At 40.7% G+C, this 57671-nt stretch carries 54 protein-coding genes and 7 pseudogenes (1 of these 61 running past the window's edge); 25 read left to right on the forward strand and 36 right to left on the reverse strand.

Annotation, left to right across the window (positions count from 1 at the left end):
- Window positions 1-36: 36 nt before the first annotated feature.
- The 4 genes from F7734_RS29365 to folE all read left to right on the forward strand — a co-directional run bounded on the left by F7734_RS29365 (window position 37) and on the right by folE (window position 4196).
- Window positions 37-1056, forward strand: a complete 1020-nt coding sequence (locus F7734_RS29365; protein WP_155748114.1) for a long-chain acyl-[acyl-carrier-protein] reductase — start codon at window positions 37-39, stop codon at window positions 1054-1056.
- Window positions 1057-1191: 135 nt separating this feature from the next.
- Window positions 1192-2172, forward strand: a complete 981-nt coding sequence (locus tag F7734_RS29370; protein ID WP_155748115.1) for an acetyl-CoA carboxylase carboxyltransferase subunit alpha — start codon at window positions 1192-1194, stop codon at window positions 2170-2172.
- 387 nt (window positions 2173-2559) lie between these two features.
- Window positions 2560-3285: an SDR family oxidoreductase gene (locus tag F7734_RS29375; protein WP_155748116.1), complete on the forward strand. Its 726-nt coding sequence runs from the start codon at window positions 2560-2562 to the stop codon at window positions 3283-3285.
- Window positions 3286-3488: 203 nt separating this feature from the next.
- On the forward strand, window positions 3489-4196 hold the full coding sequence (folE, locus tag F7734_RS29380) for a GTP cyclohydrolase I FolE (RefSeq protein ID WP_155748162.1): 708 nt from the start codon (window positions 3489-3491) through the stop codon (window positions 4194-4196).
- 96 nt (window positions 4197-4292) lie between these two features.
- Here folE and F7734_RS29385 read toward each other — a convergent pair whose 3' ends face one another.
- Window positions 4293-4922, reverse strand: a complete 630-nt coding sequence (locus tag F7734_RS29385; protein ID WP_155748117.1) for a phosphoribosylanthranilate isomerase — start codon at window positions 4920-4922, stop codon at window positions 4293-4295.
- A 196-nt stretch (window positions 4923-5118) separates the two neighbouring features.
- Here F7734_RS29385 and F7734_RS29390 point away from each other — a divergent pair, with 196 nt between their 5' ends.
- From F7734_RS29390 to F7734_RS29400, 3 genes are all read left to right on the forward strand, one after another.
- Window positions 5119-5373: a photosystem I reaction center subunit PsaK gene (locus tag F7734_RS29390; protein WP_155748118.1), complete on the forward strand. Its 255-nt coding sequence runs from the start codon at window positions 5119-5121 to the stop codon at window positions 5371-5373.
- Window positions 5374-5589: 216 nt separating this feature from the next.
- Window positions 5590-5868: a photosystem I reaction center subunit PsaK gene (psaK, locus tag F7734_RS29395; protein WP_166482233.1), complete on the forward strand. Its 279-nt coding sequence runs from the start codon at window positions 5590-5592 to the stop codon at window positions 5866-5868.
- Between the two features lie 299 nt (window positions 5869-6167).
- Window positions 6168-7373 (forward strand): site-2 protease family protein, encoded by a 1206-nt coding sequence (locus F7734_RS29400; RefSeq protein ID WP_155748119.1) that lies wholly within the window; start codon window positions 6168-6170, stop codon window positions 7371-7373.
- 141 nt (window positions 7374-7514) lie between these two features.
- Here the strand turns inward: F7734_RS29400 and F7734_RS29405 are convergent, their stop codons facing one another.
- Window positions 7515-7787, reverse strand: a complete 273-nt coding sequence (locus F7734_RS29405; protein WP_155748120.1) for a hypothetical protein — start codon at window positions 7785-7787, stop codon at window positions 7515-7517.
- Between the two features lie 237 nt (window positions 7788-8024).
- On the opposite strand from F7734_RS29405, the gene purU reads away from it, so the two are divergent.
- Window positions 8025-8879 carry a formyltetrahydrofolate deformylase gene (gene purU, locus F7734_RS29410; RefSeq protein WP_155748121.1) on the forward strand — a complete coding sequence of 285 codons (855 nt, stop codon included), beginning with the start codon at window positions 8025-8027 and terminating at the stop codon, window positions 8877-8879.
- Between the two features lie 78 nt (window positions 8880-8957).
- Here the strand turns inward: purU and F7734_RS29415 are convergent, their stop codons facing one another.
- The gene (locus tag F7734_RS29415) at window positions 8958-9563 is read right to left on the reverse strand and encodes a class I SAM-dependent methyltransferase (RefSeq protein WP_155748122.1); all 606 of its coding nucleotides are present in this window, start codon (window positions 9561-9563) and stop codon (window positions 8958-8960) included.
- Between the two features lie 107 nt (window positions 9564-9670).
- Between F7734_RS29415 and F7734_RS29420 the strand changes: the two genes are divergently transcribed.
- Window positions 9671-9898, forward strand: coding sequence for a bromodomain-containing protein (locus tag F7734_RS29420; protein ID WP_155748123.1), 228 nt, complete (start codon window positions 9671-9673; stop codon window positions 9896-9898).
- 70 nt (window positions 9899-9968) lie between these two features.
- Here the strand turns inward: F7734_RS29420 and F7734_RS29425 are convergent, their stop codons facing one another.
- The 5 genes from F7734_RS29425 to F7734_RS29445 form a co-directional block, all read right to left on the reverse strand.
- Window positions 9969-11246: a hypothetical protein gene (locus F7734_RS29425; protein ID WP_155748124.1), complete on the reverse strand. Its 1278-nt coding sequence runs from the start codon at window positions 11244-11246 to the stop codon at window positions 9969-9971.
- Window positions 11247-11249: 3 nt separating this feature from the next.
- A complete protein-coding gene (locus F7734_RS29430; protein WP_155748125.1) occupies window positions 11250-11972 on the reverse strand; it encodes a hypothetical protein in 723 nt (240 codons plus the stop codon).
- Complete coding sequence (locus F7734_RS66315; protein ID WP_155748126.1) at window positions 11969-13666, reverse strand: serine protease; 1698 nt, start codon at window positions 13664-13666, stop codon at window positions 11969-11971. Before F7734_RS66315 ends, F7734_RS29430 begins: the two co-directional genes overlap by 4 nt.
- 333 nt (window positions 13667-13999) lie before the next feature.
- The gene (locus tag F7734_RS29440) at window positions 14000-14206 is read right to left on the reverse strand and encodes a type II toxin-antitoxin system HicB family antitoxin (protein ID WP_155748127.1); all 207 of its coding nucleotides are present in this window, start codon (window positions 14204-14206) and stop codon (window positions 14000-14002) included.
- A 290-nt stretch (window positions 14207-14496) separates the two neighbouring features.
- The gene (locus F7734_RS29445) at window positions 14497-15291 is read right to left on the reverse strand and encodes a DUF4058 family protein (RefSeq protein ID WP_155748128.1); all 795 of its coding nucleotides are present in this window, start codon (window positions 15289-15291) and stop codon (window positions 14497-14499) included.
- Window positions 15292-15439: 148 nt separating this feature from the next.
- Here F7734_RS29445 and F7734_RS29450 point away from each other — a divergent pair, with 148 nt between their 5' ends.
- The gene (locus F7734_RS29450; RefSeq protein WP_155748129.1) at window positions 15440-16147 is read left to right on the forward strand and encodes an ATP-dependent Zn protease; all 708 of its coding nucleotides are present in this window, start codon (window positions 15440-15442) and stop codon (window positions 16145-16147) included.
- On the opposite strand, the gene F7734_RS29455 is transcribed toward F7734_RS29450, so the two are convergent.
- The gene (locus F7734_RS29455; protein ID WP_155748130.1) at window positions 16144-17178 is read right to left on the reverse strand and encodes a diguanylate cyclase; all 1035 of its coding nucleotides are present in this window, start codon (window positions 17176-17178) and stop codon (window positions 16144-16146) included. The two genes, F7734_RS29450 and F7734_RS29455, sit on opposite strands and share 4 nt — an antisense overlap.
- Before the next feature lie 781 nt (window positions 17179-17959).
- Window positions 17960-18163 (reverse strand): heavy-metal-associated domain-containing protein, encoded by a 204-nt coding sequence (locus F7734_RS29460; RefSeq protein WP_155748131.1) that lies wholly within the window; start codon window positions 18161-18163, stop codon window positions 17960-17962.
- A gap of 303 nt (window positions 18164-18466) precedes the next feature.
- On the opposite strand from F7734_RS29460, the gene alaS reads away from it, so the two are divergent.
- The 6 genes from alaS (at window position 18467) to F7734_RS29490 (ending at window position 25543) form a co-directional block, all read left to right on the forward strand.
- Complete coding sequence (gene alaS, locus F7734_RS29465) at window positions 18467-21112, forward strand: alanine--tRNA ligase (RefSeq protein ID WP_155748132.1); 2646 nt, start codon at window positions 18467-18469, stop codon at window positions 21110-21112.
- A 182-nt stretch (window positions 21113-21294) separates the two neighbouring features.
- The gene (locus tag F7734_RS29470; protein ID WP_155748133.1) at window positions 21295-21555 is read left to right on the forward strand and encodes a hypothetical protein; all 261 of its coding nucleotides are present in this window, start codon (window positions 21295-21297) and stop codon (window positions 21553-21555) included.
- 182 nt (window positions 21556-21737) lie between these two features.
- Window positions 21738-22118 (forward strand): VanZ family protein, encoded by a 381-nt coding sequence (locus tag F7734_RS29475; RefSeq protein WP_155748134.1) that lies wholly within the window; start codon window positions 21738-21740, stop codon window positions 22116-22118.
- 3 nt (window positions 22119-22121) lie between these two features.
- Window positions 22122-22508 carry a VanZ family protein gene (locus tag F7734_RS29480; protein WP_155748135.1) on the forward strand — a complete coding sequence of 129 codons (387 nt, stop codon included), beginning with the start codon at window positions 22122-22124 and terminating at the stop codon, window positions 22506-22508.
- A 290-nt stretch (window positions 22509-22798) separates the two neighbouring features.
- Complete coding sequence (locus F7734_RS29485; RefSeq protein WP_155748136.1) at window positions 22799-23371, forward strand: hypothetical protein; 573 nt, start codon at window positions 22799-22801, stop codon at window positions 23369-23371.
- 633 nt (window positions 23372-24004) lie between these two features.
- Complete coding sequence (locus F7734_RS29490) at window positions 24005-25543, forward strand: glycosyltransferase (protein WP_155748137.1); 1539 nt, start codon at window positions 24005-24007, stop codon at window positions 25541-25543.
- A 1246-nt stretch (window positions 25544-26789) separates the two neighbouring features.
- Here the strand turns inward: F7734_RS29490 and cas2 are convergent.
- Together cas2 and F7734_RS29500 are read right to left on the reverse strand one after the other, a co-directional pair.
- Window positions 26790-27091: pseudogene (gene cas2 / locus F7734_RS29495) on the reverse strand (CRISPR-associated endonuclease Cas2).
- A gap of 72 nt (window positions 27092-27163) precedes the next feature.
- Window positions 27164-27286: pseudogene (locus F7734_RS29500) on the reverse strand (type I-D CRISPR-associated endonuclease Cas1); the annotation flags it as partial.
- Between the two features lie 257 nt (window positions 27287-27543).
- Between F7734_RS29500 and iscB (F7734_RS29505) the strand changes: the two are divergent.
- Window positions 27544-28920 (forward strand): RNA-guided endonuclease IscB, encoded by a 1377-nt coding sequence (iscB, locus tag F7734_RS29505; RefSeq protein ID WP_243147164.1) that lies wholly within the window; start codon window positions 27544-27546, stop codon window positions 28918-28920.
- 3 nt (window positions 28921-28923) lie between these two features.
- Here iscB (F7734_RS29505) and F7734_RS29510 read toward each other — a convergent pair.
- The 12 genes and pseudogenes from F7734_RS29510 to F7734_RS29565 form a co-directional block, all read right to left on the reverse strand.
- Window positions 28924-29133 (reverse strand): annotated as a pseudogene (locus F7734_RS29510) (CRISPR-associated endonuclease Cas1); the annotation flags it as partial.
- A 26-nt stretch (window positions 29134-29159) separates the two neighbouring features.
- Window positions 29160-29342: pseudogene (locus F7734_RS64010) on the reverse strand (CRISPR-associated endoribonuclease Cas6); the annotation flags it as partial.
- Between the two features lie 94 nt (window positions 29343-29436).
- Complete coding sequence (locus F7734_RS29520; RefSeq protein WP_155748138.1) at window positions 29437-29871, reverse strand: DUF86 domain-containing protein; 435 nt, start codon at window positions 29869-29871, stop codon at window positions 29437-29439.
- Entirely contained in the window at window positions 29868-30314 is a 447-nt protein-coding gene (locus tag F7734_RS29525) for a nucleotidyltransferase domain-containing protein (protein WP_155748139.1), read from the reverse strand. Before F7734_RS29525 ends, F7734_RS29520 begins: the two co-directional genes overlap by 4 nt.
- A gap of 60 nt (window positions 30315-30374) precedes the next feature.
- On the reverse strand, window positions 30375-30599 hold the full coding sequence (locus tag F7734_RS29530) for a DUF433 domain-containing protein (protein ID WP_155748140.1): 225 nt from the start codon (window positions 30597-30599) through the stop codon (window positions 30375-30377).
- Between the two features lie 64 nt (window positions 30600-30663).
- Window positions 30664-30828 (reverse strand): annotated as a pseudogene (locus F7734_RS29535) (CRISPR-associated endoribonuclease Cas6); the annotation flags it as partial.
- Window positions 30818-33553 (reverse strand): CRISPR-associated helicase Cas3', encoded by a 2736-nt coding sequence (gene cas3, locus F7734_RS29540; protein WP_155748141.1) that lies wholly within the window; start codon window positions 33551-33553, stop codon window positions 30818-30820. The pseudogene F7734_RS29535 and the gene cas3, both read right to left, overlap by 11 nt.
- Entirely contained in the window at window positions 33546-34370 is an 825-nt protein-coding gene (locus F7734_RS29545; RefSeq protein ID WP_155748142.1) for a hypothetical protein, read from the reverse strand. Before F7734_RS29545 ends, cas3 begins: the two co-directional genes overlap by 8 nt.
- Before the next feature lie 3 nt (window positions 34371-34373).
- On the reverse strand, window positions 34374-35405 hold the full coding sequence (locus tag F7734_RS29550; RefSeq protein WP_207714246.1) for a hypothetical protein: 1032 nt from the start codon (window positions 35403-35405) through the stop codon (window positions 34374-34376).
- 260 nt (window positions 35406-35665) lie between these two features.
- A complete protein-coding gene (locus tag F7734_RS29555) occupies window positions 35666-36046 on the reverse strand; it encodes a DUF5615 family PIN-like protein (RefSeq protein ID WP_166482234.1) in 381 nt (126 codons plus the stop codon).
- A complete protein-coding gene (locus F7734_RS29560) occupies window positions 36043-36303 on the reverse strand; it encodes a DUF433 domain-containing protein (protein WP_155748143.1) in 261 nt (86 codons plus the stop codon). The genes F7734_RS29555 and F7734_RS29560 overlap by 4 nt, the downstream gene beginning before the upstream one ends.
- Window positions 36304-36382: 79 nt before the next feature.
- On the reverse strand, window positions 36383-36595 hold the full coding sequence (locus F7734_RS29565; protein WP_155748144.1) for a hypothetical protein: 213 nt from the start codon (window positions 36593-36595) through the stop codon (window positions 36383-36385).
- 446 nt (window positions 36596-37041) lie between these two features.
- On the opposite strand from F7734_RS29565, the gene F7734_RS29570 reads away from it, so the two are divergent.
- The 3 genes from F7734_RS29570 (at window position 37042) to F7734_RS29580 (ending at window position 39020) form a co-directional block, all read left to right on the forward strand.
- The gene (locus tag F7734_RS29570; protein ID WP_155748145.1) at window positions 37042-37902 is read left to right on the forward strand and encodes a WYL domain-containing protein; all 861 of its coding nucleotides are present in this window, start codon (window positions 37042-37044) and stop codon (window positions 37900-37902) included.
- 357 nt (window positions 37903-38259) lie between these two features.
- Window positions 38260-38679, forward strand: a complete 420-nt coding sequence (locus F7734_RS29575) for a type II toxin-antitoxin system RelE/ParE family toxin (RefSeq protein ID WP_166482235.1) — start codon at window positions 38260-38262, stop codon at window positions 38677-38679.
- Window positions 38676-39020 (forward strand): helix-turn-helix transcriptional regulator, encoded by a 345-nt coding sequence (locus F7734_RS29580; protein WP_155748146.1) that lies wholly within the window; start codon window positions 38676-38678, stop codon window positions 39018-39020. The genes F7734_RS29575 and F7734_RS29580 overlap by 4 nt, the downstream gene beginning before the upstream one ends.
- Before the next feature lie 67 nt (window positions 39021-39087).
- Here F7734_RS29580 and F7734_RS29585 read toward each other — a convergent pair whose 3' ends face one another.
- From F7734_RS29585 to F7734_RS29595, 3 genes are all read right to left on the reverse strand, one after another.
- Entirely contained in the window at window positions 39088-40107 is a 1020-nt protein-coding gene (locus F7734_RS29585; RefSeq protein ID WP_155748147.1) for a PDDEXK nuclease domain-containing protein, read from the reverse strand.
- 184 nt (window positions 40108-40291) lie between these two features.
- Window positions 40292-41404 (reverse strand): FecR family protein, encoded by a 1113-nt coding sequence (locus F7734_RS29590; protein WP_243147165.1) that lies wholly within the window; start codon window positions 41402-41404, stop codon window positions 40292-40294.
- A gap of 234 nt (window positions 41405-41638) precedes the next feature.
- Window positions 41639-41899 (reverse strand): hypothetical protein, encoded by a 261-nt coding sequence (locus tag F7734_RS29595; protein WP_155748148.1) that lies wholly within the window; start codon window positions 41897-41899, stop codon window positions 41639-41641.
- A 300-nt stretch (window positions 41900-42199) separates the two neighbouring features.
- Here F7734_RS29595 and F7734_RS29600 point away from each other — a divergent pair, with 300 nt between their 5' ends.
- On the forward strand, window positions 42200-42571 hold the full coding sequence (locus F7734_RS29600; protein ID WP_155748149.1) for a zinc ribbon domain-containing protein: 372 nt from the start codon (window positions 42200-42202) through the stop codon (window positions 42569-42571).
- A 749-nt stretch (window positions 42572-43320) separates the two neighbouring features.
- Window positions 43321-45960 carry an EAL domain-containing protein gene (locus tag F7734_RS29605; RefSeq protein ID WP_155748150.1) on the forward strand — a complete coding sequence of 880 codons (2640 nt, stop codon included), beginning with the start codon at window positions 43321-43323 and terminating at the stop codon, window positions 45958-45960.
- 94 nt (window positions 45961-46054) lie between these two features.
- Here the strand turns inward: F7734_RS29605 and F7734_RS29610 are convergent, their stop codons facing one another.
- Both F7734_RS29610 and F7734_RS29615 read right to left on the reverse strand, forming a co-directional pair.
- On the reverse strand, window positions 46055-46651 hold the full coding sequence (locus tag F7734_RS29610) for a Uma2 family endonuclease (protein WP_155748151.1): 597 nt from the start codon (window positions 46649-46651) through the stop codon (window positions 46055-46057).
- Between the two features lie 140 nt (window positions 46652-46791).
- Window positions 46792-47076, reverse strand: a pseudogene (locus F7734_RS29615) (carboxymuconolactone decarboxylase family protein); the annotation flags it as partial.
- 150 nt (window positions 47077-47226) lie between these two features.
- Here F7734_RS29615 and F7734_RS29620 point away from each other — a divergent pair.
- Entirely contained in the window at window positions 47227-47859 is a 633-nt protein-coding gene (locus F7734_RS29620) for a DNA-3-methyladenine glycosylase (RefSeq protein ID WP_155748153.1), read from the forward strand.
- A 295-nt stretch (window positions 47860-48154) separates the two neighbouring features.
- Here the strand turns inward: F7734_RS29620 and F7734_RS29625 are convergent, their stop codons facing one another.
- The 5 genes and pseudogenes from F7734_RS29625 to F7734_RS29645 all read right to left on the reverse strand — a co-directional run bounded on the left by F7734_RS29625 (window position 48155) and on the right by F7734_RS29645 (window position 52163).
- Window positions 48155-48316, reverse strand: a complete 162-nt coding sequence (locus tag F7734_RS29625) for a hypothetical protein (protein WP_243147166.1) — start codon at window positions 48314-48316, stop codon at window positions 48155-48157.
- Between the two features lie 160 nt (window positions 48317-48476).
- Window positions 48477-49372: pseudogene (locus F7734_RS29630) on the reverse strand (cytochrome P450); the annotation flags it as partial.
- 161 nt (window positions 49373-49533) lie between these two features.
- The gene (locus F7734_RS29635; protein ID WP_155748156.1) at window positions 49534-50928 is read right to left on the reverse strand and encodes a hypothetical protein; all 1395 of its coding nucleotides are present in this window, start codon (window positions 50926-50928) and stop codon (window positions 49534-49536) included.
- Between the two features lie 256 nt (window positions 50929-51184).
- Window positions 51185-51583, reverse strand: coding sequence for a recombinase family protein (locus F7734_RS62285; RefSeq protein WP_207714002.1), 399 nt, complete (start codon window positions 51581-51583; stop codon window positions 51185-51187).
- A gap of 34 nt (window positions 51584-51617) precedes the next feature.
- Window positions 51618-52163 carry a cytochrome P450 gene (locus F7734_RS29645; protein WP_155748157.1) on the reverse strand — a complete coding sequence of 182 codons (546 nt, stop codon included), beginning with the start codon at window positions 52161-52163 and terminating at the stop codon, window positions 51618-51620.
- 192 nt (window positions 52164-52355) lie between these two features.
- Here F7734_RS29645 and F7734_RS29650 point away from each other — a divergent pair, with 192 nt between their 5' ends.
- Together F7734_RS29650 and F7734_RS29655 are read left to right on the forward strand one after the other, a co-directional pair.
- Window positions 52356-53027: a hypothetical protein gene (locus tag F7734_RS29650; RefSeq protein ID WP_155748158.1), complete on the forward strand. Its 672-nt coding sequence runs from the start codon at window positions 52356-52358 to the stop codon at window positions 53025-53027.
- A gap of 315 nt (window positions 53028-53342) precedes the next feature.
- Window positions 53343-54134 carry a hypothetical protein gene (locus F7734_RS29655; RefSeq protein ID WP_155748159.1) on the forward strand — a complete coding sequence of 264 codons (792 nt, stop codon included), beginning with the start codon at window positions 53343-53345 and terminating at the stop codon, window positions 54132-54134.
- Between the two features lie 105 nt (window positions 54135-54239).
- Here F7734_RS29655 and F7734_RS29660 read toward each other — a convergent pair whose 3' ends face one another.
- Window positions 54240-56399, reverse strand: coding sequence for a serine/threonine-protein kinase (locus F7734_RS29660; protein WP_155748160.1), 2160 nt, complete (start codon window positions 56397-56399; stop codon window positions 54240-54242).
- 88 nt (window positions 56400-56487) lie between these two features.
- Window positions 56488-57671, reverse strand: partial view of an RNA-guided endonuclease IscB gene (gene iscB / locus F7734_RS29665; RefSeq protein WP_155748161.1) — the 3' portion only. 136 nt of this gene lie beyond the right edge of the window; 1184 of the gene's 1320 nt are visible here — the last part of the coding sequence; its start codon lies off the right edge, out of view; its stop codon occupies window positions 56488-56490.

Consider the following 57671-nt stretch of genomic DNA (forward strand, 5'->3'; position numbering starts at 1 on the left):
CCCCCTATACAAAGGATACGCTTAACAAAATAGTTCATGTTTGGTCTAATCGGACACCTTACCAGTTTGGAACACGCGCAAGCGGTAGCTAGACACTTAGGCTACCCTGAGTACGCGGAGCAAGATTTAGATTTTTGGTGCAGTGCTCCGCCCCAAATCGTTGATAATATCACTGTTACTAGTGTTACCGGTCAAAAAATTGAAGGGCGGTATGTAGAATCCTGTTTTTTGCCAGAGATGCTGGCGTCGCGGCGAATCAAGGCAGCGACACGCAAAATCCTCAATGCTATGGCTCACGCTCAAAAGCACGGCATAAACATCACAGCTTTAGGCGGGTTTTCCTCAATTATTTTTGAAAACTTTAACTTAGAGCAATTTAGACAGGTCCGCAACATTAAATTGGAGTTTGAACGTTTCACTACGGGCAATACTCACACAGCTTACATTATTTGCCGACAAGTAGAACAAGCATCAGTACGCTTGGGAATTGAATTATCGAAGGCGACTGTTGCTGTTTGTGGGGCGACAGGAGACATTGGCAGTGCTGTCTGTCGGTGGTTAGATCAAAAAACAGATGTCCGAGAACTGCTGCTAATTGCTCGCGATCGCGAGAGATTGCAAAACCTACAAGCAGAACTGGGTCGTGGAAAAATCGTGTCCCTGGAAGAAGCATTGCCGCAAGCCGATATTGTTGTTTGGGTTGCCAGTATGCCCAAAGGCGTGGAAATTGACGCCACTGTTCTGAAGCAACCTTGTCTGCTCATTGATGGCGGTTATCCAAAAAATCTCGCAAGTAAGATTCTGCATCCTGATGTGTATGTCCTCAATGGGGGCATTGTCGAGCACTCTCTTGATATTGACTGGAAAATCATGCAAATTGTTAATATGGAAGTGCCTGCACGTCAATTGTTTGCTTGTTTTGCCGAATCCATGTTGTTGGAATTTGAGAAGTTATACACTAACTTCTCTTGGGGGCGAAATCGGATTACCGTAGAGAAAATGGAGCACATAGGTCAGGTGTCGGTAAAACACGGATTTAGACCATTGCTTGTTTAGTTCATCGTTAGTTGTTAGTTGTTAGTTGTTAGTTGCTAAAAATTTCTACTAACTACTAACTACTAACCACCAACCACCAACCACCAACCACCAACCACTAACCACCAACCACCAACTACTAACAAATATCTGAAAATGGCAACTACTGAGCGTAAACAGCTACTGTTAGATTTTGAAAAGCCGTTAGCCGAACTAGCTACTAGAATCGACCAAATTCGGCAACTAGCGGAAGAAAATGGCGTCGATGTCACCAGTCAAATTCGTCAACTAGAAGCACGTGCCATGCAACTGCGGGAAGAAATATTCAGTAGTCTGTCGCCGTCACAGCGACTGCAAGTCGCTCGTCACCCACGTCGCCCCAGTACTCTCGATTACATCCAGTCTATTAGTGATGAATGGATGGAGTTGCATGGCGATCGCTGTGGTTCTGACGATCCTGCATTAGTCGGTGGTGTGGGACGTTTGGGTGGAAAACCTGTCGTTATGTTGGGTCATCAGAAAGGTCGCGATACGAAGGATAATGTTGCCCGTAATTTTGGTATGGCATCCCCTGGTGGCTATCGCAAAGCGCTGCGGTTAATGGAACACGCCAATAAGTTTGGTATGCCGATTTTAACTTTTATCGACACGCCAGGGGCTTGGGCAGGAATTGAAGCCGAACATCAAGGTCAAGGAGAAGCGATCGCTTACAATTTACGGGAGATGTTTTGCTTTGATGTCCCCATTATTTGCACTGTCATTGGTGAAGGCGGTTCTGGTGGTGCGTTGGGTATCGGTGTAGGCGATCGCCTCTTAATGTTTGAACATTCCGTTTATACTGTTGCTACCCCTGAGGCTTGCGCTGCCATTTTATGGAAAGATGCCAGTAAAGCACCCCAAGCAGCAGTTGCCTTAAAAATTATTTCTCACGACCTCAAGAACTTGGGAATTATCGACCAAATCTTGCCCGAACCTGTGAGTGGCGCTCATTCCGATCCTTTACAAGCTGCCAATACACTCAAACAAGCTTTGTTAAACAACTTGGAGGAACTCAACCGCTTTACACCTCAAGAACGACGCCAATTGCGTTACGAAAAGTTTCGCAAGATTGGTGTTTTCACTGAACTTGCTCACTGACAGGGCTGAGGTTATTTACTAACTTAGCAGCAATGCTATAATTGCCTGTGGTACTTAAAGATTTTTAACAATCCTTTAAGCCACAGGCATTTACATTTTTAGTCGATAGTCGATAGTCAGCGGCAATAGCAAACACACTTTTGGCGTTAGACTCTTGGCTATGGGCTAACAGTTAACTACCGGGGTGAGATAGCGTTTTCTATGCGAAAGTTTGCTGTCGTTACTCAGAAAACGCCAGACACAGACAGGATTGAGATATATGGAGTCTAGCAGCTACCATAAGAAATTCAGTGGATTTTTAGCTTTGTTTAATTTATTTGAGTCGAAAAAATTTCAGAATCTAGATGGCAATGCGGTTGAGTAACCGCAACAAAGTGGGGAGACAGCATGAGTGTTGAGCATAAAAGACGTGCTTTGATTACTGGGGCAAGCAGTGGCATTGGCAGAGAAACTGCTTTGGCGTTTGCACGAGCAGGTATGGATGTAGCCCTAGTGAGCCGTTCCATAGAGAAGTTAGCAACGGTCTGTCAAGCTGCAAAGCACGCAGGAGTAGAAGCAAAAGCATATCCGTTGGATTTGTCTTGTGTCTCTCTAGTGCAACAAAAGATGCAGGAAATAGCTAGTGATTTTGGGGATGTAGATATCTTGGTAAATTGTGCTGGTATAGGTTACACAGGCTCTCTGAGTGAAACCTCTCTATCTGACTGGAATCTGGTTTTAGATTTAAATTTAACCAGCGTCTTCCAGTGTATTATGGGAGTTTTACCAGGAATGCGAGCTCGTGGCACAGGCACAATTATCAACGTTTCTTCAATAGCTGGCAAGCAAGCATTTGCCAATTGGGGTGCTTACAGTGTCAGCAAAGCAGGTTTGATAGCTCTTTCCCAAACTCTGGCACAAGAAGAACGCGCCCGTGGTATTCGCGTGACTGCGATCCATCCCGGTGCAGTCAACACAGAACTATGGGATACAAAAACCGTCAATGCTGACTTTGACCGCTCAAAAATGTTAACCCCGGAAATTGTTGCTCAATCAATTCTTCATACTGCCTTGCTACCACAGCAAGCAGTCATTGACGAATTAATTCTTATGCCTAGTGCTGGTGTTTTGTAATTAGTCATTTGTAATTAGTCATTTGTCGTTTGTCATTTGTCGTTTGTCGTTTGTCATTGGTCATTTGTAATAAATATGAGTAACCAATGACACTTGACCAACGACACTTGACCAATAACCTTTTGACCAATGACTAATGACCAATGACCTTTTGACCAATGACACTTGACCAACTTTCAAACCTTTACACAGACTGTGACATCATGACTATTGCTCGTTCCAACGGTATCGATCGCGCCCAATCTCCTCTTATTCCTGATTTAACGGAATCCATTACCCCAAGACCCGATCGCAACACTCACAATGGGCGGGAACCTGATTTGCATCCCCAAACAGAGGAGCAGATGGAGCAGATGATGGAAGCCGTGAGAACTTTACTGGTGGGTGTTGGGGAAGATCCAGAACGTGAGGGGTTGCTGAAAACACCCAAGCGAGTAGCAGAGGCAATGCGATTTCTGACAAGCGGTTACAACCAATCTTTAGAAGACCTCGTAAACGGCGCTATCTTTGACGAAGGTCACAACGAGATGGTACTTGTACGCGATATCAATTTATTTAGTCTGTGCGAACACCATATGCTACCGTTTATGGGAAGAGCACACGTTGCCTACATTCCCAACCAGAAAGTCGTGGGACTGAGTAAACTTGCCCGTATTGTTGAGATGTATTCCCGTCGTCTCCAGGTTCAGGAAAGGCTAACTCGCCAAATTGCCGAAGCAGTTCAGCAGATTCTAGAACCCCAAGGAGTGGCTGTTGTGATTGAAGCTTCTCATATGTGCATGGTCATGCGGGGCGTACAAAAACCAGGCTCTTGGACTGTCACAAGTGCGTTGCTAGGTGTGTTTCAAGAAGAACAGAAAACTCGTGAAGAGTATTTCAATCTGATTCGCCATCAAGCATCGTTTTTTTAGTTAGTGGTTAGTGGATAGTAGATAGTGGATAGTGGTTAGTGGTTAGTGGTTAGTAGAAAAACCAACAACTAACAACTAACAACTATCCACTATCCACTAACTACTTTTCAGTTTTTCAAACAACTTTGCTACTTTGTCTAAATCTTTATCCCCAGGGGCATGCTCTACGCCACTGGAGAGGTCAATGCCGTCAGGATGAACTTGATTTAAAGCTTCCAGAATGTTGTCTGGATTTAATCCCCCTGCTAAAAACCAAGGACAACCAGGACTAAATTGCTCTAACATCGCCCAATCTAAAGTTTTACCCGTACCACCTAGTTGTTGCGGATGGTACGCGTCTAATAGTACGGCATCTACGTAGTTTATATAATAAGATACTTTGTCTAGGTCTTCATGACCGCGTATTCTCAAAGCTTTTAAAATCTCTACATCGGGCAAAAATTCGCGGAACTGTAAAGCAAATTCTGGAGATTCATCTCCATGCAGTTGAACGCCAGTTAACCCAGAATCTATGACTGTCTGCTTTATTTCTTCCAGGGTGGCGTTGGCAAAAACTCCTATCTTATCTATTTTTTCCGGTAGTTGTTCTACGACAGACCGAATTTGCTCAACTGTAACATAGCGGGGTGATGATGGGACACACATAAATCCCAATGCTGTAGCACCCAAAGAGGCAATTATTTTGCCTTGTTGTGGTTGTGTAATTCCACAAATCTTAATTCGCATAGCACTTTCCAAGTTTAGTATTGATTTATACAAATAGAGAATTGTATAAAAAAATTATAGTTTTTCCCTATTATGATTTTATAATTTTTGTGGTTTACATAAAAAGCGATCGCTATCTAACCATGAGCGATAAACTACGGTCTCTTGCCAATGGTGTTAGCCGATATGCTTGTTCGTTGTCTGAAGGAGAAAACGCTTGACTCTATTAACTTTACTAGCAGCCGCCGCAACAGTTCCCGCAACACCGGAAATCAATACTACTGTGGCAGCAATTATCAGCGTCAGCTGTTTAGTATCTGTTTTACTAGCAACGAGGATTGAAAAGCCTCAAGTTGGTTTGAAGTTGCCTGTATTGCCCCTAAGTATTCCCGCATTCATCGGTGCTATGTGTTTTGGTCATATTGTCGGGGTTGGCATCGTATTGGGTTTGACCAACATTGGCGCTATTTAACAGAGAGCTTGCAGGTTAAATACTGGTAGCTATTTTGCTCTAACTAGGGGGGGAGATTAATTCCTCTCCCTAGAGAGAAGATTGATTGTGTCCTCAGAAGGAGCATAAACAAAGGTTGTAGAGACGCCTTTATATGGGCTACTTGAGTTTCATCATGGAGCAAAGTTGTATTGCGCCTCTACACCAGGAAGTTTACATTTTGCCGGAGGACGAGTAGTGATTTCATCTTTGTTATTCGCTGTTCAATCTACAACTCCCAACACTGGTGTTGGTTTGAACTTTAGTGGAACGATAATTATTGTTATTAGCAGTCTATTAGCTCTGTTGATTATTCCCAGAGTGGTTCGCTATCCTCACGTTGGAACCAAAATGCCCCTTCCCTTCCCTTCCTTGTTTAATAATCCCAGTGTTGGTACGTTCCTCGCAGCATTGAGTACAGGTCACCTGATTGGTGTTGGTGCAGTTTTGGGCTTGACCAATCTAGGTCGTATTTAGATTTTCACAACTTGAATAATCCTTAAAAAGTTGGTAGGTCTTTTAACTTGCGGATTAATCCGGGAGATAAGAAGACCTACCACCTTTTGTTTTAATTCTTAAGACGTTCAACCTTATTTGAGATTTGCTCGCTAGCAGTAATTGTTTATTCTAGAAGTAGAGCATCACAAAAGTTCAATTGCTGATTTTTCCAATTTCAGTCTGGAATCATTGGTGCATTCAAACTATATAAGTAAAAACACTTACACGTCATATATGTTTTCGCTTAGCTGTAAACGTCTAGATTTTGGGAAAATATAATGCAAACAAATTGGAAAATCGGGTCTTTATTTGGAATTCCACTGTTTTTAGACCCTTTATGGTTTGTCATATTGGGGTTGGCAACCCTTAACTTTGGGGTAGCGTACCAAAGATGGGGTCCTGTTCTAGCTTGGAGTGCTGGAATTGCCATGGCTCTACTGTTATTTGGTTCAGTTTTGCTTCATGAATTGGGTCATAGTTTAGTAGCGCGATCGCAAGGTATAAAAGTCAATTCCATCACCTTGTTTTTATTCGGTGGAATTGCTGCTATCGAAGAAGAATCCAAAACCCCAGGAAAAGCATTCCAAGTGGCAATTGCCGGACCTGTAGTCAGTGTTGGGTTATTTTTTCTCTTAAGATTGTTGGTAACTGTTTTGCCAGAAAATAGCCCTGCTAGCGTGATGATTGGGGATCTATCAAGAATCAATCTAGTTCTAGCACTGTTCAACCTCATTCCGGGTTTGCCCTTAGACGGGGGACAAGTGTTGAAAGCCGCACTGTGGAAAGCAACAGGCAATCGCTTTCAAGCTGTGAAGTTAGCAGCAAGAGCAGGACAAATTTTAGGATATGGTGCGATCGCTCTTGGCATGGCAGTTGATTATTTTACAGGAGAGTTAGTCACTGGTTTGTGGATAGCCCTACTTGGTTGGTTTGGCATCCGCAACGCCAGCAGTTACGATCGCGTTACTATTTTACAAGAAACTTTACTGAGTTTGGTAGCATCCAATGCCATGACACGTGACTTTCGTGTTGTAGACGCCAACCAAACGTTACGTTCCTTTGCCGATGCCTACTTGTTAGATGGCAACCCTTCAGAAGTTTATTATGCTGAATCGGATGGACGCTACCGTGGTATGGTTTCCATAGAGGATTTGCGTTTGGTAGAAAGAAGCCAATGGGAAACCCTAACCGTGCAAAGCATAGTGCATCCTCTGACAGAAATTCCCAGCGTTACCGAGTTAACTTCTATCGTTGATGTCATTAACAAGCTAGAAAATGAACAGTTACAGCGCATTACCGTACTTTCTCCCGCAGGTGCTGTCTCTGGCGTCATTGATAGAGGAGATCTTGTCCGGGCTTTAGCTGAAAAGTTAAATTTGCGAGTAACAGAAGCCGAGATTAAGCGCATCAAAGAGGAAGGCAGCTTTCCTCCTGGTTTCCAATTGGGCATTATCGCCAAATCCACAAAGTCTGACATTGGTTAGTGGTTAGTGGTTGGTACTTATACGAAATTACGTAGGTTGGGTTGAGGAACGAAACCCAACATTTATCAGCATTTTTTGGGTTTTGCTTGTGCTCAACTCAACCTACTATTTCCCAAAACCTACGTAGTATTGAAATCCAATCTACTTATCCTGCAAGCTAGATGGTGAAGAAGTCAGCAATGAATTAATAACTTCCTTATGCTTTTGATGAAACTTTAATACTTCTAGATATGCAAAAGGTACTACGATTGGCCAAAAAACAGTAGCTATAACCAAAATAATTATAGAGAACATCCTGTCATCAGAAGTCATTTCTGCGTCGGCAATGAAAAAATTCAGCCATTTTTGGAAGAAAGAAAAAGCCATCGTGAAGTAAAATATGAGAGCTACATAAAGAGGAACAGTTGACATCATAAGAGTTTTAATATAAGGAAGACGAGAGCAGCAATCCTGTTGTTTTACAAGTACGCAATATAAATATTATCTTCTGAGCAATTAATTAAGAAACCTTAAAAATACTTAGAGATGATTTATAAATGAATCGATTTGTTGGGTTTCGTTCCTCAACCCAACCTACACAACACATTTGAACTTCTGAGGTTATCCTTTTCTCTTGCTTACAACCTTAATTATGTCGTAGCATGAGTTATCATGAATACACCCACAGCAACATTGCTTATATCCTGCCCCGACCAACGGGGACTGGTGGCGAAAATCGCCAACTTCATCTACACCTATGGTGGTAATATAATCCACGCAGATCAACACACAGATTTTGCAGCTGGATTATTTCTCACCCGCATTGAATGGCAGTTAGAGGGATTTAATTTGCCTCGTGACCTAATTGCTCCAGCGTTTAACGCCATAGCCCAACCTTTAGAAGCTAAATGGGAACTCCACTTTTCTGATACTGTTCCTCGCATTGCCATTTGGGTGAGCAAACAAGACCATTGCCTGTTTGATTTGATATGGCGACAACGGGCAAAAGAGTTTACTGCTGAAATTCCGCTGATTCTTAGCAATCATTCCAACTTAAAAGATGTTGCCAAGCAGTTTAACATAGACTATCACTACATCCCAATTAATAAGGAGAATAAACAAGAACAGGAAGCCAAACAGCTAGAACTGCTGCAACAGTATAAAATAGACCTGGTTGTCTTGGCAAAATATATGCAAATTCTGAGCCAAGAATTTATTGTTCAATTTCCCCACGTAATTAATATTCATCACTCCTTTTTGCCAGCTTTTGTTGGTGCAAATCCCTATCATAAAGCTTTTGAAAGAGGTGTCAAAATTATTGGAGCCACAGCACACTACGTTACCGCAGATCTAGACGCAGGACCAATTATCGAACAAGATGTTGTCCGCGTCAGTCATCGAGATGAAGTAGAAGATTTAATTAGAAAAGGCAAAGATTTAGAGAGAATTGTGCTAGCTAGGGCAGTGCGATCGCATTTACAAAATCGCGTCTTAGTTTATGGCAATCGGACAGTTGTATTTGAGTAAACCCTGTTATAAACATCCGCGTTCGTCTGCGTTTGTCTGCGGTTTCATATCACTCAAGTCCCAAATTTCACAAAAAGTCTATTGCTTTTCCAAAATACAGAACAATGCTTGTGGAAGCCGATCTAAAGTACCTTGATAGACAGTTTCTTTTACAGACACAACATTGAAACCATTGATAAAAATATCTCCAATTTCTTTAGGAGTAAATCGATAAGGACCGGATTCTCCTTTTTCTAAATGACTAAAGCATTTTAAAAACAAATAACCTTTGTGTTTAATTAAACTATGTACAGCCAAAACATAGTCTTGTCTTCGATTTGGAGGAAGCACGTGAAAACAGCCCCTGTCAAAGACAAAATCAAATTCAAGAGAAAGATTGCTATTAAGAATATCATCTTGTCTAAACGCAATATCTAAGCCCTTTTCTCCAGCAGCAACCCGAGCCTGATTGATGGCTGTAGCTGAAATATCCGTAGCAGTGACCTTGTAGCCACGTTCCGCTAATATTATTGCTTGAGTCCCCGGACCTGTGCCAAGATCCAAAGCCATTCCTGTAGAAATGTTTAGCTTTGTTAACGCTTCGTCAAGATCGCCATCGAGAGTGGGGTTGAACCAGGGCAAAGATTCCACCCGCTCTTCCCGATATAATTTGTCCCAGTCAGGAAAGTCTCGTTGTTGAGTCATAAGTTCTAATGCAGGGTATAACCTCAAACATACCTTAAGCCAGAGGTAGGTAAGTCAGTCTATTTATTAGATTAATTGAAACTTTGTCATTGAGGCACCATTAGTTTATGGACTTTAAATATAGATGGAAAGATGGTCATAAACCAAGCCGCGATCGAGCAGCAACCAGCGACTCACTCTTAGACAAAGGACAATTCAAGAGCAAAAAAGATTGGCAAATGGCAGAGCAAGATGCTCGCAAACGTCTTGGTGTCCCTTTAAAAACGATGGATCAAGATCGCTCTATACTCCCTCATGCTGCTCCTGCTGAAAGCGATGAGAGCGACTTGTTGTAGATATTAACGAAAAAGGGAGTAGGGGGAAGAAAAATTTTCATTTCTTCTGGTGTACGAAAGTAGATGACGGCTACTTTGAATCTGATTTAGAAGAATTTTCAATTAAAAAACCCAAAAGATAAGTCAGCGTAGCAGCACCAAAAGAGAACAACGCAACAATAGCATCACGAGGTAAAATACCGTCCAACCAACTCCCTTGAATGCGAGAAACTGGAAAATCTTTATCTAAGCCGATTTGAATTTGTTTAGTTTTCCCAGAAATCCGAACTTCTATACCCTTCTTGGGTTCGATTCGCAAATTACGTATGCGTTGTATATCTAGAGGTAGATCGGGTTCCTCCCCCATGAGAAACTGATTGGCTTTAATTTCTCGTTCCTGCTCTACCATGCGGATTTTACCTTCCACTATTGTAGAAACCGTGACATCATCACTGACGACACCAGTTCTATTTCTACGTTGAAAATACACATCTTTAGTGTCAATCTTCTCCTGAAACCATTGGTTGGGATCGTTGCGAGAAGATTGCTCTATACTCAAATCAATCTGATTTTTTTTCTTAATTTCTAAATTTAATTCTTGACCTTGTGGAGTCAAGATAAATTCTAAAGGTTGTTGCTTATCTAACTTACTAGCATTGATTCCAGAAATATCGTAATTTTCTAAACTCACTTTAATAGGGGTTTCTCCTAAATAAATTTTTAACACATTTGATTGTGTTTGATTGGAGTTTTGTTCTAAATTAAAATTGAGTATATGTTGCTTTTCTAAAAACTTATATCTTAAATTAGATACTTGCGTATTTGGTAAAATACGTAATTCTTCAATGTCTATTTGACTGCTCTTTTTGCTGACTATAGGTTTTATAACTAATTTACTGTCATCATTTTTAAGTTGAATCTTTAAGGGTTTATTAGAATTATTAAGTTCTGAAAAAGAAGAATTCTGAAATTTTCCCGTAAGAGTGACTTCATTATTAATGATTCCCTCAATGTCAAGATATTGTATACCTCTTATTGGATTAAGCAAGAGTTTGTCTTGTCCTCCATTATACGTAAAACTAAGCTCTTCTACAGTCAGGTTACCTTCAAATACGTGAGTTCTTGGAATAATGGCAGCAAGGCAAAGAAGACCGAAAACCACAACGAGAAATAAAGCAAAAAGAACTACTTTTTGAGCAACTAAATAATTTCCTAGCTGGCTTCCTTTGCTAACAGCCAATGCTGAAATAGTTCTTACAGCCGACACTACCCACGCCATCAGAGTAGTTATAACTTTCCAAATTCCCCGCAATACCCAAATCGAGAAAGGTAGAAGTTTTTGCTTAGTCTTTGGTGGTCGATGTGCCATAATCTATTTCAGCCAGTTTGGATTGTGTTCAAAAACCAATCTCCGCTCTAACGACTGCGCGGGTTGATTTATTGGCTCGATATTAGCAATAAAGTGGATTTCGTAGCGTCCAGCAGGAGCTTTACTCCCATCCCAGGTAAAGGCAATTTCACCGCTACGGAAATTATTACGAGGACTGCTATAAACTTGTTTTCCCTCTCGTAAGATTTCAAAGGTAGAAAACTTTGCCCGACTGGGGGTATAGAAAACAAATTCATATATTCCAGAAGAGTTTCCTAAAATCACTGGAATGTGTATTGGTTGAGAACCTGATAGAAAATATGCTAGAGCACGGAGACTATCTACGGGTACGTTCTCTCTTTTAAGGACGTAAGTATCCCAAATAAATTTAAAGCCAGAAGCATCAGCAGACAGGGAAGGGTTATCTAATTGGTAATTCTTGTCTAAGGATTGTACCTTAATTTGTGGGTTGCTACCGCCATTAATGCGGGGAATTTGCAAACTCAAAGTTTCGCCATAACTGGAAATATTTCGGATAGCAATGGAAATCAAACGCAGGCTGTTCCCACTAATGGGTTCCCTCCGAATCCCTTCGCAACGGGTGGGTTGGTTGCGACGAATATACTCTGTAGAGCGAGGATTGCCTTCAGGACAAGAAGCTCGAGCAGGAAAATGGCTAAGATTTAGAAAGAATAATAGGCTTGTCAAAAAAACTTTGTAGTTCATAGTGCTTGTAAACCTAATGTACGTAGTTTTTCTTTAATGACAGAAATAGGATGAGCAAAAGTTTCTCCACTGGAGTCACGTTCAACAATCATGCCCACAAGCTGATTATTTTTTGAGTTGATGACAGGACCACCAGAATATCCTTGTTTAATTGGAATCTTGGATATTAAAATTTTCTCGCTATGATAACTAGTAATTTCTCCTGTGTGCAGCGCCCAAGGAAACTCATCATAAGGATGACCAATAGCACGGATGGGCATTCCTCGATGGATGGGGTCTACAGAAGTTGACAAGGGCTGAATATCCTCTGGTAAGTTACCTGTGATTTCCAAAACTGCCAAATCAACGGGATCGTTTGGTTCAGTCATTTTCAAAAGCTTGGCACTTCGCCGCATTCTGACTTTACCAGAAGGTGGTTGACTGTAAAATTCAACTTTAATATTTTTACCTTCTTGACCAGAATCTTTATCAAAAATGACATGGCGATTGGTAATAATAAATGCTCGATCGCCTTCTCGCTTAATGACTATACCTGTACCGTTTTCAACACCTAGTCTCTCGCGGGTATTAAACTCAGCCGTCACAAATACCACAGGACGTAAAATCAGTAGAGATGGCTCATTCTTTGGTAACCATGCTCTATCATCTGCTGTTTCAACTTGAGTGTTGCTTCCTACAGTTAATAACCGCTGTGCTTCATTCAGATTGTTTCTGGCGTAAACATAATTGGGATCGAGGGCAATAGCTTGCTTATATTCTGCGATCGCTTCTTTTAATTTGCCTTGTTCTTGGAATGCTAAGCCTAAATTATTGCGAGCTAAAGTATGAGCGCTAGCTGTAGTTCCAGATTTATTTTCCGGCAACTTTAGTGCTTTTTGGTAAGCAGCTATTGCCTCATCCAATTTTTTCTGGTCAGATAGCGCAATGCCGAGATTGTTGTAAGCACCAGCATAGTTGGGGTTGAGTTGGATGGCTTTGTTATAGGCAGCTACTGCCTCATCGAGTTTTTTCTGGTCAGAGAGCGCATTGCCGAGATTGTTGTAAGCTACGGCATCGTTGGGGTTGAGTTGGATGGCTTTGTTATAGGCAGCTACTGCCTCATCGAGTTTTTTCTGGTCAAAGAGCGCATTGCCAAGATTTTTGTAAGCTACGGCATCAAGTTTTTTTCGATCTGTTAGCGAGTTTCCTACGTTGCTGGGATCGCCTGTATTCTTGGGGTTTGGTGGAGGTGCTTCACGGAAAACTGCGATCGCCTCATCTATTTTCTTCTGGTCGTACAATAATAAACCCAGATTTTTGTAAGTAGGAGCAAACTGAGGGTCGATTTGAATTGCTTTGCGGTACACTGCGATCGCTTCTTCCAACTTCTTGTTTTCTGTTAGAATCATCGCTAAGTTGTTGTAAGCACGAACATCATTAGGATTGAGTTGGATAGCTTTTCGGTAAGCAGCAATTGCTTCTTCCAATTTTTTTTGAGAAGACAGTGCTTTGGCTAAATAAAAATATGCGGTAGCATCTTTGGGGATACGTTCTAGCACTTGACGCCAAACTGACTCTGCTTCTGAGTGCTTGCCTTCATTTTGAGCACTAATGCCTTGCTGGTAAAGTAAATCTATAGATTGAGCCGTGACTAGCTGAGGAAACACAGCTAGAGATAAAGTTATAAATAAGCTGATGACTATACTCTTTCGCACAGTTCACCCAAATAATTTAATAAATTTTTAATATTTTGATACTCATTGTCCTATATTGATATTGTCGTAATTCTTACTCATAATGTTTCATAAGATTGAAACAATTGTAATGTATACCAGATCCCCGACTTCTTAAAAGGATACAGAGTCTTGAATGAGGGGTGTTATCCCTCACTTTACAGGAGGCGGAGCCTCCCTTAAGGCATTCCCAGGCTGAGCCTGGGAACGATGCATCTGATGAATGCGTTAGCCAGAAGAGTAAAATACCCGAACAAGAACCTTATTTTAACAAGCGATTTCGTCTGTACTATATCTAAATTGTCATCACAAAGTTTAGGCTATCCGTAGTGTAGAAGGTTCTGGTAAAGGCTTGTTGGTTTGTTCATAGGCGTATATCAGATCTTCTAAAACTTCCTTGACATTCTCAAGTGCTTCTTCATAAGTTTCTCCGTCTGTCCGAGCGTACTTTCCCCATTCAGGCAAACTAGCTACATATGCCTCATCGCTTTCAGACCATTGAATCAAAATACTATATTTCATTCTCCATCCCTTTGCTCTAATTGCTCCGATTCTTCTATTGCTGCTACGTCTTTTTCTAAAAGGATGTTTTAGATGTTTCAAAAGATTTTACGGACTTACTAATACCAATTCAAAAAATGTTTGCAACAGATCCAGGCGTAGGGGCGCAATGCCTTGCGCCCCTACAAAATCCGTGTGTCGTACTCTTTTTTCAAAATGGTATAAAAATCAATGTTTTGAAACTCACGTAGGTGAGTTTCGCCTGTATAGCTGCGATTTCTAATCGCCAAGGCTAGTTTAACAAACATCCTCTAAGAAGCAAGTAATCCTTTTTCTTGCAACAAAGCATTAGCCCAAGCTGCATCTGCTTCTTTAAGCGGTAACCAGCAAGGCTGAGAATAATCTATTCTCATGTCAAATCCCGCTTGGTCATATACTTCGTTTATTAAGGTTTGTAAATCTACGACTGGTTCAACGTCAAGCGGAACTAGCGGTAACGGAAATGAAGGAATTGATTGTCGCAAACTAAAAGCATACAAATCCGCTTCAGGACGGCGATCGCCACGACTACTGAGTATACAATAATCGCTATTGGGCAAGCTTTCCATAATTGGCATAGATTTTCCACTCCGAAGCAAGTCAATTTCCACCAAATTGGTAATACTTGCTAGCACCTGACGCCGCTTGCGTTCGTATGCGTCTCGTCCTTCTCCTGCGTGTTTGTTTTTTGGAGAGAGAAGTTCGACAACTGTAACTGCATAGTTCTTTCCCATCTCTCTAATTTCTAGATATTTTTCTTCGACAGTTTCAACCAATGGTACAGAAACCTTCACTGGTTCTTGTGTACTAACAGTTGTATTGGACGAAAAATCATTTGGAAAAGAACGCCCGAAAGTTGATTTCTGAGAAAACACTGTTACATCTGGGATACCAACCAATAGATCGACTTCGCTAAGATAGGTTCGCTTTTCTACAGCTACATGATACTTGGGACGGAGGCTGGGCGCTAGAGCGATCGCGATCGCCATAATCAAGCGACTGTGTACCTCAGACCATAGATCGGGATTTTCGAGATAAGGATCGACCCCTAGAAATGGTGAAGGCATGGCGCAACCTCAGAACTTAATACTCATCTTGACATTTCTGCTCTTCTTTGGGGAGAAATTTTTGTCTGAGTGTATCTTCTTGATGGAGATTAGCGCATAATATTAGAAACACATTAAGAAATATTACATTACATAAGTCAATCTTAGTATGAGCAAAACAGCCCTGAATCTCATAGCAATATCTGTCTTTGCCATGACTATGTCCACCTTGCTGGGACCAATCGTTCACCTATCGCCCACAATTCCAGCAGTGGCAACCTTTACGGTTTTAGGAATCGCCACTCTCGACTCTTTCAGTTTGCAAGGAAAGGGCGGTAATCTTCTTTTAGATTGGATAGCTAGTTTTTCACCCGAATACAGAGAACGTATCCTCCACCACGAAGCGGGACACTTTCTTGTCGCTTACTTGTTGGGAATTCCAGTTGTTGGCTACACTCTCAGCGCTTGGGAAGCAATCAAACAGAAACAACCGGGACAAGGCGGTGTGAGTTTTGAGGATGGGGAATTAGCATCTCAACTCGAACAAGGTAAGATAAGCGCTCAAATGCTGGATCGTTATTGCATAACTTGGATGGCGGGTATTGCTGCAGAAACATTAGTTTACAACAATACTGAGGGAGGTGCTGACGATAAAAGCAAGCTAGCAGGAGTGTTGAAAAGTTTGGGTTTTGCTGGAACGAATATCAATCTCAAACAGCGATTTTGTCTCCTCCAAGCGAAAACTTTATTGCAAGAACATTGGTCGGCTTACCAAGCCCTTGTGGATCTCATGCGACAAAGGGCTTCGGTTGCAGAGTGTACTCGCGTATTGGAAAAACAGGGTGTAGGGAGTAGGTGTAGGGAGGAGTGTTTTTAACTGAAAAAAGAAGCAGTCTGGCGATGTGGAATGTGATGGAGTGAGAGGCTAGTGCAACCCACAACACGATCGCGCCCTGTTGCTTTTGCTGTCAACAAGTGTCGATCCGCACGCTGAAGCAGGCTGACTCCCTTTGCGTCGTCTTCTGCTTGCAAACAAGATGTTCCCAAACTGATTGTGGCGTTGAGAGAAAGTTTGTTGTTGATGGCAAATGGTTCCTTACTGATTATGGAATTAAGACGGTTTGCTACAGCGTATGCTTCGTCACAATTCGTATTGGGAAGGATTATCACAAATTCTTCTCCACCATAGCGAAAGGGAGTATCTTGAAACCGCAAGTTGTGGCGCAAGCGGCAACAAAGTAATTGTAAAAGGCGATCGCCTACCAAATGCCCGTGGGTATCATTAACTTTTTTAAAATAGTCCACATCTAGAATAATTAACGAGAGTGGAGTTCCTTGACTGCGGGCTTTTTGAATTTGATTGGGCAAATCTGACTCTAATGCACGGCGATTCTTGAGTTCTGTTAGTGAGTCAGCCAGGGCTATGACTGAGAGGAAATCATTTTTTTTGATGAGTTCTCGATATTTTTGTGCTTTCCGCAAACCTACATTTAAATGAGCGAGTAGCAAGCGATGGCTAGCCATTTCTTCTTGTCTTGACTCCTCACCTCTTTGCTCTACAGACCAAATGTATGCATCTGCTCCTTGTTGTAGTGCTAAAGAAGTTCTCTCCAACTCCCAATCCTCACCGCTTGTATTTTTCAGAGCAAGCAGTTGGGGAGTGTCTTCAATCAGAATGCAGTAAATCCAAGATAGCGTTGTTTGTTCTTTTAACCAATGACATAATTCCATACTGCCATTCCAACTACCCTGCACCAATATGACATCAGGCGGGGTCACTAGAATGCGCGAAACCGCCTGATTGAAATCGCTGATGAGTTCTACGCTAAAAGAAGATGCATCTAGAATATCCTTCGGAAGTTTAGCGAGAAAACTATCACCTCCAAAGATCGGAATGGAAATGTTCATTGCTTTACTTTTTGCCCTATTTCTACTTAAAGGGTTTGAACTTTGTGAACTTAATTCATGCTCCCTGCGATTTGTGATATACGGCTGTATGTCTAATGAGGGAGAGTTAAGACGTATATAAATGTCTCATACTTAGCCACAATATGAATTTTTAATTTTTTGCTACTCATCATACTTTACTTTAAATAACTACAGTTGCTGTGGTTTCAATTTCTGATACCCAACGTCTCGTGTCTTATTTTTGATGTAGAATAGTATAATTACCGAGCGATTCATGATAATATATAAACTTTATTGAATGTTTAAAATACACGTGTATTAGTTCCCTCCCCTTTCCAAGGGGAGGGTTAGGGTGGGGTAATAAATATTTGACGTATTAGTTCCCTCCCCTTTCCAAGGGAGGGTAGAGGTGGGGTAATAAATATTTGACGTATTAGTTCCCTCCCCTTTCCAAGGGGAGGGTTAGGGTGGGGTAATAAATATTTGATACATCAATCCTGAGTTTTCAAACATCCTCTTATGCCTTTCTTTCGGTAATTTTTGGGATAGAGTTAACTAGTTTTTCATAAAATCAAACACTTAACTTATTTTTTACCTTGAAAAAAGTATTACTCCCTCAGTAAAGTTTCTATTTTTTAGAGTGTACTTCCATTACAAGACTTGATAATTTTCTGTATATTTTCGTAGAAATCCTGGCAATATAGACTGACTTGTTTGTAGTTGCGCTTCAGCGTATACACCGCAACTACAAACACAAACTTAGAGATTTTACACTTCGTTTTTACTGATAACCCTCAATAGTGTGACCAGCCCCAACAATTGCCTGTTTGATTGACTCTTCCGAAGCTTTGGCTTCCACAGTGACAGTTTTGCCTGGGACATCCACATCTACCTTGGCATCTGGTTCTACAACTTGGATAGATTCGGTAATGGTTTCTGCACAACCCTGACAGGCGATTGAGGGAACTTTTAATTTTAATGCCATAATTTACCTCTATTGGGAAATTTTGTTTTTTTCTTCAGCTTTAATTCTAAAAATCACAGATACGCTCACTCATCCTACCAAAGTTAGGATTAACTGGTCACTGGTCATTTGTCATGGGTCATTGGTCACTAGTCATTTGTCATTGGTCATTTGTCATTGGTCACTGGTCACTATTAACGGCAAAATGCCAAAATATACCTCAGAAAGGGTCAAGGATAAAGTATGAAGTATGTATTACAATGTAATATAAAGTTATGCTTTTATTTAGACTTCACCCCTGATACTTCATATTTGTAAGAGCTTATGTCAGTAAATCCCCAGTACCTCAGCGGTAACGAAATTCGCAAAACATTCCTCGACTTCTACGCCCAACGGGGACACCAAGTTCTTCCAAGTGCCTCTCTGGTGCCGGAAGACCCAACCGTGCTGCTGACGATCGCGGGGATGTTACCATTTAAACCTATATTTTTGGGTCAGCGTACACCTGAATTCAAGCGTGCTACAACTTCTCAAAAATGCATTCGCACCAACGATATCGAAAATGTCGGGCGCACTAAACGACACCATACATTTTTTGAAATGTTGGGGAACTTTAGCTTTGGTGATTATTTTAAGGAACAAGCGATCGCTTGGGGTTGGGAGTTGGTTACAAAGGTATTTAATTTACCTCCCGAACATTTGGTGGTGAGCGTGTTTCGCGAAGATGACGAAGCGTTTGCAATCTGGCGCGATAAAATTGGAGTCCTCGAAGCACGGATTAAGCGCTTGGGAGAGGATGATAATTTCTGGAATTCTGGTCCTACAGGTCCGTGTGGTCCCTGTTCGGAATTTTACTACGACTTCCACCCAGAACGGGGCGATGATAGTATCGATTTGGAGGATGATACCCGGTTTATCGAGTTTTACAATCTCGTGTTCATGCAATACAACCGGGATGCGAGTGGGAACTTAACTCCTCTGGCTAACAAGAATATTGATACGGGGATGGGTTTGGAGAGGATGGCTCAAATTCTCCAAGGTGTTCCCAACAACTACGAAACCGATCTTGTTTTCCCTATCATTAAAAAAGCAGCAGAAATTGCTGGGATTGATTACACCAAAGTTGATGAGGAAACCAAAGTTTCCCTGAAGGTGATTGGGGATCACATTCGCTCCATCGTTCACATGATAGCTGATGAGATCCGCGCTTCTAACGTGGGACGGGGTTATGTGTTGCGCCGCCTGATTCGTCGCGCTGTACGTCACGGGCGGTTGGTGGGAATTCAAGGTGAATTTACAACCCAGGTGGCTGAAGTTGCGATCGCTCTTTCTGAAGAAGCTTACCCCAATTTGCGTCAGCGAGAAGCAGCAATTAAGGCAGAATTGCAAAGAGAAGAGTCTCGCTTCCTGAAAACTTTGGAACGTGGAGAAGAACTGCTGGAAGAAATTATTGCTGAAGTCAAAAGCCAAGGCAAAACTCAAATTAGTGGAGAAAGTGCTTTCACTTTGTACGATACCTATGGTTTCCCTGTAGAGCTGACATCGGAAATTGCTGCTGAGAACAACCTCACAGTTGATGAGGAAGGGTTTGAGGTGGAAATGGAAAAGCAAAAACAACGGGGAAGAGACGCCCACGAAACTATCGACCTCACCGTACAGGGTTCTCTCGATCAACTCGCCGAGCACATCCATGTTACAGAATTTTTGGGTTACACCCAAAGCGCTGCAACATCAAAAGTGGAAGTGTTGTTGGTGGGTGGTGTCTCGCAAGAAGAAGCAGAAGCAGGAACAGAGGTACAAATTGTCCTCGACCAAACCCCATTTTATGCTGAATCGGGGGGACAAATTGGCGATCGCGGTTATATTTCTGGTGATGGTGTTCTCGTGACGATTCACGATGTGAAGAAAGAATCGGATTTCTTTGTTCACTTTGGACGCATTGAACGGGGAACTCTGAGAGTTGGGGATGAGGTATTGGCTCAAATCGATCCTGCTTGTCGCCGTCGCGTTCAAGCTAACCATACAGCCACTCACCTCTTACAAGCAGCTTTGAAGAAAGTTGTTGATGAGGGAATTTCGCAAGCAGGTTCGCTGGTATCCTTTGATAGACTGCGGTTTGACTTTAACTGTCCGCGTCCCGTCACACCAGAAGAATTGCAGCAAGTTGAGGAAGTGATTAATCTTTGGATTGGTGAAGCTCACTCTGCTAAAGTGGAGATTCTGCCCTTAGCTGAAGCAAAAGCAAGGGGTGCTGTTGCAATGTTCGGCGAAAAGTACGGCGAACAAGTGCGGGTGATTGATTTCCCTGGTGTTTCCATGGAACTGTGCGGCGGGACTCATGTTAGCAATACTTCAGAAATCGGGGTTTTCAAAATTATCTCTGAATCTGGGGTGGCTTCGGGAGTGCGGCGGATTGAAGCTGTTTCTGGTGCTGCAATTTTAGAGTACCTGAATGTTCGGGATAAAGTTGTTAAGGATTTGAGCGATCGCTTCAAGGTAAAACCTGAAGAACTACCAGATAGAATCACCATCCTGCAAAACGAACTGAAAACCGCTCAGAAGGAATTAGAAACGCTCAAGTCACAGTTAGCGATCGCCAAATCTGATAGCTTGCTGGATAAAGTTGAAGTTGTTGGCGAGTTTAAAATTCTTGTCGCCAAGATGGAAGATGTCGATCCCGAATCTTTGAAAACAGTAGCCGAACGGTTGCTGCAAAAACTTGGTAACGGTGCTGTTGTTTTGGGTTCGGTTCCGGAAGCAGATAAAGTTAGCTTAGTTGCAGCTTTTAGTTCGGAAGTGAATCAGAAAGGTTTGCAAGCTGGTAAATTTGTTGGTGCGATCGCTAAAATCTGTGGTGGAGGTGGTGGCGGACGCCCGAACCTTGCACAAGCAGGTGGACGTGATGCTAGTAAATTGCCAGAAGCGTTGGAGACAGCAAAAGCTGAATTGTTGAAAGTGGTTAGTGGTTAGTGGTTAGTGGTTTCTCTCTCTCTCTCGTTCCCAGGTTCTACCTGGGAATGCAGACTGCGAGGCTCCGCCTCGCTTTGTAGGTAGACCACAGGAGGCGGAGCCTCTACTAAGGCATTCCCAGGCGGAGCCTGGGAACGAGGTGAGCACTAGCTTGATTCAAAATAATATAAAGGGGGTAAAAAATGGGTCGCTTAAATCCCTTCTCACTACAAATGCAAATTACCCGAATGTTTGAACAGGGGCAATCATTGTTTGCTATCACAAAAGTGCAAGAATGGTTGAAGGAACGCAATCAAAATCCTGCTGATTTTGACATTCTTTTCCATCAAAAACCTGCTCCTCCTGGTTCACAAGAGGTCATGGTGGTTGAAATAGAATTGCGTCGTAAAGATGGCACACCTGTCGATCCTTGGTTACAAGAACAAGCAAATCTTCATGCCTAGAGATTTCACTTAAATTGGGATTTTGTTAGCTATTTTATAAAGTTAATATGAATTTTCCTGATTGAGAGCGTTCCTTTGCGGAATGCTCTTATTTATTTTGAATTCTTAACTAGCTATAGGACTCATCAATGATTTGTGAAAACCACAATCCACGCATCCAAAATCATCAAATAGTGTAACCAATGAAAATCAACCGCTCTTTGCTTGTTGTACTTTGTTTTTATCTGACACTCTTGGGTCTACTGGCTTTTGCGGTCTATACAAAAGTTATTCCATCTCAAGTTACGAAAAGCACCCCTATAGATTTAATGGGACATTTCATTTTGATAGGATTTATTTCTTATATAGCGCACTTATCTGTAAAGAAATATAATTTGAGATTTTTTCAAATTTCCTTACCTATTGCACCAATAATAATTTTCTTTTTTTGTAGTATAGATGAAATTACAGAAAAATTTATATGGCGTGCAGGGGTCGATGAGTTGGATCTTCTAGCCGATTTATGCGGTATTGTCTTTTTTACTTGGTTGGCGGAACGTAAAAACTTGAAAAACACTCACTAAAAAATGCTGTCAAACCGCTTTTGGATATTTGCCTTTTGGTTTTATCTTGGCATTTTGCTATCAATATGTATTTCAGCTTACATAAAAATTATACCCAATGAAATAGCACAATTTCCTTATTATGATACGATAATGCATTTCCTTCTGATAGGTATGGCAGCCTATTTGGGAGATTTGGCTTTAGAAAAACGGAAGGTGAAAATTTGGATTTTTTTGGTGCCAATGGCTCCTCTTTTAGTTAGTCTTTTTACAGTTAGTGAAGAGTTTCTGCAAAAATTAACGCCACATCGGAGTTTTGATTTGGTAGACTTAGCTGCTGATTTTGGCGGGATCGTTTTATTTAGCTGGTTGGCAGAAATGACTCAGGTGAAAAAATCTTCCAAAGGATGATAGGAGTCATTGGTCACCGGTTACTGTTTATGTCATCGGATATATGGTAAGTCAGTCCCATTAGGGATTAACTTAAGTATTAGGAAAAAATGCATGAATCGGCTGAATTTACGTTGCAGAAAATCTGTGAAAGCCTTTGGGCTGACTTTTTGATGGCGATCGCATACAGTCTCCGTGCTTGAGTTCCTCAGTTTTGTCAAGTCAAGGTAAACTTGTCAAGCTGTTGTGTTGCAACGTTTAGGCGGAAATCTAGGTGGAAATCAACTTAAATTGACTGGAGACTAAATTACATGTTGCGAGCCTGGATTAGATACTTACTTGTCCCCGTTGGTGTTGCTTTTATAGGTGCGGTGGCAACACTGGGAGCTGCGCTGATTCAAACATCTAACAAGACTTCTTCCGAAGCAATGTCTTCTGCTACGGTTACTTGCACAAATTCAAGTAAGTCAACCTGCTCAGAATGCAATAAAATTACCACTAATCAAGTTTATGTTGATTGTGTGAGTGTGCAAATTAATAACGACGAACCTAAGTCGGTGAGATATAAGGAACGTGTCCCACTGAGAGCTGGAGACAACCTTAGAGTCGTCAATTTACGTTACTGCATATCTCCAGAAGCGACAGTCAATCTGCTAGAAGGCAAGGCGTATTTGTTTAAAAAGTCTCTGGAGAGTTATGAATACGGCCTTTCAACCACTAGTAGCTTTCCACTAAGCCGGGGCTGCCATTATGTTGGAAACTTTGAAAAGAGTTGGCAGGTAGAATCAGGACAGCACCGAGTAGTTATACCTATGATTTTGTATGACGGCAGTAACAAAGTTGTGGACAAGAACTTCTACTTTAACCTTGATGTAGGGCCATAATTTAGTAACCAATATTGACGATATCAGAATAATGCTTATATAGCAATACGGTTCAGTTAAGGCTGAAAGTCATGTAAGTACTCGTGCAAAATTAATTTTATATTCACGTCGCTTGAAATCCTTGTAAAACCGTAATCCCAGTTTCAAGAGATATATAAATAATTTTGCACGACTACATAGTACCCCTTTCCTTACACCAAGCTCTGTTCTCTCGTGTGCAATAAATTTTATCAACATGAACAGATTCTGGATAATAACCTGTGTAATTTTTAAAGGCAACTATACTAAAAACGGCTAAGAAGTATACTTTTCTGTAGCGCCAATAACAAGTATTATAGATAAAGTGCAGGTTTAAAAGGTCACTGAAAACACTTTATGTCATGGGGTATATGCGAGCAAACCCCATTAAAGATTAAATTAAGTATTAGGAACAGAAAAATGCATGAATCGGTTAAATGTACGTCACAGAAAGCCGGTAAAAATATTTGGGCTGACTTTTTGATGGCGATCGCATACAGTCTCCGTGCTTGAGTTCCTCAGTCAAGGCAAGTCAAGGTAAACTTGTCAAGCTGTTGTGTTGCAGCGTTTAGGCGGAAATATAGGTGGAAATCAACTTGTATTAGGAAGTGGGCAATGCATATTGGATTTCTCAACCCTCAGGGCAACTTTGATTCAGGCAACAGTCACATAGCAGAACATGCAGATTTTGGCGGTCAGCTAGTCTATGTTAGGCAAGTTGCGATCGCAATGGCTAGAGAAGGTCATAAAGTTGATATTATCACCCGCCAAATTATCGATCCGAACTGGCCGGAGTTTGGGGAAACGTTTGATTCTTATCCAGATATTGATAACGTTCGCATCATTCGGTTACCAGCAGGACCGAAAGAATTTCTGCCGAAAGAGTCTTTGTGGCCTCATTTAGTCAAAGATTGGGTACCTAATATCCTAAAATTTTATCAGCAGGAAGGTGGGTTACCTGATGCTATGACTGCCCACTACGGTGATGGAGGACTCACCGCCGTTCTTATTAAAGAGAAGACAGGAATACCTTTCACCTTTACAGCTCATTCTCTCGGTGCCCAAAAGATAGATAAATTGGAGGTCACACCAGAGAATTTGTCTCAAATAGACGAGCAATTCAATTTCAGATACCGCATTTTAGCGGAACGGTTGAGCATGAACCGTTCGGCGGTCAATATTACCAGTACACGGCAAGAACGCTTTGAACAGTACTCTCATTGTGTATATCAGAATGCAGTGGATGTAGATAACGACAATCGCTTTGCGGTAATTCCACCAGGCGCTGATTTCTCTATTTTCGGTAAGGATGCGCGTTCCGAAAACGAAAACACGATTTGCGAGTTCATTCAAGAGCGTTTGACACGGGATATTGCAGAGTCACGCCGGGAATTGCCTGCTATTTTGGCATCAAGTCGCTTGGAACTGAAAAAAAATTTATTAGGGTTGGTTCAGGCTTTTGCAATGAGTGAAACCCTTCAAGAACGAGCTAACTTGTTGCTGCTGACAGGGGGACTAGACGATCCACTGCGAGAAAAAGCCAGCGACGATATGACCAAAACTGAGGTGTTAGCTCCTATTCGGAAGGTGGTTGAGGAAAACAACTTGTGGGGCAAAATCGGTGCTTTTGGCTTACCAAGTCCATCACAGGAGTCACTTGCAGCAGCTTACCGATATATGGCTAAAAGGCGATCGGTGTTTGCTTTGACTGCACTCTATGAACCTTTTGGCTTGGCTCCTTTGGAAGCGGCGGCGGCGGGATTACCAGTGGTAGCAACTCAGAACGGGGGTCCTAGTGAGAGCTTGCAACAGGGCGATCGCGAATATGGCGTACTTGTTGACCCCGAAGATCCTGCTGATATTGCTCGTGGTTTGGAGCGGTTGTTATGCGATCCTCAAGAGTGGGAGCGTTTTGCTGTTGAAGGTCGGCGACGAGTGCTAAGGAATTATACTTGGGACACGACTGCTCAAAATTACCTGACTTTAATAGAGCAGATTGTGTCTTCACCTGAAGCACAGTCTCAGGTTGAATTTCTGCCAATCCATCCCTACTTCCTGAATCCTCAACCGCGTAACGATGTTTCTTTGGAGGACTTGAGTAACCTCTACTTTGAATGTCATCAACGAGTACTGAGTACAGTTACTGCCACATAGTGCTTCCACTTTTTCAGGAATCTTATTTTTTACATTTTTTTACACGACGCACTCGTCAGCCTTGATGAAAAATTAGGCTTGATGGGGTTAATCAGTAATCAGAGTCAAGGGGAAATAGCTGAAATCTAGTCTAAGTCAGGTGCGCGGATAGGTAAGGTGATATAATTGCAGTAAGCCCTTATGCCAAAGGAATTTAGCCATTTTGCCGATTGGTTCTTTTCCAAAACTTACCGTTCCGGGAATTAAGCGAAGAAAATTGTGTCGTTGTGTACTAGCTGATATCCAAGCTACTATGTCCTGTTGATTTTTTTATCCAACACACGCTTTAATAATAAAGCCAATTGGGAGTAGCAACAAAGTGAAGACTAAAGATAACTTAAAATTTCTGAAGAGAGCGTAGATTACAGTCAAAGTCACGAGAAAAGGAAAAATTAATTTAGGACACGATGAGACAAACTGCATTAATGATAGTTGAGTTATTAATGCGCTTGAATATGATACTGCCTGTAGTAATAATGCATCTAGCATCATGACTACGCTAGGAGAAGTCAACACAATAGTAAAGGTAAATAATCCCAACAAGTAATAGATAGACTTGCCACTAAAACTCCCAAACTGAAATCGTCCTGCTTTGGTTTTCATATCAATATACCTATTGCGAATAGAGAGCGAACTGTTGACTGTGGATTAAATGACTTCTTATAAGTAGTAAGACCAAATTAATTACACTGCATTTCACCTGAAACTCATGTTTAGCTTAAAGTCTAATGTGTAACATTTATGTCCGATTACTTAATCTGGTGCATTCTTTGGTAGAGCATTTTTGGCAGGTTAAGATAGGGCTGCTCAATTCAATAATCAGCTATCAAATTAACCTAATGAAAAAACTTTAACTGTATTCCGGAGAGATAGATGTAAAGATTATGTGGACTTTTTCCTAAATTGTAAGTTTTCTACAAAGTCTTCTCAAGAATTTTCATTTCCATGACTTTTACAAATACCCTAACTTGTTACGAATGTTTATAGAGAGTTACCTGTCTTGATTAAATGTGAGCAGAGAAAATTGTGCAGTGGCACATAAATATTAGTTTTGCTCTTGCTTATCAGAAAATGGCAACCGATCGCGCTCTAGTGGTTGTTTGTTAAGTTATTTAGCAATGGCAAATACTTGAAAATTCGTAAAAAATGTGCATCTTAATAATTGTTTTCTGGTAGGTTCTTTTCTAACACCTACCCATCCGCCCAATTAAGCGAAGAAAATTGTGTCGTCGCGTACTGGCTCTCCACCGATTCGCTCAACTTTAGCAAAACAGCAAGCGCATAGAAAGTAAAAGCGGATGCTATCGGTATCGGGCTTTATTAATTTATTCAAACGCGATACGGCTTTAGCCGTTAGCGCTTACGCTATCGCAACTTCGCATATTGGGTGTCAGTGAGTTGGCACTCAAACACGCTATACTGTACCCACTGTCCGTAAGACTTTAGCACGCTATGGATTTTTGTACGGCGCTTATCTTCGGAAATGTCATAAGACACAACAACGTTCATTGAGAGAATTCTGCCTTTAGTTTCTAATACCAATTTAATATGAAGCTGCACATTATTTTTACCCCTCCTAACCGCAATTGCTTGCTCTAAGCGGTGGATAAAAGTGGATAAATCTATATCGGCGCATTCTCGTTGACGGCGCACAAGGGTGGTACGATAGTTTTTGAGCTTACCGCGTACAAATCCCTGGAGAAGTTCGCAAAACGAAGTAATTCGTAGTTAATCGGAGTAATTCGATTAACTGACTTCACCAAGACTCAGCGTAGAACTGTTTATTCTGCGTTACCTGCAAAGGTTTAAGTCCGCTTTTAAATCATGACTTAATGAGATTAGCCAGTCTCAAGCGTCGAGGGAGGAACATGGCTGCTTTGTGCCAGTGCAACACCGAACCTTTTTGAGAAGTTTAAAAGCAGTGTCGAGGCATACTATACCCCAATAGGGAGATTCATCAAATGATGATGACTAATTCTGTATTTGTTTTAAGTAAGAATGGAAAAATACTAAAACCAACAACACCAGTGAGAGCTAGGATTCTTCAAGCACAGAGAAAAGCTAAAAAACTTAAATTATTTCCATTTACTCTAATTTTAGAGAGTATGGTAGATGAAAATGTAGAACCATATTTAGAACTCCGAATTGACCCAGGAAGCCGCTATACAGGGATGAGCTTAGTAGATTTAAAGAAAAATGAAGTAGTCTGGGCAATGGAACTAGAACATCGGGGATTAGCAATTAAAATGGAATTAATCAACAGATCTGGTGTTCGCCGTTCTAGGAGATCCAGAAGACTTCGTTACCGGAAAAAGAGATTTGACCGCAAAAAGCCACTTGGATGGTTAGCACCCAGTTTACGTCATCGATTGTTAACCACTCAGACTTGGATTAAAAGGTTGCTTAAGGTCGCTCCCATTAAATCAATTGCAATTGAATCTGTTAAATTCGATCTGCAAAAATTGGAAACACCTGAGATCGAAGGGATCGAATATCAGCAGGGAACACTGTGGGGTTACACTTTACGCGAAGCACTTCTAGAACACTGGGGTAGAGAATGCGTATATTGTGGCAAGACAGATGTCCCCTTGCAGATGGAGCATATCAATCCACGAAGTAAAGGTGGTAGCGATCGCTTCTCAAACCTGACTTTATCATGTGAAAAATGTAACCAAAAAAAAGGGAATAAACCAGTAGAGCAATTTTTGAAAAACAAAGGCGAAATTCTTCAAAAAATTAAAGCCAACCAAAAAAAGTCATTAAGTGATGCGGCGGCTGTCAACTCTACCCGAAAAGCTATATTTGAGATGGCACAGCAATTTGGATTGCCTGTAATTAGTGGTGATGGTGCATCTACGAAGATGATTAGGATTAAAAGCGGCTTGCCCAAACAGCACTGGATTGATAGTGCTTGTGTTGGAACACTGGAAATAGTTAAATTACGTGTATGTCAACCATTACGAGTGACTTGTACTGGACACGGCACAAGGCAAATACAAAGAGTCAATGCTAAAGGCTTTCCAGCAATTGCCAGTGTTAAAAAGAATCCGCTGACTGGTAAAAAAGAAGTTAAGCTAGTGAGCAAAAATCAGAAATACACTCACGCAACAGCAGGTGATTATGTGATTTGTAATTTAGTGAAAGATCGCAAACTCGTTCGCTCGGGAATTTATCGTGCTAGGGTTAAAACTCCAACGCCTAAAGGAGTAGAAGTCCTAATTAGCACACGTCGTATTGCCGTAGCTAGGCACTACGTCAAACTTATTCATCGTGCTGATGGCTATGAATACAGTTTTACTACAATTGACCAAGATTTACTTCGTTTTAGAGCTATCTAATAGCAAGACATGAATAGCTTGGGGCGTATCGCCAGCAGCATCCCATTGGGCTTTACGTACAAATATGTTCTTTGTCATTTCTGGTTCCAAACGTCCTAAATAACGACCTGTATCTGTGAGAAATGTGAGCGGAATTTGACGCTGCAATAATTCATTGACAGCAGCCGGTGAAACTGTAGCGCGTCCGAGCACCACAACACCATCAACTTTGAGGGGATTGGGTATCCTTCCCGATGGCGTTGCACTTGTAAAGGAGAAAGAGTAAACGCTTTGTCGGCGTTAGATGTGTGTAAGTAATCTCCTAAATTGCGATCGACAGAACTGATAAGAGTAAGGAACAAGGCATGGTAGTGTCTCCCTGATAGAAATTCTGGGTAGATAGGGGACTGGGGGACAATGTTAAGGACAAGACTGTGCGGCATAAACCAATTTGGATTTTAGATTGTTGGGTGGGCATTGCCCACTATTATGCTTTAACCTTTAAACTGATACTGCATTCTTGCTGGATGGCTATCTTCATACCTCTAACGAATCACTATAAGCTGTAACTTGCTGTACATAGAGTCGATACTGTTGCAAAACTTTTGGAGTAGCCAAAAATACTATTCTGCTATTTATGTCTTTGTACCGATGAACTAAAATGTTCCGCATTCCAACTGATTGTGCCAGTTCATCTGCTAAATTTTGAGTGATGATGCCTTTTTTTCCAGCTTCACTGAAAGAATCAAAGTTTGTGGTCGGACTAATTTGATATAAATGCAGTAACAAATATTTATTAATATCTGTTGCTGCTTCTACCATAAGTTGTATAAGTCTTTCAACAATTAATTGCTGGTTAAAATCACCCAAATACTCCTCAAGGCTAATCGCTTTACACCCTTCTAAATTGTTGCAATATTTTACAAGGAACAGAAGTTTGACTAAAACGATTTCCCAGTCTATGTTACTCATAATCCCCACTTTTGCAATGCCATTTCGATAAGTTGTCTTTGCTGTTGGCGAAATTTCTTCATTTCTGACTCTGGTCTTAATGAAGTGAGTCGAAAATATTCAAACCCACCTGGAGCTTTCTCATAAAGAAGAATACCGTCACGAGCAACAAAATGGGCGATTAACCAGGAGCAATTATTAAGTTCTAATACATCTATTTTATCGGGATTTATTCCAAAACTTTCCCCTAGGATAAGAGGAACTCCAAACCACCCCCAGTCATTATCTTGAATATGTGTCTTTCGCTCCTCTTGATTGTAAAGTGCTGCAAAATCCCAGTCACTTTGAGCATGGATTTTACCAGTAGCTCTAGAACCAAACAAAACTAACATTTTGAGATAAGGAATTCTTTCAGGAAGTTGTTGGGTAAGTTCCCTTAGTTCTTGAATTGTTGGTGTATCCATTGCAGTTTAAGGAGGTATTGAGGAACACAAGATTGAGTAGGGGATGTAACTTTGTTACGTCTAATTTCGTTCATGACCTCCTAGCCAAGAAGCATAAACTAGACAGGCTTGCACATCTTCTATTTCTAACCAAGGGTAACCTTTTAGCAAAGTTTCAACAGTGTCTCCTGCTGCGAGCATCCCTAAAATATGCTCAACTGCTAGACGACGATCTCGAATAATCGGCTTACCTCCAAATATTTTTGGGTTAACGGTAATTCTCTCCAAAAGTTGTCGCTCGTCCATTGTTGACCTCTACAAAAGTGTGGTGTGGTGTTTGTCTTGGCAGTTTCTGCGATCGCTGTTCTCCAAGAGTGAAGGCTTTGTCGATGTTAGATGTGTGTAGGTAAACTCCTAAATTGCGATCGACAGAACTGATAAGAGTCAGGAATAGAGCGTGGTAGTTTCTCCCAGTTAGGGATTCAGGGTAGATGCGATCCAAGGGGATGATGTTGAGAACTAAGCTATGGGGTATCTTCTAATGCTTTGATATATGTAATAACTGCTGATTTTTGTTTATCATTCTCATTATATTTATATTGCAATTTCTGCTCAAATCCTGTTGTCCTCCACTTAATAAAAACTCCAGGTAAATCAACAAAACCTAATTCTGAGTTATATGTATATTCTTTCTTACCATCATGTTGACGACTAATTATGACGATTATATCTTTTTGATACGCATATCCAGTGCGTAAAGGTCGTATTTTCCACTGAGTTTCCTCTTGGTCGTAATAACGCTCATAAACATTAGTATTGGCATACTCGTTACTTCCATTTTCATCTTTTCTGATAATTAAGCGATCGACTGGAACTGTAACTTGAGGCATTTCTGGTATTTTTTCTTCTATTCTGTCTCCATGTGTACCATCGTCATACACTAAAGTGACAGATGGTGTCCAACTACGGGTTATCACTAAACCTTTTTCATGAATAGGTTGACAAGTTAAATCTGCGCTATAAACATAGTCATGCAGCATGGAGAATAGTTCTACAACTCGGTAATCATCAATGTGATGAGAACGTGAAATACATTTACCAATCAATTCAGAATCAAATACTGATAATGATTGCAGTGTTTCTTGATATTTTTTCCATCCTGCTTCATCTAAGCTTTGAGCATAGAAAGGAATTGGCTCACCTTCGACTTTACCAACTACAATAACATTGGCATTTGAAATATCACCCTTACGATTGCAACGACCCGCCCTTTGGATTAAATTTTCAGGCAAACAGATTTCTGAAATCAAAACTTCACTATTTAAATCACAACCAACCTCAATTGCACTGGTAGTAATCAAAATATAAGGCTGGTTGTCATTATCCCTTTGTTTAAGTTTTGTATACAATTCTTGCCTGACCTTTCCATCAAGACGACCATGATAGAGAAATAATTCTTGGTCATCAATATCAGATTGTAAGTTTAACCAATGCTTTAAACGTTGATATATTGCTACAGCATCTTTCACAGTTTGAACAACAGCAATAATTCGTCGTTTAGATTGAATATTTAATTTTTGAATGATTTTTTGTAAAACACGTTGTTGAAATGGTTCAGTATTTTGTGAATTAATTACAATATCGTGGAGCCATTCAAAGCCTCTTTTATTAAGAAAAGGTTGTTTCAAATTTTCTTTTTGAAATTTGGCTAATTCTGCCGCTTTTTCTACATTACTGAGGTAGTCAATGGGAATGAGATAATTAAAGCGCTTGACATACTCTGGCGGCATTGTAGCCGTCATTAATATGAGCGATCGCCCAGCTTCATAAAGTGACTTGACCAATCCATGAAAATTGGTAAAAGAGATATCATCATAAGTATGAGCTTCATCAAAACAGATGAGTGTCTTTTCAGCATGAGTTTTATTTCTATGAATCCTTAGAGGAAATACAAATGATTTTTGCTTGTCACCAAAGGCAAAATAACGATACAAAAACTTATCTAATGTTGTTAATATGACATCTCCTTTGTAAAGATGGCGTCTGGGGTTACTAGTTCTAGGTTTGGGTTCCTCTTTACCATCACGGTAAACCCAACGATACATTTGGGAGCCAGTATCTATAACTAAAGATATTTCACGCTTTGGGTAAAGTTGCGAAAAACGCTTCAGATACTTTTCTACCCTCTGTTTTTGGTCTTCTAGCAGACTCCGAGCAGGTAATGGTAGAATTAAACGATAATTCTTTGCTAAAGCAGGAAACAAGACACTTTCAAACTTGCCAGATCCTGTCGGCGCTTTGATTAGGAAAGCTGGTGCATCTGTGTGAGTAATTTCTTTAAATATTTCCTCTTGCATTGGGTTGGGTGCAAAGCCAGCTAGTTGTTGATACCAGAATTGGCAATCTTTATCTTTAAGGTTATCTTCTGATTGATAAGGTTTAAGGATGACTTTTTGAGACGGAGCTTCCTCTGGTTTTTCCGGCTGATTTTGCCACCATGTTTTAGTAATTACATCTAACGTTTTACCTAAATCAGCATCTCTATTTTGTTTTCGACACTTTTGCAGCTTAGCTTTATCGTCTTCAGAGAGACGGAATACCCAGGATTTAAAAGTGAGTTCAATCTCATCTTTTGAAAAAATCCAAGGGTCAATTCGATAGACATTGGGTTCTGACTCATCTTTGCTAATAGTGTAATCCATGAATGTGCGAGATTCTGCTTGTTCCTCATCTCCAATCACCCGACAAGCCAACTCTGCTTCAATCTGGTCACACATCTCTAAAATATAGAGTTCTCGTGCATAAGTTAAAGGATCGTTAGAGAGAATTTTTGCATATTCAGAATCTTTTTTTAACTCATAGGTATCTCGACAGATATCTTGAACAGAAAAGTCATGATGTCCTCTAGCAAGTTTTTTAACCCAAATGTCTTTACTATCAGCTACGAATCTATGCCCCCTGAAGGAGTAGATGTACTTCTTAAATTCACCATTTTTGTTATTTTCTACTCGTAATTCAAATTTCTGAGGTTTTCCTTTATCGTGAATTCCTGCTGACTTTTTAAATCTGAGAAATGATGATTGATAGGGATTAGAAAAATCATTTGGCTTCCAATACTCACCTAATTTAATAACATTTCCTACATGATTGTCCAGAGGTTGCAAATAAATCTCATTAGGAATAGCTGGATTAGGATTCGGCTTACTAGGAAAAAAGACGCGACCAAAAAGATAAGGACGTTGGCGTGGCGACTTAGACATATACTTCTCCTTGTAAAAGGCTAATCAAAAAGACAGGTATATAAGTTTCCCCATCAGTGAAGTAATCAATAGTTGGTGCGGAATTTACTTTCTTGGGATAGTACGCAGTAATAAAAGGAATAAATCCTTCTACTAAGCTTCGCTTCTCGTCTAGAAATCCTTCTTCAGCAGAAGTGGTGTCAGAATTATCTGACCACTTGTAGCGATAGAGATTGTAAATATCACATCCCCCTACAAACTGACCATTTTGTAATAATGCTTCCATCGGTACAATCGTTGATGGGTTAGCTGCAACAGTTTCCCGTCTTAGCTGGATAGCTTGAGAAACTTTTTCCACTACAGCAAAGCCTTCTTTTCCCAACTTGCATCCGTAACCTTCTAGCTTTTTGAAGTGTTCTAACCCCTGCAAAGATTTACTCACGATATAACCAGTTAATTCCTCTGCAATAAAGTATTCCCAAGTATGTAACTGAAAATTTGCCTTGTCCTGTTCCACATACAATCGAGAAAAAGTGTAGTGGTTAAACTCACGCATTCCTTTACGATAGGTTTTATGCACAGTACGCAATGCTTTTGCAGATGGGTATGCACCTAGTGCTATATAACGACGGGGTAATGTATAAAATGGTGGGTCATCTTTGTTAATGGAAGTTTCAGGAATTTCCATTCCCACACTCATCATTGCCAATCTTCGCAGGAATCCTGATAGAGTTGTGGGCGGAACAAAGGGATAGGTGGCAATATTCAAGATGGAACTGGGCAGAATGCGAAATGTCATTGCTGCCGTAGGTTTGATTGTGAATTTCAGTAAATACATGAATTACGCCTGTAAAACATTTTTAACAAAGTCACTTGCGTATTCTTGCAACTTCTCTAATGCTTTATTGCCAATCCACCGCTCAAAATAATCTTTCTGAATATGATCGATGTTGGTGTGGGGGTACTGGGCAAGATTCATAAAGTTTGCAATCGCAGTTTCTGGGTTGGTTATAGATGGAGAGATAATAGGACGTTTCCCCTTGGGAACTAGATAACGATCCACGACTAATAGAGGTGTTTGCTCTTCAGATTCAGCGATAGAGATACCTTTCGGGTTTCCAGAACCGATACGAGGTAAAGAGTCTAAAAAAGCATAAGCAACAGAGGAAAATTCTTTGTCTGTTACGCTTAACGCATGGTTAGACACTGGATATAAAATACCGGGTTGATTGTACTGGCGTTTAAATGGTATTGGCGTTTCATTCTTTTGATTCACTAGTCGTGCTGGGTGCATTGCTCGTTGCTTGTCTACTGGGTATATGTCTTGAATAGCAACACCACCACCATGAGTAACGCGACCTATGAGAGTTTTATTTCCTGGATCTAGTGCGCCGTAGGGAGCACAGATAGGACAATCAGGTTTGGCACAGGTTTTGGGAATACCACACTGTTGTTTATCCCCAAGTAATTCTCCTGTTTTCACGGGTGCCCAGATTAAACAACGGCGTTCAACACCTCGCCTTTTAGTGGGAGAAATATAGCATTTTTCCAGCGATTGCCCATCTTTACTTGTCAGTTTTACCATCTCCACAACGTTAACATTCACCATGACAATAAATGTCTGTGTTAAATCCCATAATTTGTACTTACTGTAACCATCTGTTGAAAAAGCGACATTTTCTAAAAATTTCTGCCAATATTGTCTAAAGTCTGCTGACGCTTGTGTACTGGGGATGAAAACCTGTGCATGGTAGTCGCTTTCATCCAGCACGACAATCTTGTATATCTTCTGCAAATACTCCAAAAATCTGTCAATTGCACTCTCAATTGCTAATCGTGCTTGCAACTCTCCCGGTAGTGGAGCTTTATACAAATTCTGAATCTTACCAATGTCCTGACCATCATAAGTAACTTGATTGGTATTAAAAATTAGTTGTGGTATTTGGCTCTTGTCGTGATGACGCTTGAGATTTAATAGCCTAACTAGCCGAGGGTTGTCAAAAGTGCGTGCTATAGCAACCGTTTCTGGTTCACTTGCTAAAGTTATAATTAACTCTCAAGAGTCTTGAGGAGAAATAACTTCAGATGCCAAAGCACTGAGATAAATTTTTTTGATTTTAGTAACATCAGTAATCATATATCTGAATCTGGCTCGATTGGTTGATACTCCTGAATACTTCCACCTTGGACAATCCACAACTTACCTGTAACTTCTGCTTGCTCTAATCCCTGAATCAAAGTCTCTATGACCTCTTGCCAATCTTCAAAAGTGTAGCGAGATGGTAAACGAATAATTACAATTCCTGCATAGTCAGAGGGATTATATTTTAGACGATTTCCAAAACCGCGATCGCAAGTGACTAAGCATCTACCCTCACTGCCACAAACATTAATCACTTCTTGGTCGGAAGCTGAGCTCAAACCTTGTCCCAGTACTGTCGCTACATCATGTCCTGCTAAACGTAAAAGAGTAACAACACGAAGATCGATATTTTCATCAAGTTTTAGGTTCACGCACTAGCTTCCTTTTTTTTACTTAAAGGAATTTCTACAAAAACATCCCGCGCCATTTCCGCGCCATAGGCAATACAAGCCAGCACATCTTCTCGCTCAATACTTGGGTATCCCTCAAGAACTTCCTCAATGGTTGCACCACCAGCTAAGTAGTCCAGAATAAGGGCAACTGAGATGCGATGTCCGCGAATACAAGGTTTGCCAAAACAGATATTCGGGTCAATAGAAATTCTTGACAGCAAATTATCTCTGGTCATAGCCGTTGACCTCCAGTAGCTAAACTATTCAGGAAATGGGAGTAGTGGTAACCACCTCCCAATATATAAAGAATGCTGTTTATGCGATCGCTTTTGACTCAATCTCCAGTCGATACTCGTATTGCTGAGCGTGAACACGGCGCTTCTCAAACTTGCAACCCCGCTTCTTTTTAAGAGTGTGCATGGTTGCGGAGAATCGATGACTAATTTTCTCTACCAGTTCTTCAGTCGAGTGCCAGCCGCCGTCCGACATCAGTTCCAGTAAACGATCTGGAAGGTTATCATCTTTCATGGCAAATTGTTTCTAATAACTGTACAACTAGACAAGCCATACGCTAACCTTATGAAGTGCGTCCAACACAACATAGGCGGACTAGGCAATTATCTAGTTCGCTTTCAAGTCTATCAAAATTTTCATCGTCCGTATAATAGACGTTAAGTTAATAGCTTGAGGACTTTTCAAATGATTGGGGAAATTGTACTCTACAAATAAGCTCCAAAAAATTCACTCTCATCCCTATCAGGGATTGAAATCGTGTAAATGGAGCGCTTAAGTTAATAGCACAACTTTATGAATCCCTATCAGGGTTCTCTAGCCAGAACAAAATTCTGGCTTTTTTTAGTGGTTGCTGCCGAAATACAAATAAATTTTGTGCCTTATCACTCCTAACACGCGTTGATATAATTAAATTAACTTCTCAAGCTATAATATGTCAATATTGTAAATATAAATTTTGAATGCCTAGGAAAAAAGAGACAATTACACTATCAATACCAACAGGAATCAGAGAGCAGCTCGAAGAAATCGCCTGTCGCTTAGGCATCTTCTGGGGTAAATCCCCTAGTGTCTCTGGGTTGTTGGTGGCGATCGCTCAACAACAGCCAGAAATTAAAAAGCTTTTCACCCTCACTCCAGATCAAGTCGCAGCACTACAACAGGCAGCAAAAATCCTGATTGATATGGGTTACATTGGAGAAGCTCACACTCTTTTAAACTTACTGTTAGAACAGGGAAACCTTGAAACACCTTTGCAACAAGCACTTACAGGACTTCTTAATCAGCCTAGTGAAGCATGGCGTAGCCAAATAGAGCAGTTCCGCCGGAACTATCAACCATTTCAACTACTTTATGGGAATGCTCAAGGAGAAAATTTAGCGTTTACAGTTCGTTATGCTGAGATTTCCTTTGAAGAGAAGCGCTATTACCTGAATATCTGGTGTGAAGAAACACAAGACATTAGAAACCCAGATTTTCCAGAACTTTTACATAATCGCTGTTTGCGTTTAGATAGAATCAACCGTGTTGAGCCAATAAACGGACACTGGAGGCATGAAGGCTTAGATTTCTTAAAAGTGTACTTACACTTTTTTCGCGGAATGGTGAAAGCCTATGAACCAAGACCAAACGACATAAGTGATGAAGTTATTGGAGACGTGCGCCAAGTCGTGCGGCGTGTGCCAAATCCCTTTTGGTTAATTCGAGAAGTATTGCGGTATGGGGAAGATTGCGTAGTCGTGTCACCAGAAAACGTGCGATCGCAAGTCCGAGAAAACCTCAAAACTCTTTGCCAACGCTATGATTTGAAAGTTGATTCCTAGGAATGCAAACAACTGAGACAGCAAATAAGCGCTTACAAAACTTAGTCTTGTATGAGCCGGAAAGCAACATTAGCTATCTTGTGTAAGACATTATGACTTTCTGGTGGGATGGGCGTTTTGCCTGTCCTTCTTTTTCTTGTGTAGTTCCTAGCTAAGAATTCGCTATATCTCTTGCTGCATAAAGATTTACGTTTGATGCCCGTTGACTTTTATTGCTACTTAAATACTGTTAAGGCTTTGTATCTATTTATTTTGCTAAACAGTACTCCACTGAAAGAGATATGGCAAGTTTTAGGAATTAGTAACTAAAATAGTGGAGTTATGATAACGTTAATATTATCAAAGGTCTAAAGTTAAGTGAGCCGATGGACAGTTGAGTTTTATCAATCTCAAAACGGCAATTCTCCGGTTATGGATTGGTTTAACGAACAAGAAGCAAAGGTGCGGGCTAAATTGGCTCGTATTTTTGAACTCCTAGAAGAGCATGGTACGGCTGTAGGAAAACCTTATGTCGCGCCGCTTGAGGATAAACTGTATGAAATCCGAGTAGAACAAGATACAAATATTTATCGAACTATCTACTTTGCCTACACTGGCAAGCGGTTCATTCTGCTTCACGCTTTCCAAAAGAAAACTCAAAAGACCCCCAAAAAAGAAATTGAACTAGCTAAACAACGGATGAAAACGTTTTTGGCTGGTGAAAAGCAACCAAGGCTTCCTGAAGAAGAGGTTGAGGAAAGCAAAAAACTTAAACTTAAAAAGAGCAAGAAAAAATGAATTCCAACACAATTTCTTGGAAATCTATTCGCAGTCAAGTCTTGGCAGATCCAAAAGTAAAAGCTGAGTATGATGCACTGGAAACTGAATTTAACCTTGCGCGACAAGTCATTAGCCTTAGAAAGGCAAGTGGTTTAAGTCAACGCGACTTTGCAGATAAGATCGGAATTAAACAACCGCAACTCGCCAGAATTGAATCTGGAAAACAGATGCCTAAGCTTGAAACTTTAACAAAGCTTGCATCTGGTGCAGGCTATGCAGTTGAAATTCACTTCGTACCGATAGAAAATAAGCAAGCTCCAAAAATTGAGCCAGTGCGAATTCCTGCTGAGCCATCTTGAGAAAAACTTTGCGATTTTCCAAAAAAAGCTCCCCAAAGTAGTGCTGCTTGGTTGGTTCCATCAATGTTCATTCAATTCCCTCCAATAACTTGGCAACTTGCTCTGGAGCAGGAAGCTGATGTTGGAGTTCTTCAGGTACCGTAGAAACTATCTGATAAGTTGCCACACCAATTGGTTTATTTGATTCTTTGAGTGCATACTCAACAATCGTTTTATTTTTAGATTTGCAAAGAATAATGCCAATTGATGGGTTCTCATCAGGTAGCTTTACTTTGTCATCCAAAGCAGCTAAATAAAACTGCATCTTGCCAACATACTCAGGCAAAAACTTACCAATCTTTAGTTCTACTGCTACCAAACATTTCAAACTACGGTGATATAGAACAATATCTATAAAGTATTCTTCATCATCAATTTCCAGACGATATTGACTACTAATAAAGGCAAACATCCCTCCCATTTCTTGTAAGAATGGTTGCACCCTTGTCAGAATTTCCTTTTCTAGCTCACGCTCGCTGTATTCATCACCTAATTCTAAAAAGTCAAACGTGTATTCATCCTTAACCGCTAATTTTGCGCGAGCGCGTATTTCCTCCGGTACGGCTTTATCAAAATTAGTTTGGTTCAGCAGGGTTTTCTCATAAGTTTTATTCTCAATTTGATGAATTAAAACGTTCTTTGTCCAACCAAACTTGCGAGTCATTCTGAGATAAAACTCTCGTTCCAAATCATCCTTACACTTTTCGAGAATGACAAGATTGTGAGTCCATCCAATTTCTGCAACCATTGGTTGCAGTTTTTCATTCTGGCTGTAAGTAACATAAAAACTCCGCATATTCCAAATATTACGGGCAGAAAATCCACTAATCCCAGGAAACTCTGCCTGCAAATCCCTTGCTAACTGTTCTACCACTGATTTTCCCCAACTAGCCCCCTGTTGACGGGTTACTATCATCTTGCCAATGTCCCAGTATAGGGCAATGAGTTGTTTATTTACGGCTTTCAATGCTTCATATTGAGCAGAACGAATGCGTTGTTTTATTTCAACTAGTAAGTTTTTGTAATCATCCGGAATCGGCTTACTCATGTTTACTAATAATTTGATTTTTCAGTCTAATTAAAATTATCTCTCAATCAATGTCACTCATAACGTAGGTTGGGTTGAGGAACGAAACCCAACATTGACAGACATTTGTTGGGTTTCACACACGGTAAACCCAACCTACAATTTCCCGCTCCGAGCAGTATTGGCACCGAAGGGAGTAGCTTCGCTAATTTTGTGCCGGATTATTGTCGCTGGGATTGCCGTTCCCAGGATTGCCATTTCCTGGATTGCCAACTGGATTGTCGTTTCCTGGATTGCCGTTTCCTGGGTTACCATTTCCTGGATTGCCGTTACCAGGGTTACCATTTCCTGGATTATTGTTGCCGGGATTGTTGTTAACAGGCTGGGTAGCAGGTTTAGAATTGCTACCTTTACCAGTATTTGACAAAACTTGTCCTGTGTCTAATAGGTTCTCTACTGGAGAATAGTCTCTCATCAAATTGTTGTGTATGCGATCGCTACTGTGATGAGTCGAGGTATTGCCAGAAGAAGTCGTTGTCGTTAAAACAGGCAAGTTTTCTATCACACCCTGACCTATTAATGGCTGTTGTGTTGCAACTGCAGCCGCCGTTTCAGCCTGAACGCTAGCGATCGCCGGATCTAAACTCGGTACACCACTTTTAAGAGTTAAATCTAGCCCCCGAACCAAATTGCTTGTTTCATAAAAAGTTCTCAGGTCAAAATCGTATAAACCCTGAAACCTATCTTTAACGACAACTATCAATTGTCCAGCTGCCAAATTTTGGTTTTGAGAAGCATTCTTGTTCTGAACTTGAATACCGCTATTTGTTAATGCACCTACAATGGTGGTGTCTGTTTGTGGATCGTAGCGTACAAACAGTGCAGAACCGCGAATTGCGGCTGCAGCATTTGGTGTATTGATCTGTGTTTTTCCTTGTCCTGGTCGAATCAGCAACAATATTGTTCCATTTGAAAGTCTTAAGTTTCGTGTTTTTGGTAAGAACTGAAAGACAGCCTGTTGTCCAATTCGCGCCATGGAACCATCGTTAAACCGCAATTCTGCCAAAGAAGCTCTACCAGTAGACAAGCCATCTCCAGGAATCATGGAATCCAACTTGCGTGCCTGACGCTGCGGCTTGTTGTGAGGCACGAGTTGCACTAGGTTCTTCAGTTCCTGAATAACAGCCAGTGTTAAGGGAGTCACAGCGCTTGCTTTCTGTGGCAAAGGTAAAACAACACTTCCCCATAAACTCATTACTAGCAGTATCAACAACTTGCGGAACATAGTTTGCAGCCTCGGGCAATCGTCATTCGTCATTTGTCATTTGTCATTGGTAAGAATTCTAGGTAGATTTAGAGTTTGTAATAGAGTTCCATCTATTTCTACTGACCTGTACTAGTCATTACCCAACTATGCACCCCAAGTCAAATTATCTTTAGTTACTAAAAATAAAACTTCAGCATAATTACGGTTTTTTGATGAAGAAAGCTTGAAGAATGAGGGCTGAAGGCTAAGGGTATAGGGTAAATGTGTTGCTAAAAATCTTTTAATTTACATACCAGAATTAGATAAAAGTCTTGGTGGATGGGCATTGTTACCCGTTCGTTTATGCAAATTAAATGTAAAGTCCAAATCACATAGATGGCGTTCTTCTGGCTTAGTTCGATCGTGACTACTTGAAGCCAAAGTCTTGCTGTCGGGACTGAACTGAACGCTATTGGTTGAAGCACTCAACCATTTGAAAGTAGTAATTTCCTTACCTTTTATAGTCCATACTTTGATGGAGTTGTCCGAACTTGCCGAAACTAACATCTTGCTGTTTGGGCTAATATTGACATCTCCAAAACTATCTAATGGGTGAAACGATTTTTCCTCTCTCGTTCCCAGCCAGAGGCACAGAATGCATTACTAGAGGCTCTGCCTCGCTTTGTAGGTAGAGCACAGGAGGCGGAGCCTCCTTGAAGGCATTCCCAGGCTCCGCCTGGGAACGAGGTGATACAACTACAAGTTTGGAAGAGCAAATTTTCCCTTCTGCCCTTTGCCTTTGACCTTCGATCCTCTACCTTGCTGCCTGATAAGATAAGATGTTAGGCTACATTTTAGGTATCGGTTTTGGAAACTACAACTTGTCCCCGTTGCCATCAACCTGTTAACTCCCAATCTGTCACTTGTCCCCATTGTCGCGTCGAGTTAAAAGCTTACGGACATCCAGGTATTCCCCTGCATCGTGCCACTGGGGAAAAATATCTCTGCGACACTTGTACGTACAATGCCGATGACAGCTGCACTTATCCCCAGCGTCCTTATGCTAAAGAGTGCATCCTCTACCAAAATGTAGATGAAAGGGAATTAGAGTTGCAGCAGCAGAAACAATCTAGCAGCTTAGGTGTCACTGTTCAAAATTGGGTGAGACGCAATCAAGCTTTGCTACTGTTGCTGGCTTTATTGTTTATTTGTTTTCTCATTGTATTATCTACTTCTTAGCAGACAGTGACCAGTGACCAGTCATCAGTGACCAATTTATTCCAGTACTACAAGTGGGGAATTTGAATAATGAAACATTTTTTCCGTAAATAACTTTAGAGGCTTGTATCGTATACGTAACTGCTCATTGTTCGTTTGTTATTTGTCATTTCTTATTGATTATTTGTCATTTTTCTCTGGTCAGGTGGTCACTGTTCACCGATCGCTGGTCACTAATGACTGGTTCAATACTGCAAGGGCTCTCGAATTTTTGTAGGTTGGGTTGAGGAACGAAACCCAACATTTACAAGCATTTGTTGGATTTCGTTCCTCAACCCAACCTACGTAATTTCATTGTTTGAGCTTAACCGACAAGTATTGATGACTGGTCAGGTGATTTTTTCTTCTTTTCTTTCTTCGCTGAAAAATTCAGCAAATATACAGTGTGATATATTAGGTGTTTACTTTTATCCTAGGTATTTAAGAGCTAACCAGAGTGCAGCATTACAAAATAGCCAACCTAGCAACGACTTGATTCGTTGAAGTCGATCGTGGCTAAGACTCTCTCCGAGGTCAATTGATTCGTCAACTACGCATCCTCATGCTAGACGAGTTAATGACATCGAAGAACGCTTACGAATGACCTTTATATGCGTGTAGTAAAGCAGATTGAAGTAGCTTTTCAAGGCAATAGCACCAAATGTATGTCACAACTTCTTCAAACAGTATTCTTTATCCCAATAAAAGACGTGGGAATATAAGGAAGAGCAATGCCAAAAGATGAGAGGGAAAAAATACGCCACCTTTTGATTGTTAACGATCTCAAAGGACAGCGCACTATCCCCCTAAAGGAGGCAACATATTCTCTTGGGCGGGATTTAAGAAACGCCATTGTCCTTCGTTCTCGATCGGTTTCCAGACAACACGCCATATTATTGCGAGTCACTATTCCAGAAACGGACCAGTGTTGCTTTCGAATTATTGATGGCAGTTTCAAGGGAAAGAGGAGTACTAACGGTCTGTTTGTCAATGGTAAACAATGTTTTTCGCACGATCTCCAACATGGCGATGTTATTGAGTTTGGTAGCAATCAAGCTCAAGCTAGGTACTACGCTGTTGCTAACTTATCTGAAGAAGCATTCTCTGAGTACTGTGAGGAAAAAGATATACATAAACTCATATCAGAGCAAGCAAGTTCTGCAAATCCTTTTGAAACTATCATTGGTTCTTCCAATAACATCCTTGAAGAAGCGACTGAGGTGGCTTTGGCTCGTTTAGCTTCTTTTCCTGAACTAATTCCCAATCCAATTATTGAGACAGATTTGCAAGGCAAGATAACTTATCTCAATCCAGCAGCGGCTTCCAAATTTCCCAATCTCAAACAATTTGACAACAATCATCCGATCTCAGCAGGGCTTTCTGCTATAGTCCAAAACTGGAAGGGAAACTCTTTGATTCGGGAGGTAGAAGTGAACGGAGAAGTTTTTGAACAATCCATTCACTACTTACCCGAAAGCGATCTCATTAGAACCTTCATTATTAGAGATATTACCGAGCAAAAACAAGTAGAAGCAGAATTACAGCAACGCGATCGCTTATTGCAAGCCGTTGCAGAAGCGACCAATTATTTGCTAGCAGAATTGAACTACGAAATAGCTATTGACAAAGCTTTAGCTACATTAGGTGAAGCTGCTAAAGTAGACCGCATTTTCTTGTTTGAGAACCATTACCATCCTAAAACTAAAGAAATGGCTGTGAGTTTGCAGTTTGAATGGACGCATTCCAACATTGACTCTGTTCGCTTTCAGTGGCAAAATCTGCCTTACGATAGTTGCGGTCTATCTCGTTGGTATGCAATTCTTTCTAGCGGACAATCTATTTATGGATTGATAGAAGAGTTTCCCGCTCCCGAACAAGAACTCCTTGTTCAATGTGGCATTCAATCCTTACTTCTAGTACCCCTGCGCCTGGAAGACAAATTTTGGGGATATCTTGGATTAGCAGACTGTTGCAGCGATCGCCATTGGTCCAAGCATGAAGAATCTGCTCTCTTAACTATGGCAGTTAGCATCAGCGCGGCAAAATTCCGCCAACAGGTAGAAGAAAAAATTCGCTATCAAGCGCTGCACGATATGTTAACTGGGTTACCAAATCGCTTGCTATTTGACGGGATACTTTCCAAAACTCTACCCAATGCATCTCGGATTGGGGAAAGTTTAGCCGTGTTGTTCCTCGATTTAGATCGGTTTAAAACCATCAATGATTCTCTAGGACACACACTAGGAGATCAACTTTTAATCAATGTTGCTCAAAGACTCAGAGATTCCTTAAGAGCAGGAGACACAGTTGCCCGTTGGGGAGGAGACGAATTCATTATTTTACTGCCTCGAATTCTTTCTGTTGACGAAGTTGTACAAGTCGCCCAGAGAATTCTACAAGCACTAGAGAAACCTTTTTATGTTGATGGTAACGAACTGTACATCAGTGGCAGTATTGGTATTGCCCTACTAAATGAAGACAGCCCCGATTCCGAAACTTTGATAAAACATGCAGATGCAGCCTTATACAAAGCAAAAGAACTGGGAAGAAACAACCACCAATTTTACACTGCTTGTTTGGGTGCTAAAACGCCCAACATTCTGACTTTAGAGAAAAGCTTGCGCCATGCCTTAGAACGAAATGAACTAGTCGTATACTACCAGCCGCGAGTTAATATTTTAACAGGAAAGATTACAGGAATGGAAGCTTTGATAAGGTGGCAACACCCAGAAATGGGATTGGTAGCGCCTAATGTTTTCATTCCCCTTGCGGAAGAAAGTGGATTAATCATCCCCATTGGAGAATGGGTTTTGCGGACAGCTTGCCAGCAGAACAAAATGTGGCAAGAGGCGGGCTTACCTCCCATAACTATGGCAGTGAATCTTTCCCTCAAACAATTCCGTCAGCCTCAATTGGTAGAAACAGTGGCGATGATTTTAAAACAGACGGAACTAGAGGCACAATTTTTAGAGCTAGAAATTACCGAATCTACCGCCATTGAAGATATTGATTTCACCAGGAAGGTGCTACAAAGACTGGAGGAAATGGGAGTGTACCTTTCCATAGATGATTTTGGTACCGGTCATTCCTCCCTCTCGCGCCTGCAACTCTTACCACTTCACAACCTCAAAATTGATGGTTCTTTCGTTAAAAATTTAACAACAGATGTCAAAGTCACTCATATCATTAAGGCAATAGTCACTTTGGGACGCAGTCTGGGCTTGAGGTTAACTGCCGAAGGAGTAGAAAAGGAAGAAGAACTGGAGTTTTTGAAGTCTGTCAACTGCGAAGATGTACAGGGCTTCTTGTTCTATCGACCCCTTTCCGCTCAAAAAGTAACTGAAATTTTGCAAAAAGGGGGTAGGGAGTAGGGGCTAAGAAGGTTTTATATGTGAGTCCGGCGTATAGTGACGCGCTCTCACTTTAAGAACGCAAAAATCCGAGTTTTTGCGTTTTTAACTTGAGTTAAGGGAGTTTCGATCGCAAAAACTGCTCGAATTCTTGAACGGCGTCGTACTGGTCGGGCATGGCGATATATGGCAGCAACGCATTCGGATCTAAATTGGGGAAGAAGCTGCTACGCTCGACTTCCTCATATTCACTCTTATCGTTTAAATGGAATATTCTAATTGTGTCAGATTTCCAAAACCAAACTTCGGGAACTTGTTTGGGTTTGTATAATTGCCTTCTGTCGATGGTACCACTGGTAATGATGACCTCAATTACGATGTCGGGAGTTTCTTTATCAGTGCCAATGCAGTAAGACTCATCAGGTGTTCCAGAAGCATAACCAGTTTTTTCTATGGTAAAACCACCACTTCTGTAAAATCGAATGCCCAACACTTTCATATAAGCTTCTAACAGCAAACCGAGAGTGCTTTTTACACGTTCATGTCTGAGACCAACTGGGGACATAATTTCTAAAATTCCTGATAAATAAGATAGCCGGACACTACGGTTATCGATTAGCTGTGCCTCAATTCCTTTAAATTGCTCCCAACTGACATCTCTGAGAGTGACTAATTTTTCTTCTATCGCACGATCTAAAAGTGAAATATCCATAAATCTAATTATTCACGGCATTAATTCTATTTTGGCATTTTAGAGTGTCTGTGAGTCCGGCGTATATGATGTATAATTGTGGACGTAAAGAGGAAGAGCCAGGGAAATTAGGTAGTCCCATGTAATACACCTGAAATCCCCAACCCCTTTGCGCGTGCGGCGGCTGTGTGTGAAGCAATGCAGTACTCACAACCAGTTGTAACACTCACCGCTATGTAAATTAACTCGCGCATCAGTGGATCGAGTTCACCCGGAGCGGTCATAACTTCTTTCACTGCTTGCCAAGTCCGGTGTAAAGTAGGGGGATGGTTGGCTATAGCTTTCCAAAAGTTGTTGATGTAATCAGTTTTACGGATAGCACGAATGTCATCGTATACTGAGCGAACTTCATCGCTAGCTTGTTCGTATTCAATAAGCTTAGTCATGTGCTCTATCTACAAGTGTTTATGTCTGTTAGCTTCAGGTATTATCGGTCTAATGGTGCCTTTTAAGTAGCTAGGCGGAAATAAATATAACTACATTACAAAATGTTTATACGCCTAAACCCCTTACCAATGACAAATGACCAATGACCAATGACGATATTAACAGAAGAAAACCTGAGACTGGGTTTGATGGAACTCGCCAGTCGCGATCGCGATTTTGCTCGCATCTTAGACATTTTTGGACATCCACCGCATTGGAGGAGAGAAACAGGTTTTCCAACACTCCTCCAAATTATTTTAGAACAGCAGGTATCCTTAGCTGCTGCAAGGGCTGTCTTTGAACGTTTGTGTGGTATTGTTGTGCCTCTAACACCCGAAAATTTTCTGACATTTGGCGATACGCAATTGAAGGAAATTGGGTTTAGTCGGCAAAAAATAGTTTATGGTCGTTCGTTAGCAAACGCAATTACTTGCAATCAGCTTGATTTAACTCACCTAGAAAAATTAGACGAAACTGTTATTAGAACCGAACTCAAGCGCATTAAAGGGATCGGAGACTGGACTGTTGATATTTACTTGCTAATGGCGTTACAACGTCCTGATGTTTTTCCTAAAGGGGATTTAGCACTGGCTGTAGCCTTACAAAAAATTAAAGGTTGGACAGTACGCCCAACTCCAGATGAACTTGAAGCGATCGCAGAAACTTGGAGACCGTGGCGTGCTGTTGCAGCAAGAATTTTATGGCATTACTATCTGGAAAGGAAATCCGCAAAAACCCTGTAACCTACCAATAGTATAAAAAAATCAAGCACTTTTATAATTCAAAAAATGCAGAAGGTGAAATATGAAAAAACCCTGCAAGTTGGTGTATGTGATTTACTGTTAAATGACGTTGACCATTTAAAACCTCAGAGAGGATAGATTCAGTTTGAAAGATAGGAATTAAATCTTGTTGCCGTAAACCAAACTCAGATATTACAGCAAATTCCAACCTAGTGAGGTACAAAAATTACCCCCCTCTGTCCCCCCTTACCAAGGGGGGATGAAAGGGGGGTGTACCTCATTAGACTGAGAAAAGCTATAGAGCTTTGAGTAGTTCTACCCCATAAATATCAGGTATGGACTTGTGCTTTTCTTCATATTCATGAACTAAAGTACCCAAAACATTGAGATAATCTTGTTCGTCTGATGTTAAATCACCTTTATCAATAAGTGAGTCAATAACCTTTTGCGTAGCCATCAATTCTTGCTCACAAGTGATGGGGCGAGGGGGAAAAGATTCAAGTGATTTTATATATACGTTTGTACTAGGTGTACCAAGGGTCATTTTTCCAATCATCCTTGTCATGCTTTTTCGGACCGTTAGGTAGATTGATACTTGTATTCATAGAATTAACTCTTCAGGCTGTCAATTGTCGTTTATAAGAGCTAGGTTTTACCACCATCCGCATTCCTGCTGGTGGTGCCATAGTCACACCACGACGTACAGGACGCAAGGAATGCTTGTTGATTTGGGAAACTTGAAATTGTGAAAGTACTGTTGCCAATACAAGTTTTATTTCATACAGAGCAAATGCCAGACCAATACAGCGACGATTTCCACCCCCAAAAGGCAAATACTCGTATGGAGAAAATTGCTTCTCCAAAAAGCGTTCTGGTCTAAATTGCTTTGGTTGCGGGTAAACTTCTTCCCGATGGTGCGCTAAGTATATACTGGGAACAATGACTGCTCCCTCTGGCAAGTCATAACCCATAATATTTATCGGGGATCGCACAATACGTGGGGTAGCACTCATCAAAATAGGGTGAATGCGGAGCGTTTCTTGGCAAACTGCACTTAAGTAGGGCAATTTAGTAACTGTAGTTGGATCTGGATTTTCACCAAGAGTTGCCAGTTCTGCCAGTAATTTTTGACGGACTTCTGGTAAGCGATCGATCCAATAAAATGTCCATGTTAGAGCCGAAGCAGTTGTTTCGTGTCCGGCGACAAGCAGCGTTATTAACTCATCCCGTAACTCAACATCAGACATGGCTTCACCATTTTCATCACGAGCAGACATCATTAAACTGAGGACATCTTGCCGATTTTGGTGAGATTCGGTTCTTCGTTCTTGAATCAGAGCATAAATTAGTTTGTCAATTTTTTGTATTTGGCGTAAAACCCGACCCCAAGGACTCCAAGCACCCAAATCCTTCATAAAGAAGTCAAAAAAAGTGGCAGCAGACATGAAGGGAGAATTGATGAAGTGTAGGAGAAATTCGGGATTAATTGGACAACCCGCATTTCTTTACATTTTTGCATCACCTCTATACAGGTAGCTAGAGCATTGTTTTACTAGAAAACCACTCGTCTATTAAAATTGGCATACCGCAATGGTAGCAGCTACTTAAAGGGTAGGTGATTGTCATCCCTCTACACATGGGACTGACGTAAAAGCGTATAGCTAGTACGCCAACTTAAACATGACTGCTTAAGCTTTTTGAAATAACAAACTTGGCGTCGGGTTTAGATCGCTGATAGAACCTCATTCCTATATTTCTAGCGGCGTTCAATCCCGAATGAATCCAGTATCCGTTCTGGGCAATAGCGTGCAATCCTGGGGTATACTTCTCGTTATTGTATCTTGATAGCCATATTCTCTCATTATTGGCTAGCAAGTCTGCTAATTGATGCTCTGATGTCCTAATTAATGCACTATTATCAACAGCAGAAAACTTTGAAGTATTTTTTGGTGAAACTTTGGAAGTTAAAATATTGAATTTTGTTCTAGCAATATGACTAGTATTATCAACTATTTTAGACTTCAACCAGTATGCACGTTTTTGGTTTGACCTAGCAGAATATTTACCTCTTTGAGGGCGTAGATTGCCTAAGTGTTCAAACACTATCACTCGGCAATGATGCTTGTTGGCAAACTCTGCAATCTGGGATGCAATCCTATAACCCTCACTTTTTTCTCGGTTAGTAATTTTTGACCAAATAGTACAACCAAACCCTTTCCCAACAATACCTGTTTGATTCATCTTTTTTGCAATCTTCCCTATCGCCCTCTTCCTACGTCTGACATGAGAAGCGTGTCCTTTTATGAAGTGTCTCGCTACCTCTTGTACTTCTGAGTTAACGTCGGGTTCTAAAATTGAAAGAATGCAAATTGTGTCGCCATCTAAATCAATATCAACCGAGCAGACTCGCTCGTTTTGTAATGCTTTTAATCCTCCAGTTGCGTCATGATATCTTTCTAAAGTCCAATTTATCCAACAAGAACCATCTCTTTTAACAATAATGGTTGGACAACCTTTTCCCCATGCAGCATCAAACAAATAAGCTGAATAATTAAATCTTACCCATGCCCAATTGTGATTCTTTCTAATTTTCAGAATGACAGAGTTGCCAGTGTCATCCTTAAACATACTGTATTTGTAATAGGTTGGACTATCAAACACTTCTGTGGGTAGTAGTGGTGGTTTGTGAGGACTGTGTTTCTTATTCTTTTTGAGAGAACGAGCTAACCGTTTCGCCTCACTTACCTCCCAGTTTTTGTAGTTAGAACGCCACGACTTATAATGACCGCAAGCCGTACTAATTACATCCCATCGCAAGTCTCGTGGCATATCCTGATACAGAAAGGGATATTTGGCATTTTCACCTAAAGTTAATTCTTCATAAGCCTGTCGCATCTGGGCTTGAGCAAGATCCACATATTCAGGATGTTGGTTAATCACTTGAATGTAAAAAGCCACACCATCTCTGTAAACTTGAACTGTTTCGTTTAAATCAATGCCATCCCGAATTAACTTAGCTCGTAGAGTTTTTGTCTCTATACGTTTCCCTTTCTGTTTTTTTAATGCCATAACTTTGCTCGACCTCCAAAGCTCGTCTGTCCAATATATTACTATTTGTCTAGTTTGGCAAGACTATTTTGATAATCCTGCTCTACTTTTTTTTCATAGCGCCGCAGAAAATATAATTGGCTGCTAAAACAATGCATTATGGACATGAAGTCTTGCATCAATTCATCATGAGGACTTAGTTTTACCTTGCTAAGTACTACAATTTCACAATCATGAAGATTGCACAGCCATTCAAAAAAATCAAAGCCAAATCTAACTAGTCTATGGTTGTTGCTACAACGATTAAGGAGACTTGCTTTAATAAAACTCGTTCTATTAAGCCTAAGAATTTTTTTCGCTGAAAATTTAATCCAGAGCCTATTTCACTGATACACTCATTGCCAGGGTATTTTTCTTGGAGATACAATAATTGTGCTTGTAAATCATCTTTTTGGCTTTGGGTAGAAACTCGTGCATATAATACAGTTTTTTTATTTCCCGGTAACTGAAGATGTTTTTCAATTGAATTCACATTGTACCTTCGGTGATTGCTACCAGGCATTGTCATGCATTCTATTATCCCTTTGTCAGCTAAACGGCTCAGGGTTTTAGGATGGATATTATATCTTTCGCTTGCTTCTTTAGGTGATAGGTACATATTAGACTTATTGGTCACTTTTATCCCAAAATAGTCTAATATATCCCAAAAATCAATTATTAGGTATTACGTCTAGCAGCGAACTAAGCAGTTGCCGAAGTTCTTCTAAACGCTGTCCCTCATTCAAACCAAATACAACTCGTAAAATGACGCGTAGGGAGATTTCTTGCATCGACTCCCGGATAACCAAAGGCTTGCCAATCTCCCAAGAGTTGATGACTTGGCGGGTAATTGTGCGGATAGTCTCTCCGTATGCCCGCATGCGATCGCCATGCAGGGGAGGAGTCAGAAGTTGGCGTTGGCGCTGATGTCGTTCTCCATCAAGTAAGAGCAAGGAGTTGGTTCCAAACAAAAAAGATAAACCCCTGTTTGTTCTACCTGCATCCAAACAGCTAGCATCTGCTGTAAAAATCTGTTGCAGTGCTTGAGGCTGAGTGAAATAAACGATAGGAGTTCCTTTTTCCCCCCAAACGGTGATGCTATCACCATAATTTTTTGTTAGTCCTTCTACATATTCCAGTGGCTGAAAGATAAACTGCATTAACCTCACAAACAGAGGCATTTTCGGTCCATCTGGCAAATTGTATATTCCTTGCATAGGTAAATCATGGGATCGATCGCTTCTCAATTCTACCTTTTGCAAGAAAAAACAGTTGGAAGCAGCAGTACTAAGTAAAAATAATCGCCACTCTAACGATAACAGGTTAGGATTTAGGAATGGTGGATCGGTCTCCGTTAGAGTCAGAATCTCACCAGAACGCTAAAAATTTAAAGGGTTATAGGGGAAATAATGATGCAGGAAGGAATTTCTGATTTACAACAAGAAGCACAAAAGTTTTCACCTCTAGGGGATACACCGACTATTGAAATTACTGCAACCACAGTTAATGACAAATCCGAACAACCCCTAGTTACTTTAGAATCTCCTGTAGATAAAAAATATTTACAGTTGGAAGCGACAGTCAAAGATTTAAGAGAATCTTTGGATAAAGCAAGGCAAACTGAAGTCAGTTTGCAAGAGAAAATTATTGATTTGCAATCCGCTTTAATAAAGCAGAAAGAATTATCGGAACGGCTGAAATCAGAAGTTGAAGAAGCTAAAAATGCAGCTATTCATCTAGCGCAAGCAAATTCTAAACTAACTGAAGAAATAAGTGTTTTAAAACAAGAAAAAGAAACTGTTCAAGCATCGGCAAAACCAGCAGCACGAGCTACTGTTCAAGCATCAGCAAAGCCAGCAGCACGAGCCACTATTCCACCATCGCCACAACCAAACAAAGGTACTATCCAACCATCGCCACAACCAAACAAAGGTACTATTCCACCATCGCCACAACCAAACAAAGGCACTATCCAACCATCAGTTCAATATAGAAAATCATATACAATTCCAAAATTGCCCAATAAACCAAAAGATGAGTCTGTTGAAAACACGAATTCTCAGATGTGGTTGCTGGATTAGCACAAGAAAGCAGCCATACTCAAAGCAAAAGAGAAGACAACATAAAGACAGCGCCTCACCTCTCGATCCGGTGGCTCCGCCACAGAATGCATATTGCGCTTGAAAAATTTTAAGTCCTGTAGGTAGTAGTAGGTAGGGCTAAAGCCCACCAATAACCTTGTGTGGTGGGCTTTAGCCCTACCTATATGTATTTCATAACTTAAATAGACTTTCTATAGGATTGCAAGTATTTTATTTATAATGTATATCGGAAAATATTCATGCGATAAGCTAGGTACAACTTGCACTCCGCGAACGCACACTTTAAAGAAAACTATGCTCAATCAAAAACATGAAACATCTAACGAAACTTCAGATTTATTGCAAAAAAATGCAACATCAGCAGTATCAAGAATATTTCTATGGGGTGCATGGATAATATATATTGGTTATCTGTTGCTCAGCGATTTACCACCGGGCTTATCAGTATTGTACATTCAGCCTGAAACACTGCAAGAAGCGTTAGATTTGAGCTTAAATTTCTGGTTTGTGATGCCACTTCTATCTCCAACCACTGCACCAGCCATCAACCCAGCACTGGAAGGATTATTTAATATTCTCATCACCTGGGGCTTATTATTTTGGGGTTTTCTTGTTGATGGTCGCAATCAGCGCTTCCCCATAGTAGCATTTCTGATTGGTACTGCTTTACTGACAAATGTTTTCTACTTACCTTGGTTAGCAATAAGAAGATCCAATCCCCAAACCCCTCAAGATTCTCTTAACACCTTAGAAAAGATAGCAGAGAGCCGAGCCTTCCCTTTGGTTTTAACAACAGTGATTGTTGCTTCTGTTGCTTGGGCACTACTAGCACGTCCTGAATTTGGTGACTTAACAGCACGTTGGAATTCTCTGATACAGATACTATCTACGGATCGATTGGCATATTCATTTGTGATAGATTTTTTTGTTTTCTGGATATTTCAGTCATGGCTAGTACCAGATGACATGGCACGTCGCCAATGGCATGATACTACAATATTGTGGATAGTGCGTCTTGTACCTTTTATAGGTCTTGTTGTGTATCTGCTTCGCCGTCCCTCGCTACCCATTGACTTGGAAAATTAATAACTGTCTGATATTTTGAACAGCGCTTTATAAAAATGTACGCACGAGAGAAATAAAACGAAACACAGTGTGAAACAAGATGGCTCCTTAATTAAGGATTGAAGGCTATGGCAAACGCCAAATCTTAATCGTTTTATCTGCACTTCCACTGACTAAAGTTTTGCCATCTGGGCTAATCGCTAAAGCCATAACCATATCTACATGCCCTTTGAGTGTATTTTCAAAATCACCCGTTTTTAAATTCATAATTGTGATTGTATGGTCATAACTACTGCTAAAGAGAGTCTTGCCATTCGGGCTAATAACTACAGACGTAACACCATATTTATGCCAATTTAAAGTCTTCTTTAACTGACCTGTTTGCAAATCCCAAATTTTCATACTTTTGTCTGTACTTCCACTTACCAATGTTTGTCCATCAGCACTAAATGCTAGGGAATAAATCAAATCAGTATGCCCGGTAAAGGTTGCTTTTAACGATAGTGGTTTTAAATTCCAAATTTTGATGGTATTATCGTAACCTCCACTTGCTAAAGTCTTCCCATCTGGACTAAAAGCAACCCGCCATACGGCTTTCTCTTGTCCGCCTAAAGTATTTTTTAACTTTCCTGTTTCTAAATCCCAAATCTTAATAGTTTTATCTGAACTGGCACTGGCTAAAGTCTTTCCATCAGGAGCGATCGCTACAGATTTTACACTGTCCTTATGCCCGGTGAGCGTGTTTTTCAATCCCGGTGTTTGTAAATCCCAAATTTTGATAGTACCGTCTATACTTCCGCTAACTAAAGTTTTGCCCTCTGGTGCGATCGCAACAGAAACAACTCCATCTGTATGACCATTTAAGGAAGTTTTGATTCCCCCGGTTTGCAAATTCCAAATTTTGATACTTCTATCTCCACTTCCACTTACCAGAGTTTGCCCATCAGGACTAATGGCAAGAGAACTCACCCAATCATTATGTCCCTCGAGACTATTAACAAGTGACAATTTTTCATAGGAAAGATTTGTGTTTGAAAGAATATTTGTATTTGAAAAACGGGTTGTCATTTGCCACATTCCATATCCTGCAAAACCCATTAACAGAATTGCACTACTCACTATAAAAGGTAGTTTGAATTTATTTTTCTGTTTGAATTTATCTACAATTGAAGGTAGCGAAGGTTTGATGCGTTCCTCATTCGATCTAAGTACGGGACGAACTTCGCGATCGCTTGCTTGTTTTAGTGGGACTTCAACTGGAGCAGGTGAAGGTTGAGAATGATAAGTTACTGTTGGAGGAGAGGTTTCAGTTGGTATGGGTGAAGGTTGAGAGTAATAAGTCCCTGTAGGTGGCGGGGCTTCAGAAATAGAGATTTGATAATCCAAGTTTAAATCGTGCAAAGCCGCCTCTGCTGACTGATAGCGTTGCTCATGGTTTGGTTGCAACAGAGTATCTAAAATATGCGCTAATTCCTGGCTGATAGGTTGACGCATGTATTGCCGCCAACTTGTAACCCATCCAAAACCCTGTTGCTTCCACAATTCCCAAGGCGCTATCTCCGTCAATAACTGAAAGCTCGTTGCTCCCAAACTAAATAAATCGCTTGCCGGATATGCTTCCCCATCCTGCATTTGTTCGAGCGGGGCATAACCGAAGGAACCAATCGTTGTTCCTGGTTGAGTCATCACTGTCTCAGTTAACTGTTTGGAAGCACCAAAATCAATCAGGAATATATCCCCCTGACTTCCTCCGATCGGCGAGGGAGATTTGCGACGCAAAATATTCTGGGGTTTGATATCTCTGTGAATAACTTTATATTTATGAACTACAGCAAGAATATTGAGAATATTAGATAATAATTCTCGCAATTTTTCTTCGTTATATGTTCCTTCCTGTTTCAACTCATCCAATAAATTCTCACCATCAATAAATTGTTGCACCAGATACAAGCGCTTATCCTCTTCAAAATATGCAAATAACGTAGGAATTTGTGGATGTTCTCCCAACTGTTGCAGTCGCATTGCTTCTTGTTCAAAAAGTTCTGTTGCCTTCTGAATAGCACCCGTTCCCTGTGCTTGAGGCGCAAATTGCTTGATAACACATTTTTCGTTGAGTTTATCAGTATCAAGTGCCAAGTAAGTTTTACCAAAGCCGCCGCCACCCAATGACTGAATTGGGCGATAGCGATTTCTCAACACTTTTAAAGGAGTTCCGCACTTGGGACAAAACTGCGTACCGTCAGAACAGGATGGATTGTGACACGAGGAATTAAGGCAACATATCATCTAAAAATCTCCGGGAGTGTGGAAACCTTGCGTCTTTAGACCAAGGAGGAAACGCGACACGTCCAGTTTTAACTGGAGTCCAATTCTTTTAATGCCCATAACTGTAACCGTCCTTTTTATGGATTATTTTGCAATATTTGTAACTAATTCCTTCCACAAGAAAATCCTTAGTTGAGATATTAAAACTTCCTGTTGCACGAGTTGCAATCCGTCCTACATATTCACCGACTTTTTTACCTTTTGTGACAATGGCTTTTACTATGTCACCAGTTTGAAATCCAAAGTGGATCTTTTTCCTGTCACAGTGACGAATTGGAAATCCGTATTTGTTGGTTCTACAGGATTGTCTTGTTCCATGTCCACAAGCTTTAATTAACAACGGTTTTACTCCTTTGATGATTAATTTTTCCGGAGTAGACTTACCAACACAAGCCGCATCAATCCAATGGGTTTTTTCTAATTCTTGTTGAGTCCTATTGAACTTAGTTAACCCTCCTGAACCTGTTTCTACTGGTAGTCCTGTTGCTTTTAATATTTCCAACAATTTAAACCTTGTCGAATTAACAGCCGCAGTGTCTGCCAATGGTCTCTGAGCTTGAACAAGAATTTTATTTAACTTTTCCGGTTCTTTTTTGAGAAATTCTTTGATGTCTTTAGTCCCTTTTTTGAGATTACATTTCTCGCAACTTAAAGTTAAATTCGTTATTGAGTTAGACCCTCCTTTCGCTCTAGGGTACATATGTTCAATCTGTAAAGGGACATCTTTATTGTCACAATAGGCACAACATCTTTTCCACTTTTCTAAAAGGCATTCTCTAGTTTCGTAACCTGCTAAAGTTCCTTGCTGATACTCTTTACCTTGTATATCTGGATTTCTCATTAATTGAGTGTCAAACTTAACTAATTCTTGAGAAATATCAGTAAGGCGTGCAAGTTTTATTAACTTCTTAACCCAAGTGTTAATGTTATGAACTCTACTCATTAGACTTGGCGCTAACCAGGTTCTCCGTTGTTTGGGAACAGGTTTTTTATTTCCTTTCCTAAACCATTCGTGTTTTGGTGGTTGACGATAACGAGTTTTGCGATTTCTTCTACTTCTTCTTATTTGTCTTCTAGAAGTTAAAGCTTCTCGAATTGCAAAACCTCTATGCTCTAGTTCTGCTGCAAATACAACTTCACCAGTAGTATCGTTGACTAAAGCTAATCCAGTCGTTTTAGCACCTGGGTCAATCTTTAATTTCAGAGGTTGAACTGGTTTTTCGGTTTTGAAAG

It is taken from the genome of Scytonema sp. UIC 10036, assembly GCF_009725235.1.

Excerpts from the sequence above, each read along its gene's own strand:
- F7734_RS29365 (WP_155748114.1), top strand. The coding sequence starts at position 37 with ATGTTTGGTCTAATCGGACACCTTACCAGTTTGGAACACGCGCAAGCG.
- F7734_RS29370 (WP_155748115.1), top strand. The coding sequence starts at position 1,192 with ATGGCAACTACTGAGCGTAAACAGCTACTGTTAGATTTTGAAAAGCCG.
- F7734_RS29375 (WP_155748116.1), top strand. The coding sequence starts at position 2,560 with ATGAGTGTTGAGCATAAAAGACGTGCTTTGATTACTGGGGCAAGCAGT.
- folE (WP_155748162.1), top strand. The coding sequence starts at position 3,489 with ATGACTATTGCTCGTTCCAACGGTATCGATCGCGCCCAATCTCCTCTT.
- F7734_RS29385 (WP_155748117.1), bottom strand. The coding sequence starts at position 4,922 with ATGCGAATTAAGATTTGTGGAATTACACAACCACAACAAGGCAAAATA.
- F7734_RS29400 (WP_155748119.1), top strand. The coding sequence starts at position 6,168 with ATGCAAACAAATTGGAAAATCGGGTCTTTATTTGGAATTCCACTGTTT.
- F7734_RS29405 (WP_155748120.1), bottom strand. The coding sequence starts at position 7,787 with ATGATGTCAACTGTTCCTCTTTATGTAGCTCTCATATTTTACTTCACG.
- purU (WP_155748121.1), top strand. The coding sequence starts at position 8,025 with ATGAATACACCCACAGCAACATTGCTTATATCCTGCCCCGACCAACGG.
- F7734_RS29415 (WP_155748122.1), bottom strand. The coding sequence starts at position 9,563 with ATGACTCAACAACGAGACTTTCCTGACTGGGACAAATTATATCGGGAA.
- F7734_RS29420 (WP_155748123.1), top strand. The coding sequence starts at position 9,671 with ATGGACTTTAAATATAGATGGAAAGATGGTCATAAACCAAGCCGCGAT.
- F7734_RS29425 (WP_155748124.1), bottom strand. The coding sequence starts at position 11,246 with ATGGCACATCGACCACCAAAGACTAAGCAAAAACTTCTACCTTTCTCG.
- F7734_RS29430 (WP_155748125.1), bottom strand. The coding sequence starts at position 11,972 with ATGAACTACAAAGTTTTTTTGACAAGCCTATTATTCTTTCTAAATCTT.
- F7734_RS29440 (WP_155748127.1), bottom strand. The coding sequence starts at position 14,206 with ATGAAATATAGTATTTTGATTCAATGGTCTGAAAGCGATGAGGCATAT.
- F7734_RS29445 (WP_155748128.1), bottom strand. The coding sequence starts at position 15,291 with ATGCCTTCACCATTTCTAGGGGTCGATCCTTATCTCGAAAATCCCGAT.
- F7734_RS29450 (WP_155748129.1), top strand. The coding sequence starts at position 15,440 with ATGAGCAAAACAGCCCTGAATCTCATAGCAATATCTGTCTTTGCCATG.
- F7734_RS29455 (WP_155748130.1), bottom strand. The coding sequence starts at position 17,178 with ATGAACATTTCCATTCCGATCTTTGGAGGTGATAGTTTTCTCGCTAAA.
- F7734_RS29460 (WP_155748131.1), bottom strand. The coding sequence starts at position 18,163 with ATGGCATTAAAATTAAAAGTTCCCTCAATCGCCTGTCAGGGTTGTGCA.
- alaS (WP_155748132.1), top strand. The coding sequence starts at position 18,467 with ATGTCAGTAAATCCCCAGTACCTCAGCGGTAACGAAATTCGCAAAACA.
- F7734_RS29470 (WP_155748133.1), top strand. The coding sequence starts at position 21,295 with ATGGGTCGCTTAAATCCCTTCTCACTACAAATGCAAATTACCCGAATG.
- F7734_RS29475 (WP_155748134.1), top strand. The coding sequence starts at position 21,738 with ATGAAAATCAACCGCTCTTTGCTTGTTGTACTTTGTTTTTATCTGACA.
- F7734_RS29480 (WP_155748135.1), top strand. The coding sequence starts at position 22,122 with ATGCTGTCAAACCGCTTTTGGATATTTGCCTTTTGGTTTTATCTTGGC.
- F7734_RS29485 (WP_155748136.1), top strand. The coding sequence starts at position 22,799 with ATGTTGCGAGCCTGGATTAGATACTTACTTGTCCCCGTTGGTGTTGCT.
- F7734_RS29490 (WP_155748137.1), top strand. The coding sequence starts at position 24,005 with ATGCATATTGGATTTCTCAACCCTCAGGGCAACTTTGATTCAGGCAAC.
- iscB (WP_243147164.1), top strand. The coding sequence starts at position 27,544 with ATGATGATGACTAATTCTGTATTTGTTTTAAGTAAGAATGGAAAAATA.
- F7734_RS29520 (WP_155748138.1), bottom strand. The coding sequence starts at position 29,871 with ATGAGTAACATAGACTGGGAAATCGTTTTAGTCAAACTTCTGTTCCTT.
- F7734_RS29525 (WP_155748139.1), bottom strand. The coding sequence starts at position 30,314 with ATGGATACACCAACAATTCAAGAACTAAGGGAACTTACCCAACAACTT.
- F7734_RS29530 (WP_155748140.1), bottom strand. The coding sequence starts at position 30,599 with ATGGACGAGCGACAACTTTTGGAGAGAATTACCGTTAACCCAAAAATA.
- cas3 (WP_155748141.1), bottom strand. The coding sequence starts at position 33,553 with ATGTCTAAGTCGCCACGCCAACGTCCTTATCTTTTTGGTCGCGTCTTT.
- F7734_RS29545 (WP_155748142.1), bottom strand. The coding sequence starts at position 34,370 with ATGTATTTACTGAAATTCACAATCAAACCTACGGCAGCAATGACATTT.
- F7734_RS29560 (WP_155748143.1), bottom strand. The coding sequence starts at position 36,303 with ATGACCAGAGATAATTTGCTGTCAAGAATTTCTATTGACCCGAATATC.
- F7734_RS29565 (WP_155748144.1), bottom strand. The coding sequence starts at position 36,595 with ATGAAAGATGATAACCTTCCAGATCGTTTACTGGAACTGATGTCGGAC.
- F7734_RS29570 (WP_155748145.1), top strand. The coding sequence starts at position 37,042 with ATGCCTAGGAAAAAAGAGACAATTACACTATCAATACCAACAGGAATC.
- F7734_RS29580 (WP_155748146.1), top strand. The coding sequence starts at position 38,676 with ATGAATTCCAACACAATTTCTTGGAAATCTATTCGCAGTCAAGTCTTG.
- F7734_RS29585 (WP_155748147.1), bottom strand. The coding sequence starts at position 40,107 with ATGAGTAAGCCGATTCCGGATGATTACAAAAACTTACTAGTTGAAATA.
- F7734_RS29590 (WP_243147165.1), bottom strand. The coding sequence starts at position 41,404 with ATGACGAATGACGATTGCCCGAGGCTGCAAACTATGTTCCGCAAGTTG.
- F7734_RS29595 (WP_155748148.1), bottom strand. The coding sequence starts at position 41,899 with ATGTTAGTTTCGGCAAGTTCGGACAACTCCATCAAAGTATGGACTATA.
- F7734_RS29605 (WP_155748150.1), top strand. The coding sequence starts at position 43,321 with ATGCCAAAAGATGAGAGGGAAAAAATACGCCACCTTTTGATTGTTAAC.
- F7734_RS29610 (WP_155748151.1), bottom strand. The coding sequence starts at position 46,651 with ATGGATATTTCACTTTTAGATCGTGCGATAGAAGAAAAATTAGTCACT.
- F7734_RS29620 (WP_155748153.1), top strand. The coding sequence starts at position 47,227 with ATGACGATATTAACAGAAGAAAACCTGAGACTGGGTTTGATGGAACTC.
- F7734_RS29625 (WP_243147166.1), bottom strand. The coding sequence starts at position 48,316 with ATGGCTACGCAAAAGGTTATTGACTCACTTATTGATAAAGGTGATTTA.
- F7734_RS29635 (WP_155748156.1), bottom strand. The coding sequence starts at position 50,928 with ATGGCATTAAAAAAACAGAAAGGGAAACGTATAGAGACAAAAACTCTA.
- F7734_RS29645 (WP_155748157.1), bottom strand. The coding sequence starts at position 52,163 with ATGCAAGGAATATACAATTTGCCAGATGGACCGAAAATGCCTCTGTTT.
- F7734_RS29650 (WP_155748158.1), top strand. The coding sequence starts at position 52,356 with ATGATGCAGGAAGGAATTTCTGATTTACAACAAGAAGCACAAAAGTTT.
- F7734_RS29655 (WP_155748159.1), top strand. The coding sequence starts at position 53,343 with ATGCTCAATCAAAAACATGAAACATCTAACGAAACTTCAGATTTATTG.
- F7734_RS29660 (WP_155748160.1), bottom strand. The coding sequence starts at position 56,399 with ATGATATGTTGCCTTAATTCCTCGTGTCACAATCCATCCTGTTCTGAC.